At 61.3% G+C, this 57671-nt stretch carries 50 protein-coding genes and 1 tRNA gene (1 of these 51 running past the window's edge); 29 read left to right on the top strand and 22 right to left on the bottom strand.

Going from position 1 to position 57671, the window contains the following annotated elements; genetic code table 11:
• The 9 genes from bcsA to bcsQ all read left to right on the top strand — a co-directional run.
• A protein-coding gene (bcsA, locus tag HX786_RS12770; protein WP_102367911.1) for a UDP-forming cellulose synthase catalytic subunit crosses the window boundary here: on the top strand, positions 1–497 show its 3' end. Its footprint begins 1723 nt before the window's first position; only the last 497 of its 2220 coding nucleotides appear in the window; its start codon lies off the left edge, out of view; its stop codon occupies positions 495–497.
• A complete protein-coding gene (gene bcsB, locus HX786_RS12765; protein ID WP_008435714.1) occupies positions 494–2752 on the top strand; it encodes a cellulose biosynthesis cyclic di-GMP-binding regulatory protein BcsB in 2259 nt (752 codons plus the stop codon). Before bcsA ends, bcsB begins: the two co-directional genes overlap by 4 nt.
• Positions 2749–3945: a cellulose synthase complex periplasmic endoglucanase BcsZ gene (bcsZ, locus tag HX786_RS12760; RefSeq protein WP_178912168.1), complete on the top strand. Its 1197-nt coding sequence runs from the start codon at positions 2749–2751 to the stop codon at positions 3943–3945. Before bcsB ends, bcsZ begins: the two co-directional genes overlap by 4 nt.
• Entirely contained in the window at positions 3927–7763 is a 3837-nt protein-coding gene (locus tag HX786_RS12755; protein ID WP_178912167.1) for a cellulose biosynthesis protein BcsC, read from the top strand. The genes bcsZ and HX786_RS12755 overlap by 19 nt, the downstream gene beginning before the upstream one ends.
• A gap of 17 nt (positions 7764–7780) precedes the next feature.
• Positions 7781–8452, top strand: a complete 672-nt coding sequence (locus tag HX786_RS12750) for an SGNH/GDSL hydrolase family protein (protein ID WP_003218072.1) — start codon at positions 7781–7783, stop codon at positions 8450–8452.
• Positions 8452–9117, top strand: a complete 666-nt coding sequence (locus tag HX786_RS12745; protein WP_178912166.1) for an alginate O-acetyltransferase AlgF — start codon at positions 8452–8454, stop codon at positions 9115–9117. The genes HX786_RS12750 and HX786_RS12745 overlap by 1 nt, the downstream gene beginning before the upstream one ends.
• Positions 9118–9134: 17 nt before the next feature.
• Complete coding sequence (locus HX786_RS12740) at positions 9135–10550, top strand: MBOAT family protein (protein WP_003218070.1); 1416 nt, start codon at positions 9135–9137, stop codon at positions 10548–10550.
• 12 nt (positions 10551–10562) lie between these two features.
• Positions 10563–11690 (top strand): cell division protein FtsQ, encoded by a 1128-nt coding sequence (locus tag HX786_RS12735; RefSeq protein ID WP_178912165.1) that lies wholly within the window; start codon positions 10563–10565, stop codon positions 11688–11690.
• Between the two features lie 173 nt (positions 11691–11863).
• Entirely contained in the window at positions 11864–12805 is a 942-nt protein-coding gene (bcsQ, locus tag HX786_RS12730) for a cellulose biosynthesis protein BcsQ (RefSeq protein ID WP_008435707.1), read from the top strand.
• A 242-nt stretch (positions 12806–13047) separates the two neighbouring features.
• On the opposite strand, the gene HX786_RS12725 is transcribed toward bcsQ, so the two are convergent.
• The 5 genes from HX786_RS12725 to HX786_RS12705 form a co-directional block, all read right to left on the bottom strand.
• Entirely contained in the window at positions 13048–14262 is a 1215-nt protein-coding gene (locus HX786_RS12725) for a methyltransferase (protein WP_178912164.1), read from the bottom strand.
• Positions 14243–14932: an ABC transporter permease gene (locus HX786_RS12720; protein ID WP_032899447.1), complete on the bottom strand. Its 690-nt coding sequence runs from the start codon at positions 14930–14932 to the stop codon at positions 14243–14245. Before HX786_RS12720 ends, HX786_RS12725 begins: the two co-directional genes overlap by 20 nt.
• A gap of 38 nt (positions 14933–14970) precedes the next feature.
• Entirely contained in the window at positions 14971–15666 is a 696-nt protein-coding gene (locus HX786_RS12715; RefSeq protein ID WP_003218063.1) for an ABC transporter permease, read from the bottom strand.
• Positions 15667–15739: 73 nt separating this feature from the next.
• Entirely contained in the window at positions 15740–16492 is a 753-nt protein-coding gene (locus HX786_RS12710) for an ABC transporter substrate-binding protein (protein WP_003218061.1), read from the bottom strand.
• A gap of 13 nt (positions 16493–16505) precedes the next feature.
• Complete coding sequence (locus HX786_RS12705; RefSeq protein ID WP_003218059.1) at positions 16506–17279, bottom strand: ABC transporter ATP-binding protein; 774 nt, start codon at positions 17277–17279, stop codon at positions 16506–16508.
• Between the two features lie 554 nt (positions 17280–17833).
• On the opposite strand from HX786_RS12705, the gene gabP reads away from it, so the two are divergent.
• Entirely contained in the window at positions 17834–19225 is a 1392-nt protein-coding gene (gene gabP / locus HX786_RS12700) for a GABA permease (protein WP_003218057.1), read from the top strand.
• A 135-nt stretch (positions 19226–19360) separates the two neighbouring features.
• On the opposite strand, the gene HX786_RS12695 is transcribed toward gabP, so the two are convergent.
• Both HX786_RS12695 and HX786_RS12690 read right to left on the bottom strand, forming a co-directional pair.
• Positions 19361–19774, bottom strand: a complete 414-nt coding sequence (locus tag HX786_RS12695; protein WP_063033519.1) for a hypothetical protein — start codon at positions 19772–19774, stop codon at positions 19361–19363.
• A gap of 73 nt (positions 19775–19847) precedes the next feature.
• A complete protein-coding gene (locus HX786_RS12690) occupies positions 19848–20768 on the bottom strand; it encodes an alpha/beta fold hydrolase (protein ID WP_178912163.1) in 921 nt (306 codons plus the stop codon).
• Between the two features lie 172 nt (positions 20769–20940).
• Between HX786_RS12690 and HX786_RS12685 the strand changes: the two genes are divergently transcribed.
• From HX786_RS12685 to HX786_RS12675, 3 genes are all read left to right on the top strand, one after another.
• Complete coding sequence (locus HX786_RS12685) at positions 20941–21906, top strand: arsenic resistance protein (protein ID WP_177122636.1); 966 nt, start codon at positions 20941–20943, stop codon at positions 21904–21906.
• Between the two features lie 87 nt (positions 21907–21993).
• Entirely contained in the window at positions 21994–23634 is a 1641-nt protein-coding gene (locus tag HX786_RS12680) for a glycosyltransferase family 39 protein (RefSeq protein ID WP_178912162.1), read from the top strand.
• Between the two features lie 252 nt (positions 23635–23886).
• Positions 23887–24162, top strand: a complete 276-nt coding sequence (locus tag HX786_RS12675) for a hypothetical protein (protein WP_008435692.1) — start codon at positions 23887–23889, stop codon at positions 24160–24162.
• A 91-nt stretch (positions 24163–24253) separates the two neighbouring features.
• On the opposite strand, the gene HX786_RS12670 is transcribed toward HX786_RS12675, so the two are convergent.
• The 4 genes from HX786_RS12670 to HX786_RS12655 all read right to left on the bottom strand — a co-directional run bounded on the left by HX786_RS12670 (position 24254) and on the right by HX786_RS12655 (position 27982).
• Positions 24254–24329, bottom strand: a tRNA-Phe gene (locus HX786_RS12670).
• Between the two features lie 103 nt (positions 24330–24432).
• Positions 24433–24705, bottom strand: coding sequence for an oxidative damage protection protein (locus HX786_RS12665; protein WP_087693327.1), 273 nt, complete (start codon positions 24703–24705; stop codon positions 24433–24435).
• Positions 24702–25769, bottom strand: a complete 1068-nt coding sequence (mutY, locus tag HX786_RS12660; RefSeq protein ID WP_008435691.1) for an A/G-specific adenine glycosylase — start codon at positions 25767–25769, stop codon at positions 24702–24704. Before mutY ends, HX786_RS12665 begins: the two co-directional genes overlap by 4 nt.
• Positions 25766–27982 carry an AsmA family protein gene (locus HX786_RS12655; RefSeq protein WP_178912161.1) on the bottom strand — a complete coding sequence of 739 codons (2217 nt, stop codon included), beginning with the start codon at positions 27980–27982 and terminating at the stop codon, positions 25766–25768. The genes mutY and HX786_RS12655 overlap by 4 nt, the downstream gene beginning before the upstream one ends.
• Before the next feature lie 295 nt (positions 27983–28277).
• Here HX786_RS12655 and HX786_RS12650 point away from each other — a divergent pair, with 295 nt between their 5' ends.
• From HX786_RS12650 to HX786_RS12620, 7 genes are all read left to right on the top strand, one after another.
• A complete protein-coding gene (locus tag HX786_RS12650; protein ID WP_003218039.1) occupies positions 28278–29939 on the top strand; it encodes an OFA family MFS transporter in 1662 nt (553 codons plus the stop codon).
• A gap of 254 nt (positions 29940–30193) precedes the next feature.
• Entirely contained in the window at positions 30194–30787 is a 594-nt protein-coding gene (hisB, locus tag HX786_RS12645) for an imidazoleglycerol-phosphate dehydratase HisB (protein WP_003218037.1), read from the top strand.
• Positions 30787–31425: an imidazole glycerol phosphate synthase subunit HisH gene (hisH, locus tag HX786_RS12640; protein WP_003218034.1), complete on the top strand. Its 639-nt coding sequence runs from the start codon at positions 30787–30789 to the stop codon at positions 31423–31425. Before hisB ends, hisH begins: the two co-directional genes overlap by 1 nt.
• Positions 31425–31682, top strand: a complete 258-nt coding sequence (locus HX786_RS12635) for a DUF2164 domain-containing protein (RefSeq protein ID WP_003218033.1) — start codon at positions 31425–31427, stop codon at positions 31680–31682. The genes hisH and HX786_RS12635 overlap by 1 nt, the downstream gene beginning before the upstream one ends.
• A 39-nt stretch (positions 31683–31721) precedes the next feature.
• Complete coding sequence (gene hisA, locus HX786_RS12630; RefSeq protein ID WP_008435688.1) at positions 31722–32459, top strand: 1-(5-phosphoribosyl)-5-[(5-phosphoribosylamino)methylideneamino]imidazole-4-carboxamide isomerase; 738 nt, start codon at positions 31722–31724, stop codon at positions 32457–32459.
• A gap of 9 nt (positions 32460–32468) precedes the next feature.
• Positions 32469–33239: an imidazole glycerol phosphate synthase subunit HisF gene (gene hisF, locus HX786_RS12625; RefSeq protein WP_003218030.1), complete on the top strand. Its 771-nt coding sequence runs from the start codon at positions 32469–32471 to the stop codon at positions 33237–33239.
• A 66-nt stretch (positions 33240–33305) separates the two neighbouring features.
• Positions 33306–34064 (top strand): ABC transporter substrate-binding protein, encoded by a 759-nt coding sequence (locus tag HX786_RS12620; RefSeq protein ID WP_003218028.1) that lies wholly within the window; start codon positions 33306–33308, stop codon positions 34062–34064.
• Here HX786_RS12620 and HX786_RS12615 read toward each other — a convergent pair.
• The 4 genes from HX786_RS12615 to HX786_RS12600 form a co-directional block, all read right to left on the bottom strand.
• On the bottom strand, positions 34017–35321 hold the full coding sequence (locus HX786_RS12615) for a Vps62-related protein (RefSeq protein ID WP_178912160.1): 1305 nt from the start codon (positions 35319–35321) through the stop codon (positions 34017–34019). The genes HX786_RS12620 and HX786_RS12615 overlap by 48 nt on opposite strands.
• A gap of 74 nt (positions 35322–35395) precedes the next feature.
• A complete protein-coding gene (locus HX786_RS12610; protein ID WP_008435686.1) occupies positions 35396–36178 on the bottom strand; it encodes a divergent polysaccharide deacetylase family protein in 783 nt (260 codons plus the stop codon).
• Between the two features lies 1 nt (position 36179).
• Positions 36180–37487, bottom strand: coding sequence for a S41 family peptidase (locus tag HX786_RS12605; protein WP_003218023.1), 1308 nt, complete (start codon positions 37485–37487; stop codon positions 36180–36182).
• A gap of 31 nt (positions 37488–37518) precedes the next feature.
• Positions 37519–38823 carry a murein hydrolase activator EnvC gene (locus HX786_RS12600; RefSeq protein ID WP_087693335.1) on the bottom strand — a complete coding sequence of 435 codons (1305 nt, stop codon included), beginning with the start codon at positions 38821–38823 and terminating at the stop codon, positions 37519–37521.
• Between the two features lie 377 nt (positions 38824–39200).
• Here HX786_RS12600 and HX786_RS12595 point away from each other — a divergent pair, with 377 nt between their 5' ends.
• Entirely contained in the window at positions 39201–39632 is a 432-nt protein-coding gene (locus tag HX786_RS12595; RefSeq protein ID WP_256344182.1) for a PBECR2 nuclease fold domain-containing protein, read from the top strand.
• Positions 39633–39849: 217 nt separating this feature from the next.
• Here the strand turns inward: HX786_RS12595 and gpmI are convergent, their stop codons facing one another.
• A complete protein-coding gene (gpmI, locus tag HX786_RS12590) occupies positions 39850–41376 on the bottom strand; it encodes a 2,3-bisphosphoglycerate-independent phosphoglycerate mutase (protein WP_178912158.1) in 1527 nt (508 codons plus the stop codon).
• Between the two features lie 151 nt (positions 41377–41527).
• On the opposite strand from gpmI, the gene HX786_RS12585 reads away from it, so the two are divergent.
• From HX786_RS12585 to secB, 3 genes are read left to right on the top strand one after another with little or no spacing between them, the layout of a single operon-like run.
• On the top strand, positions 41528–41941 hold the full coding sequence (locus HX786_RS12585) for a rhodanese-like domain-containing protein (protein ID WP_003218014.1): 414 nt from the start codon (positions 41528–41530) through the stop codon (positions 41939–41941).
• Position 41942: 1 nt separating this feature from the next.
• On the top strand, positions 41943–42197 hold the full coding sequence (grxC, locus tag HX786_RS12580; protein ID WP_003218011.1) for a glutaredoxin 3: 255 nt from the start codon (positions 41943–41945) through the stop codon (positions 42195–42197).
• Positions 42198–42239: 42 nt separating this feature from the next.
• Entirely contained in the window at positions 42240–42725 is a 486-nt protein-coding gene (secB, locus tag HX786_RS12575; protein ID WP_003218009.1) for a protein-export chaperone SecB, read from the top strand.
• A 132-nt stretch (positions 42726–42857) separates the two neighbouring features.
• On the opposite strand, the gene HX786_RS12570 is transcribed toward secB, so the two are convergent.
• On the bottom strand, positions 42858–43313 hold the full coding sequence (locus tag HX786_RS12570) for a tRNA (cytidine(34)-2'-O)-methyltransferase (protein ID WP_003218007.1): 456 nt from the start codon (positions 43311–43313) through the stop codon (positions 42858–42860).
• Between HX786_RS12570 and HX786_RS12565 the strand changes: the two genes are divergently transcribed.
• Positions 43312–43752, top strand: coding sequence for a hypothetical protein (locus HX786_RS12565; protein ID WP_003218005.1), 441 nt, complete (start codon positions 43312–43314; stop codon positions 43750–43752). The two genes, HX786_RS12570 and HX786_RS12565, sit on opposite strands and share 2 nt — an antisense overlap.
• Before the next feature lie 624 nt (positions 43753–44376).
• Here the strand turns inward: HX786_RS12565 and ntrC are convergent.
• From ntrC to glnA, 4 genes are all read right to left on the bottom strand, one after another.
• Positions 44377–45813 (bottom strand): nitrogen regulation protein NR(I), encoded by a 1437-nt coding sequence (gene ntrC, locus HX786_RS12560; protein WP_003218003.1) that lies wholly within the window; start codon positions 45811–45813, stop codon positions 44377–44379.
• A complete protein-coding gene (gene glnL / locus HX786_RS12555; protein WP_003218001.1) occupies positions 45810–46895 on the bottom strand; it encodes a nitrogen regulation protein NR(II) in 1086 nt (361 codons plus the stop codon). The genes ntrC and glnL overlap by 4 nt, the downstream gene beginning before the upstream one ends.
• 392 nt (positions 46896–47287) lie before the next feature.
• Positions 47288–47824 (bottom strand): chorismate mutase, encoded by a 537-nt coding sequence (locus tag HX786_RS12550; protein ID WP_178912157.1) that lies wholly within the window; start codon positions 47822–47824, stop codon positions 47288–47290.
• A 135-nt stretch (positions 47825–47959) separates the two neighbouring features.
• Positions 47960–49366, bottom strand: a complete 1407-nt coding sequence (gene glnA / locus HX786_RS12545; protein WP_003217999.1) for a glutamate--ammonia ligase — start codon at positions 49364–49366, stop codon at positions 47960–47962.
• A gap of 333 nt (positions 49367–49699) precedes the next feature.
• Between glnA and thiI the strand changes: the two genes are divergently transcribed.
• Positions 49700–51154: a tRNA uracil 4-sulfurtransferase ThiI gene (gene thiI, locus HX786_RS12540; protein ID WP_023659343.1), complete on the top strand. Its 1455-nt coding sequence runs from the start codon at positions 49700–49702 to the stop codon at positions 51152–51154.
• 139 nt (positions 51155–51293) lie between these two features.
• The gene (typA, locus tag HX786_RS12535; RefSeq protein ID WP_003217997.1) at positions 51294–53114 is read left to right on the top strand and encodes a translational GTPase TypA; all 1821 of its coding nucleotides are present in this window, start codon (positions 51294–51296) and stop codon (positions 53112–53114) included.
• A 149-nt stretch (positions 53115–53263) separates the two neighbouring features.
• On the opposite strand, the gene HX786_RS12530 is transcribed toward typA, so the two are convergent.
• Entirely contained in the window at positions 53264–53698 is a 435-nt protein-coding gene (locus HX786_RS12530; protein ID WP_178912156.1) for a YkgJ family cysteine cluster protein, read from the bottom strand.
• A 235-nt stretch (positions 53699–53933) separates the two neighbouring features.
• Between HX786_RS12530 and HX786_RS12525 the strand changes: the two genes are divergently transcribed.
• Positions 53934–56375, top strand: coding sequence for a glycogen/starch/alpha-glucan phosphorylase (locus HX786_RS12525; RefSeq protein WP_178912155.1), 2442 nt, complete (start codon positions 53934–53936; stop codon positions 56373–56375).
• A gap of 106 nt (positions 56376–56481) precedes the next feature.
• Positions 56482–57671: DUF2339 domain-containing protein (locus tag HX786_RS12520; protein ID WP_178912154.1), on the top strand; the 1190-nt coding region annotated here is incomplete at its 3' end.

Raw genomic sequence — 57671 nt, 5'->3', positions numbered from 1 at the left:
CTTCCGAAGCGCGGCAAGTGCGCTCCGAGCCGCGGGTCAGCGCGAAATTGCCGGTCAGTGTGATCTGCGCCGACGGTCGTGTGCTCAAAGGCACGACCCAGGATTTCTCGCAGAACGGCTTCGGCCTGATCCTCGCCGACGGGCACCAGATTGCCCGGGGCGAACAGTTGCAGTTGGTGCTGTCGCGCAACGGACAAGACAGCCTGTTCCAGGCGCGGGTGGTGTTCAGCAAGGGCGCGCAGATTGGCGCGCAATTCGATGCACTGTCCCTGCGCCAACAAAGCGAACTGGTACGCCTGACGTTTTCCCGCGCCGACACCTGGGCCGCGAGTTGGGGCGCCGGCCAGCCCGATACACCGTTGTCAGCCCTGCGTGAAGTCGGTGCCATCGGCATCGGCGGCCTGTTTACCCTGGGTCGCGCCACGCTGCATGAATTGCGTCTGGCCCTGCGCCGCACTCCCTCACAACCGCTCGATACGCTGATGGACAAGCCATGACTTCCACACTATTTGCCCGCCCGCAGTCGCGCGGCGTGCTCGCGCTGATGATCGCTTCGCTGCTGGGCCTGGGCTCGCAGGCACAGGCCGCTGCACCCGCTGTTGCGGTGCAGAGCACTGACGACGGCTACAGCCTGACCCTCAAGCAACTGGGCCGTCGCGACACCATGAACCTGCAAGGCGTGGAAGCGTCCGACAGCGTCAACTTCGACATCCGTGCCGATGAAGTGGTGAAGGGCGCGCAACTGTTGCTCAAGTACAGCTACTCGCCGGCGCTGCTGGCGGACCTGTCGCAGATCAACGTGCTGGTCAACGACGAAGTCGCCGCCAGCCTGCCGCTGCCCAAAGAGGGCGCAGGTATCCAGCAGGAAAAACTGGTGCAGATTCCGGCGCACCTGATCACCGAATTCAACCGCTTGAGCCTGCAGTTCATCGGCCACTACACCATGTCCTGTGAAGACCCGCTGCACAGCAGTCTGTGGGCCAAGATCAGCAACAGCAGTGAGCTGAAAGTGCAGGTGCAGCCGATCGTCTTGAAAGACGACCTGTCGGTGTTGCCGCTGCCGTTCTTCGACAAGCGTGATGCGCGCCAGGTCAGCCTGCCGTTCGTGTTTGCCAGCGCGCCGGACAACGCCGCGCTGGAAGCTGCCGGTGCGCTGTCGTCGTGGGTAGGCGGCTTGGCCAGCTACCGGGGTGCGACGTTCCCGACCACCCTTGGCGAGATTCCGGCCAAGGGCAACGCCATCGTGCTGGTGCAAAGTACTCAGGCCGTGGACGTACACGGTGTGGCGGTCCCTGAGCCTAAAGGGCCGACCCTGACCCTGATCACCAACCCCAACGACCCGAATGGCAAGCTGCTGATCGTCTCCGGCCGTGATGGCGCCGAACTCAAGCGTGCCGCCACCGCCGTGGTGCTGGGCAACCCGGTGTTGACCGGCAACAGCGTGGTCATCACCAGGCTCGACACCCTGGCCCCGCGCAGCCCTTACGACGCGCCGAACTGGCTGCCCAGCAACCGTCCGGTACGCCTTGGCGAGCTGGTAGAACTGAAAAAGCTCAACGTCTCCGGCTACAACCCGGGCCCGATCAGCGTCGACCTGCGCCTGCCGCCCGACCTGTTCAACTGGCGTGAAGAGGGCGTGCCGCTCAACGTCAAATACCGCTACACGCCGCAGCAGGTGTCCACCAACTCCTCCTTGCTGATCGGCCTGAACGACCAGTTCATGAAGTCTGTTGCGTTGCCGTCGGTGAGCAACCTGGGCGGTGGGCAGAGCCTGCTGGACCAGCTGAAGAAAGACGAAACCCTGCCCCGTGAAGTGACGACCCTGTTGCCGATCAGCTCGGCCTCGCCCAAGTCCAAGCTGCAACTGCGCTTCATGTACGACTACATCAAGGAAGGCGAATGCCGGGACATCATCGTCGACAACATGCGCGGTGCGATTGACCCGGACTCGAGCCTGGACCTGAGCAGCTACCAGCACTTTATCGCCATGCCGAACCTGGGCGTGTTCAACGACTCCGGCTTCCCGTTCACCCGCCTGGCTGACCTTTCGGAGTCGGCGGTGGTGATGCCGGACAACGTCGGCACCGATGAATTGAGCGCCTACCTGACTGTGATGGGCCGCTTCGGCGAGTCCACCGGCTACCCGGCCACCGCCGTCAAAGTGGTGCAGGCCAAAGACGTGCAAAGCGTTGCCGACAAAGACCTTCTGGTGCTCGCCACCGGCGGCAACCAGCCGCTGCTGCAGCAATGGCAGCAATACCTGCCGGCCACCAGTGACGGCCTGCAGCACCACTTCCTGTTGTCTGACCTGCCACGTTATGTGCGCAGCTGGATCAGCCCGGACGCCGCGGCCAACCAGCATACGGCCAATGCCGGCATCACCTTCAGCGGCCTGAGCAACAGCACCTGGTTCGCCGGCTTCCAATCGCCGCTCAAGGCCGGGCGCAGTGTGGTGCTGATCGCCAGCAACCAGCCTCAGGGCCTGCTTGAAGCGACCTCGGCGCTGATTGGCGGTGACGACTACAAAGACTCGATCCAGGGCAGCCTGGCGGTGGTGCAGGGCACGCAGATCAGCTCGTTGGTCGCGGACCAGCAGTACTACGTCGGCGACCTGAACTACTTCAAATTCATGCAATGGCAGCTGTCCCAGAACCTGGGCTGGATGCTGGCGATTACCTTCCTGGGGCTGCTGGTGCTGACCTGCCTGATCTACCTGGCACTGCGTGCCCGTGCAAAACGGCGGTTGGCATGAGCCCTTTGCGTAGCGCGATCCTGGCGGTGATTGGCAGCACATTGCTTGCCGGTGCCGCCCAGGCACAGACCTGCGATTGGCCGCTGTGGCAGAACTATGCCAAGCGCTTTATCCAGGACGATGGCCGGGTGTTGAACTCGTCCATGAAGCCGACGGAAAGCAGCTCGGAAGGGCAGTCGTACGCGATGTTCTTTGCCCTGGTGGGCAACGACCGGGCGACCTTCGACAAGCTCTGGACCTGGACCAAGTCCAACATGGCGGGCGCCGACATCGGCCAGAACCTGCCGGCCTGGCTGTGGGGCAAGCGTGACGATGGCAAGTGGGGCGCGATCGACAGCAACTCCGCCAGCGACGCCGATTTGTGGATGGCCTATGCGTTGCTTGAAGCCGCGCGCGTGTGGAACGCACCGCAGTACCGCAGCGACGCGCAACTGGTGTTGGCCAACGTTGAACGCAACCTGATCGTGCGCGTACCGGGCCTGGGCAAGATGCTGTTGCCGGGGCCGGTGGGCTATGCACACGCGGGAGGCCTGTGGCGCTTCAACCCCAGCTATCAAGTACTGCCGCAACTGCGCCGCTTTGCAAAAGAGCGCCCGAACGCCGGCTGGAACGAAGTGGCCGAGAGCAACGCGAAGATGCTCGCCGACCTGCCGAGCAATCCCCATGGCCTGGCGGCCAACTGGGTCGGTTACCGCGCCACCAGCGCGAACACCGGGCTGTTTATCGTCGACCCGTTTTCCGATGACCTGGGCAGCTACGACGCGATCCGCACTTACCTCTGGGCCGGCATGACCGCCAAGAGCGACCCGCTGGCCGCGCCGATGCTCAAGGCCTTGGGCGGGATTTCCCGTGCCACTGCTGCGTCGGTCAGCGGTTTGCCGCCGGAGAAAGTCCACGTGCTGACCGGTGAAGTCGAGAAAAACAACGGCTACACGCCGACGGGTTTCTCGGCCTCCACCATGGCCTTCTTCCAGGCCCGGGGCGAAACCGCCCTGGCGCAATTGCAAAAGCAGAAAGTCGACGACGCCCTCGCCAAGGCGCTCGCGCCTTCGGCCCCGGACAGCGCCCAGCCGATTTACTACGACTACATGCTCAGCCTGTTCGGCCAGGGCTTCGCTGATCAAAAGTACCGTTTCGAACAAGACGGCACGGTGAAATTATTCTGGGAGTCTGCATGCGCCGTCACACGCTAGCCATTGCGATTCTGGCGGCCCTGGCTTCCAGCGCCAGCTTTGCCGAAACCACTGACCCGCAAAGCCTGCTGATCGAGCAGGGCTATTACTGGCAGTCGAAAAAGAACCCGGAACGCGCCCTCGAGACCTGGCAGAAACTGCTGCGCCTGAGCCCCGAACAGCCGGATGCGCTATACGGCATTGGCTTGATCCAGGTGCAACAACAGCGTCCGGCCGAAGCGCAAAAGTACCTGGCCCGCCTGCAGGCGCTGAGCCCGGTACCGCGCCAGGCCTTGCTGCTGGAGCAGGACATCACCGTCAACATCCCGGCCAACGCCAAGTTGCTGGAACAGGCCCGTGAACTCGGCGAGCCTGAAGAAGAGCGCGAACAAGCGGTGGCGCTGTATCGCCAGATCTTCCAGGGGCGCCAGCCCCAGGGCCTGCTTGCCCGCGAGTATTACAACACCCTGGGCTTCACGCCCAAGGGCACGAACGAGGCCATCGCCGGCTTGCAGCGTTTGTCTCGCGAGCGGCCGAACGACCCGATTGTGGCGCTGTTCCTGGCCAAGCATCTGGCGCGTAACCCGGCCACCCGCGCCGACGGCATCCGCGCCCTGGCCAAGCTGGCCCCGAACAACGACGTGGGCGGCAACGCCGATGAAACCTGGCGCTTTGCGCTGATCTGGCTCGGCCCGCCGAAGAGCGACCAGGTGCCGTTGTTCCAGCAGTTTCTGGCGGCGCATCCGGACGACAGCGAAATCCGTGCGCTGATGAACAAGGGCATTGCCCAAGGCAAGACCGGCGCCGGTTGGCAGCGTGATCCGCAGATGACCAAGGCGTTCAAGGCGCTGGATGACGGCGACCTGAAAACCGCCGAGCCGCTATTGGCGGCGCGCCTCAATGAAAAATCCAATGACGTCGATGCCCTCGGCGGCATGGGCGTGCTGCGTCAACAGCAGCAGCGCTTCAGCGAGGCTGAAAGCTACCTGGTTCAGGCCACCCGTTTGCCGGGTGGCGCGGCATGGCAGTCGGCGCTCAATGATGTGCGCTACTGGAACCTGCTCAACCAGGCCCGTGACGCCCAGCGTGGCGGGCGCGGCAGCCAGGCCCGCGACCTGGTGGCCCAGGCCGAACGCTTGAACCCTGGCCAGCCCGGCGCTGCCGTGGCACTGGCGGGTTTCCAGGCCCAGGACAATCAGTTCGACACCGCTGAAGCCGGCTACCGCAAAGTGCTCGCCCGTCATCCTGGCGACCCGGACGCGCTGAGCGGCTTGATCAACGTGCTGTCCCAATCCGGGCAGCCGGAAGAAGCCTTGAAGCTGATCGACTCGGTGTCGCCCGCCGAGCGCGCGAAGTTCGCGCCGAGTGTGAAAATCACCGCGTTGCGCGCTACCCAGGTCGGCAAGCTGGCCGAGCAGCGGGGCGATTTGAAAGCCGCGCAAGCCGCCTACAAACAAGCCCTTGATGCCGACCCGGAAAACCCGTGGACACGCTTCGCCCTGGCGCGCATTTACCTGCGCGACGGCCAGATTCGCAACGCCCGTGCCTTGATCGACGGCTTGCTGGCCAAGCAGCCGAACCAGCCGGACGCGCTGTACACCAGCACGCTGCTGTCGGCGGAGCTGGGTGAGTGGAAAAAGGCTGAAGAGACCCTGGCGCGTATCCCTGCGGGGCAACGTACCGCTGACATGAACGAGCTGGGTATCGATATCGCGCTGCACAAGCAGACCGACATCGCCATCGAGACCGCCCGCCGTGGCCAGCGCCCGGAAGCCCTCGCGCTGCTGGGCCGCAGTGAAGCCATGACCCGGCAGAAGCCTGAGCGCCTGGCAGTGCTGGCTGCCGCTTATGTGGAAGTCGGCGCGACGCAGCAGGGCCTGGATATCATGCAGAAGGTTCTGGATAACAATCCGAACCCGACCGTCGACCAGAAACTGCTGTACGCCAATGTGCTGCTCAAGGCCAACCACTACACCGAGGCGGGCGACATCCTGCGTGAAGTGCAGGGCAAGCCGCTGAGTGAAACCGGTCGCCAGCGTTACGACGATTTGATCTACCTGTACCGGGTCAAACAGGCTGATGCCCTGCGTGAGAAAAACGACCTGGTCGCGGCCTACGACATGCTGTCGCCGGCCCTTGCCCAGCGTCCCAACGACGCTATGGCGGTAGGTGCCCTGGCGCGGATGTACGCGGCCAGCGGCAATAGCAAAAAGGCCATGGAGCTTTATGCGCCGCTGATTCAGCAGAACCCGAACAACGCTCGCCTGCAACTGGGCCTGGCGGATATCGCGCTGCAAGGCCGTGATCGTGGCCTGGCGGAAAGCGCCAGTGAAAAGGCGCTGTCCCTGGAACCGGGCAACCCCGAGATCCTCACCTCGGCTGCGCGCATCTATCAGGGGCTGGGCAAAAACAACGAAGCCGCTGCGCTGCTGCGCAAGGCGTTGGCGATTGAGAACAGCCAGAAGAGCCAGACGCAATTGGCTCAGGCCGGCTCCCAGGGCGTGCCTTACAACCCCTTCGTCGGCTTGCCGGGCCAGCGTCGCCAGGTCACCGACCTGACCGTCGCCGGCGCCGTGCCGCCGCCGATTGATGCACCGACCAATGTCGTGCCGGACAATGCCCTGGCAGCCTCCGCGCGTCCGGCGTCGAACAACTGGAACGAGCCGTTCGAGCCACCGTCGAGCATTGCTGCACTCGACACCGCCAACCTCAGCCCGGCACGTCGTGCGCTGGATACGATCCTGCGGGATCGCACCGGTTACCTGGTGCAGGGCTTGAGCGTTCGCAGCAACAATGGCGAAAGCGGCTTGAGCAAAATCACTGACGTCGAGGCGCCATTCGAAGCGCGGATGCCGGTGGGGGATCTGAACGTTGCGCTGCGCGTGACGCCGGTGCACTTGAGCGCTGGTAGCGTAAGCGACGATGCCTTGTCACGTTTTGGCAAGGGCACCCCGAAACCGGCCGGCTCGCAGAGCGACACCGGTGTAGGTCTCGCTGTGGCGGTGGAAGATCCGGACAAGGGGCTCAAGGCTGACGTCGGCGTTAGTCCGCTGGGCTTTACTTACAGTACCGTGGTCGGTGGCGTCAGTGTGGCCCGACCGTTTGAAGCCAATTCGAACTTCCGTTATGGCGTCAACGTATCCCGGCGTCCGGTCACCGATAGCGTGACGTCCTTTGCGGGTTCTAAAGACGGCGATGGGAATAAGTGGGGCGGCGTCACCGCCAATGGTGGCCGTGGCGAGTTGAGCTATGACAACCAGAAACTTGGTGTGTACGGCTATGGTTCGTTGCACGAATTGCTGGGCAATCATGTCGATGACAACACCCGTCTGGAATTGGGGAGCGGCATCTACTGGTACCTGCGCAACAACCCGTCCGACACCCTGACGTTAGGTATCAGTGGCTCGGCTATGGGCTTCAGTGAGAACCAGGGTTTCTACACCTACCGCCAAGGCGGGTACTTCAGTCCGCAACGCTTCTTCTCTCTAGGTGTTCCGGTGCGTTGGGCCCAGAGTTTTGACCGTTTCAGCTACCAGCTAAAAAGCTCGGTGGGTGTGCAGCATATCGAGCAAGATGGCGTCGCTTATTTTCCAGGCCACAAAGAGCTGGGTAATCAAGCATACGACTCCAGCAGCAAGACCGGCATCGGCTACAGCTTCAACGCCGCCGCCGAATACCGCCTCAGCTCGCGCTTTTACCTGGGTGGCGAAGTCGGTCTCGACAACGCCCAGGACTATCGCCAGTACGTCGGTAACGCCTACCTGCGCTACTTGTTTGAAGACCTGAGCGGGCCTATGCCCTTGCCGGTCAGTCCGTACCGTTCCCCTTATTCGAATTGATTTGATAGGAGTCATCCATGCCTGTTTCCGCTTCTGCTATTGCCGGCCTGACCCTGCTGGTATTGGGCGAAAGTCACATGAGCTTTCCTGATTCACTGCTCAACCCGCTGCAGGACAACCTCACCGCCCAGGGCGCCAAGGTTCACTCCATCGGCGCGTGCGGCGCCGGTGCAGCCGACTGGATCGTGCCGAAGAAAGTCGAGTGCGGTGCCGAGCGCCTGCCGGTTGGCAAGGCCGAGATTTTCGGCAAGAACGCCATGAGCACCACCCCGATCAAAGACCTGATCGCCAAGGACAAGCCGGACCTGGTGGTGATCATCATCGCCGACACCATGGCCTCGTACCCGGAGCCGCAGTTCCCGAAAGTCTGGGCCTGGAAAAGCGTGACTTCCCTGACCAAGGCCATCACCGAAACCGGCACCAAGTGCGTGTGGGTCGGGCCGGCGTGGGGCAAGGTCGGTTCGCAGTACAAGAAGGATGATGCGCGCACCAAGGTGATGTCGCAGTTCCTCGCCACCAACGTGGCGCCGTGCACCTACGTTGACTCGCTGACCTTCTCCAAGCCGGGCCAGTGGATCACCACCGACGGCCAGCACTTCACCATCGACGGCTACCAGAAGTGGGCCAAGGCGATCGGCGACTCCCTGGCGAAGTTGCCACCGGCCGCCGTGGGCAAAGGAGCGCAATAATGAAACGGATTACCCTGGGCCTGGCGACCTTGCTCGCCAGCGTCAGCGCCTACAGCGCCGACATCCCGCTTTACCCCACCGGCCCGGAGAAGGATTCGGCCTTCCTGCGCCTGGCCAACGGCACCGACGGCGAGCTGAAATTGCTGCCCCAGGGTTCCAAGGCCAGCCTGGTGTTGGGTGGCGACAAACTGGTGTCTGACTACCTGCCGGTGTCGGGCGGCAAGACCCCGATCAAGGGTGTGTTGAGCCAGGGCGGCAAGGATTCCGAGCTGGCCGTGACCGTCGCGCCGGGCGAGTTCGCCACCGTAGTGGCCGTGCCGGACGCCAAGGGCGGCACGCGCCAGTTGGTGATCCACGAACAGCCGGATGACTTCAACGCACTGAAGGCCTCGCTGGCCTTTATCAACGCCGACGCCGCCTGCGCCGACGCGAGCCTGGAAGCCGTGGCGCAAAAAGCCGAGCTGTTCAAGAAGGTCGCCGAAGGCGCGATTTCGCGCCGCATGATCAACCCGGTAGAACTGTCGGTGCAGCTCAAATGCGCCAACGCGCCAATGGGCCAGCCGCTGACCTTCACCCTCAAGGCCGGCGAACGCTACAGCGTGCTCGCACTGCCATCGGCCGCCGGTTCGAGGTTGCTGTTTACCTCCGACACGCTCGCTAACTGATCGGGCCCGACACCACCATGGTCTTTGCCTCACTGGAATTCCTCACGCTGTTCCTGCCGGCCTTCCTGTTGATTTATGCGCTGGCCCGTCCGGGCTGGCGCAACGTCATCCTGTTGATCGGCAGCTGGCTGTTCTACGGCTGGTTGAGCCCGCTGTTCCTGTTCCTGCACATGGTGTTGACCGTGGTGGCGTGGGTCGGCGGTTTGCTGGTGGACCGTTCCCGTGAAGACGGCAAGGGCCGGGTGCGGTTGTTGATCGCGTTGATCGTGTTCAACACCGCGGTGCTGTGTTGGTACAAGTACGCCAACATCGTCGCGGGCACCGTGAGTGAGGTAATCACCTGGTACGGCGCGATGCCGCTGGATTGGCAGCGCGTGGCGTTGCCGGCCGGGTTGTCGTTCATCGTGCTGCAGGCGATTTCGTACCTGGTGGATGTGCACCGGCACACCGTGCCGGTGGAGCGCAGCTTCATCAATTACGCGACCTATATCTCGATGTTCGGCCACTCGATTGCGGGCCCGATCATTCGTTATGACTGGGTGCGGCGCGAGCTGAACCAGCGTTATTTCAACTGGCCGAATTTCAGCCTTGGCGCCCGGCGTTTCATGATCGGCATGGGCATGAAAGTACTGGTGGCCGACACCTTGTCGCCGTTGGTGGACATCGCCTTCCACCTGGAAAACCCGAGCCTGGTGGATGCCTGGATCGGCTGCCTGGCGTACTCGTTGCAACTGTTTTTCGACTTCGCCGGCTACAGTGCCATGGCCATCGGCCTGGGCTTGATGCTGGGCTTCCACTTCCCGGAAAACTTCAACCGGCCATACCTCGCCAGCAGCATCCAGGACTTCTGGCGGCGCTGGCATTTATCGCTGTCCAGCTGGCTGCGGGACTACCTGTACATCGCCCTCGGCGGTAACCGCGATGGCGTATGGCGCACCTACCGCAACCTGTTCCTGACCATGGCGATTGCCGGGTTGTGGCATGGCGGCGACAGTTGGAACTACCTGTTGTGGGGTTCGGCCCACGGTATCGCGTTGTGCATTGACCGGGCGTGGTCGCGCTCGAGCCTGCCGAGCATTCCGCCGGTGCTGTCGCACATCTTGACGCTGCTGTTTGTGTGCCTGGCCTGGACGCTGTTCCGCGCACCGGACTTCCATTCGGCACTGACCATGTACGCCGGCCAATTCGGCATGCATGGCATGGCCTTGGGTGATGCGTTGGCCGTGGCCATGCGCCCGGCCCATGGCATGGCCGCGTTGCTCGGTTTGGTGTGCATCATCGCGCCGATCTGGCAGACCCGCTGCGAGCAGCGTTTTGGTACGCAGCCCTGGTTTGTGGTGGCCGCATCCCTGTGGCCGGTGGCCGGGTTTGTGTTGTCGTTCGCGCTGATTGCCAGCCGCGATGCCGTGCCGTTTCTGTACTTTCAGTTCTAAGGAAGCCTGACGATGCCCGCCCCTACCGCGCCGACCCCACCGAGTGAACTGACCGTCCGCACCAGCCCCCTGGCGGGCTGGGTGTTGGTGCCTTTCCTGGCGGCGGGGCTGTTGTCTTGCGTCTGGCTGATGGTCAAGGGGCCGGTGAGTTTCCTGCCGCCCAAGGTCGACAGCGACATGCTGCTGCACGGTGAAGTGACCCATCGGTTTGCCAAGGAATTGTCCAAGGCACCGATGGCCATCGAAGCGGCAAACCTGGAGCGCGGCGCCAGTTGGCTGGCGTTCGGCGACACCGGGCCGCGGGTGCGCCAGGGCTGCCCGGGCTGGCTGTTTATCAGCGATGAGCTGAAGCTCAACCGCCACGCCGAAGACAATGCGCGCACCAAGGCCGACGCGGTGATCGACCTGAAAAAGCAGCTAGGCCAGCGCGGTATTGATCTGCAAGTGATGGTGGTGCCGGATAAAACCCGCATCGCCGCTGCCCAGCGTTGCGGCTTGTATCGTCCGGCCGTGCTGGATGGCCGGATTCAGCAATGGAGCACGCTGTTGCAAGCGGCGGGCGTTGAAGTGCTGGATTTGACCGACACCCTGAAACCCCTCGGCCCGGACGCCTACCTGCGTACCGACACGCACTGGAGCGAAATCGGCTCGAATGCCGGCGCCCGCGCCGTGGCCCTGCGCATCCAGCAGCGCGGTATCCAGGCCACGCCGGAGCAAGCCTTCGACATTACCCAGGCACCGCTCGCACCGCGACCGGGTGACCTGGTGCGCCTGGCCGGTCTCGATTGGTTGCCGCCGAAGTTACAGCCGGTGGGCGAGCAGGTTGCGGCCAGCACCGCGCATGAGAATGGCCCGGCGGCGTCGAGTAACCCTGACGATTTGTTTGGTGACGCCGGCCTGCCGAACGTGGCGCTGATCGGTACCTCGTTTTCGCGCAATTCGAATTTCGTGGGTTTCCTGCAAAAAGCCCTGAACGCTCCGGTGGGTAACTTCAGCAAGGACGGCGGCGAATTTTCAGGCGCCGCCAAGGCTTATTTCGACAGCCCGGCGTTCAAGCAGACGCCGCCCAAGCTGCTGATCTGGGAGATCCCGGAGCGGGATTTGCAAACACCTTACGACCCGATAAAGATTAGTCAGTAAATTGACCATTTACCGCTCGTCTTAAAGATTTCTTCAGAAACACCAAAATAATGACACTTTCATTCCTTTGTCACAGAATGCGTACACAAAGGCGCCCACAAAAAGACCTGCGGTAAGCATCAGTACAGCTGACCTTTCACGTCTTTAAGATGCGTCGTGAGGGAGTGTTGGCGATGAGCCGTACCGATGATCTTTTTTCGTTGTTCGATAAGACGACTGCCAGTGATGTTCAAGGGATGGATTCGATGCTGCAGTTCTTCGAAGACATGCCGGTCGACGACAGTGCCAGCCTCAATATGGGCAGTGGCGCGTCGTTCTCCCGACATTCCCCTTGTGCCAACGAGCAGTCCCGCGAAGCCGCGAACATCCGGGCGAAGGTGGTAGCGCTGGTTTCGGTCAATGGCGGCGTCGGCCGCAGCACCCTGGCCACCGCGCTGAGCAGCGGTTTGCAGCGCCTGGGGCAGCCAGTGGTGGCGCTGGACCTGGACCCGCAAAACGCGCTCTATCACCACTTCGGCCTGGGCCACACCTTGCCCGGCATCGGGCGCACCAGCCTGCACAACGAGCGCTGGAGCCAGATCCTTCATTCAGGCTTTGCCGGTTGCCAGGTGATCACGTTTGGCGAAACCGATATCCGTCAGCAGGAAGACCTCCAGCGCTGGCTGAAACAGGAGCCGCATTGGCTGGCGCAACATTTGTCGGCCCTGGGCTTGGGTGAGCAGGACACGGTGATCATCGACACCCCGGCGGGCAATAACGTCTACCTGCATCAGGCACTGAACGTGGCCGATGTGGTGCTGGTCATCGCCCAGGCGGATGCGGCTTCCCTTGGCACCCTGGAGCAGATGGAGCAGTTGCTGGCGCCACACCTTGATGATCGGCCGGCGCTGCGTTGCCATTTCGTGATCAACCAACTCGACGAGACCTCGGGCTTCAGCCTGGACATGGTCGAGGTGTTCAGGAAGCGCCTGGGTGACAGCCTGTTGGAGGTGGTGCATCGGGATCCGGCGATCAGCGAGGCCCTGGCTTTTGGCAGCGATCCGCTGGATAACCAAGCCGCAAGCATGGCCTGTGACGATATAAACGCGCTTTGCCGCCTGCTGGTTGCCCACTGAAAAGCCCGGGTTATGCCGCTAACCTCAGATGCTTATGCACAATCGGTTGGTTCGACCTGTCATCAAACCGCAATTTTGCGGAGCGGTTCTCATCACGCTGCAACTGCCTGTTTTGCGTGCGTTTTATTTTGTGAACAAAAAATGACCAGTCAGCATTTTGCGCCGCGAAGCTTGCCGGCAGGGCCTCTGCCAGAATTCCATCAACAGAGTTATCCACAGGGCACGCTGCGACAAAATGCCCTTTAATTGCGCTCGGCGAGCAGCATCAGGTTGCGCGGGGTGAGCGGTGTTTCGCAGAAGCTGCCGACTTGAACCCTGTAACCGTTTTCTTCGAGAAACAATGCCCGGTCCAGTACCAGCCACATTTCCAGCGGGCGCCGAAACAGACCACGCACTAATTCCAGGTTTCGCACCTGTGCCAAGCGCTGCCAGCCTTGGGCCTCCAGTGCCGACCAATCCTGTTCCCCTGTGGATAATCCCTTGAGGGCCGCCAGTTCGCGGCAGTAGTCGGCGAACGGCTTGGCCAGCCAACTCGCGGGCAGGGACGGAGTGGGCAGGTAAGCATCGCTCTTGCGCAGTTGCCGCTGCAGAACATCAAAGCCCAGGCGCCTGGCCATCGACGTATCGCGCTGCTGACGCACCCGCGCGCCTGCGGTAACGGTTTCGCTCAGCGGCAGGCCGAGGTCTTCCACCGATAAGTGCAGTGACGACGCCTGGGCGGCAATCGACAGCGGCGGGTACTGCTCGGCGCGGATGCGGTTGTAGCAGCAGGGCGCCACGGCCAACTGCTGGCAGCCGGCGGCGCTGGCCAGCCGGAGCAGGCGCACATGCAGGTCGCCGCAGGCGTGCAGTGCCACCGGGGTTTGGTCGCGGCTGATCTGTACGTCGGCCATCACGTCTTGCAGGCGGTGGGTGACGGGCAATTGATGGTGTTCGCTGAGGGCTTGCCCTGAGGCGATGAGGGCCGGGTCGTATTCCAGGCAGGTCAGTTGCTGCCCGGGTTGCAACAGGCGGCGGCCGAGGTGGCCCTTGCCGGCACACCAGTCGAGCCAGTGTTCGGGGGTTTGGCGAAATTGCAGCGCGGCGCCGAAGGCTTCGATCTGCTGCCATTTGCGGCCGGGTACATCGACGTTCAGGCGATGACGGGCGGCCGGTAGCGGGCGGGACGGTAAGTTATCCACAGCACTGAGATTCAGCGACTGCATGGCCAGCTCAGGGAAAGGCGCAGGCGCCGGCAGGTGGTGAGGCTGGTTATGGCTGGTTTCCGCTTCGGCCAGCGAGCGCTGGCGCAGCCAATGGGCCAGTTCGGGATGCTGGGTTTCCCACGGCAATTGCAGGTGAGTAAAGGGCCGTGGTCGCCACAGCCCTTGATGTTCGGTGAGGAACGCATCCAGCGCCTGGAAGCGGGCGAGCAGTTGCTCACCCGTCAACAAGGCGTCAGCGGCCCTGGCAGGCATCGACCCGCAACCAGCGCTCCAGCAGCTTGAAGAAGCGCACCAGGACGTAGGACATTAGCAGGTAGAACAAGCCGGCAGCGAAGAAGATCTCCACCGGCAGGTAGGTGCGGGCAATGATCGTGCGGGCCATGCCGGTCAGTTCCAGCAGGGTCACGGTACTGGCCAGGGCGCTGGCCTTGAGCATCAGGATCACTTCGTTGCTGTAGGCCGGCAGGCCGATGCGCGCGGCACGCGGCAGGATGATGTAGAACAGCGCCTTGGGCCTGGACATGCCCAGCGCCCGCGCGGCTTCGATTTCACCCGGCGGGATGGCCTGGATCGCGCCACGCAGGATCTCGGCGATATAGGCGGCGGTGTGCAGGGTCATGGTGGCGGTGGCGCACCAGAACGGGTCCCGCAGGTACGGCCACATGAAGCTTTCACGCACGGCGTCGAACTGTGCCAGGCCGTAGTACACCAGGAACAGCTGCACCAGCAGCGGCGTGCCGCGGAAGAAGAAAATGTAGCAGTAGGGCAGGGTGCGCACGTACCACAGGCGTGACGAGCGGGCGATGCCCAGCGGGATTGCCAGCAGCAGGCCGGCGATCACGGCGATGGCCACCAGCTCCAGGGTCAGGGTTGCGCCCTGGGCCAGTTTCGGCAGCCATTTGATGATCACGGCCCAGTTCAGGCCCAGGTCGAAATGCGACAGCCAGCTGTAGTCGCCACTCATTGCGTGCTCCTCGCAAAGCCGCGCGCGGCACGTTTTTCCAGGAAGTGCATGCCGGTCATCGCCAGGACAGTGAGGCCCAGGTACATGAAGGCCGCGACCATAAAGAAGGTGAAGGGCTGCTTGGTGACGGTCACGCCGATCTGCGCGTGGCGCATGATTTCTTCCAGGCCGATCACCGAGACCAGCGCGGTGTCCTTCATCAGAATCATGAACAGGTTGCCCAGGCCCGGCAGCGCGATGCGCCACATCTGCGGCATGATCAAGCGGGTGAAGATCCGGACCTTCGACAAGCCCAGTGCGACACCGGCTTCACGGTGGCCCTTGGGAATGGCCAGGATCGCGCCGCGGAAGACTTCCGTGGCGTAGGCGCCAAAGCACAGGCCCAGGGCGATCACCCCAGCGGCGAAAGCGCTGAGGGAAAGGTCGGGGTTGCCGAAAAACTCCCCGAGGGAGCGCATCAGGTTGACCGTGCCGAAGTAGATCAGCAGGACCCACAGCAGTTCCGGGATGCCGCGAACCAGGGTGGAGTAGCTGCCGCCAAGCCATTGCAGCGGCTTGTACGGGGAAGTCTTGGCCAGGGCGCCGGCCAGCCCGAGCACCAGCCCGAGGCACAGGGCGGTGAGCGCCAGCTTGACGGTCATCAGCGCGCCGGCGGCGAGCGCCGGGCCGAATCCGTAGAGGTCGAAATTCATGGTTTAGTCGTTTCGCAAGGCAAAGCTCAGGACCGGCGCACTCAAGCGAGCACGCCGGGCAGGCCATTCAGGATCACTCGATACTGAAAGGGAAGTACTTGTCGTTGATCTTCTTGTAGGTGCCGTCGGCCTTGATTTCAGCCAGGGCTTTGTTCAAGCGCTCGCGCAGCGGGTCGCCTTTGCGTACGGCGATACCGATCTTGTCGCTCTCGACCACCGGGTCGCCCTTGAATTCGTAGGCGGAGCCGTCTTTGCTTTTCAGCCACTCGTACTGCACGTACTTGTCGGCGAGCATCCCGTCCAGGCGGCCGGAAGTCAGGTCGAGGTAGGCGTTTTCCTGGGTGTCGTAGAGCTTGGCGGTGGTGTCCGGCAGCTTGTCTTCCAGGTAGGTACCGGCCAGCGTTGCGCGCTGTGCACCGATGATCTTGCCCTTCAGGTAGTCCGCGTCGGTCTTGAAGTCTTTGTTGGCTTTGGGCGCGATGAACTGCAGCTTGTTGGAGTAGTACGGGTCGGTGAAGTCGACGGCCTGCTTGCGTTCATCGGTGATGGACAGCGAGGAGACCAGGAAGTCGAACTTCTTGGCATTCAGGGCCGGGATGATGCCGTCCCAGTCGGAGACATACACTTCGCACTTCTCGACTTTCATCTTGGCGCACAGGGCGTCGCCGATGTCCTTGTCGAAGCCGACGACGTTGCCGCTGGCATCTTTATTGTTGAACGGCGGGTAGGCCGCTTCGATCCCCATTTTCAAGGTTTCAGCCATCGCCGTGGCGCTGAACGCCATCGAAACAGCGGCGGCCAAGAGGAATTTTTTATAGTTCTGCATGCATGTTGCTCCGTTAGCGGTTGCTGGACATGAATTGTTTGCAGCGCGCCGAAAGCGGGTTTTCAAATACCTGCTGTGGCGATCCTTGCTCTTCGACCAGGCCCTGGTGCAGGAACACCACTTCACTGGACACCTGGCGGGCAAAGCCCATTTCATGGGTGACCAGCAGCATGGTGCGGCCTTCTTCGGCCAGGGCGCGGATCACATTAAGTACTTCCTGAACCATTTCCGGGTCAAGGGCCGATGTGGGCTCGTCGAACAGGATGACTTTGGGCTGCATGGCCAGGGTGCGTGCGATCGCGGCGCGTTGTTGCTGGCCGCCGGACAGTTGCGCGGGGTAGGCATGACGCTTGTCACTGATGCCGACCTTGGCCAGCAAGGCTTCGGCGATTTCAGTGGCTTCGGCCTTGCTCTGGCCGAGCACGCGGCGCGGGGCCTCGATGATGTTGTCGAGGACGCTCATGTGCGGCCACAGGTTAAAGTTTTGAAACACAAAACCGATTTCGCTGCGCAGGCGGTTGATCTGTTTGCCGTCGGCGGCCACCAGTTCGCCGTTTTTCGCAGCCTTGAGCTTGAGCTCTTCACCAGCCACCAGGATTTGCCCCTGGTGCGGGTTTTCCAGCAGGTTGATGCAGCGCAGGAACGTGGACTTGCCGGAACCGGAGGAACCCAGGATCGAGATCACATCGCCGTCGCGGGCGGTCAGCGAGATACCTTTAAGCACCTCCAGCTCACCATAGCGTTTATGCAAGTTGCGGATTTCAAGCGCGGGCGTGGCCTCAGCCATGTGCGGTCCTCATTGTGTTCATTGCGCTCCTGCTGTTGGCCCGCCTTCCTGGCGAGGCGCCAAGCTAGCATAGCGTCCGGATGACAGCCAACAGCCCTGCAGGCGGTAAACAGACGGTCTGCGGCAGGGTGTCGCATCGGCACAGCAGTGTGTCGCGCCATCAACAACCGAACAGCCGTTTGAACCAGTATTCCTACAGGTTTCGCGTAAAAAAGGGCGCGATGGTGCCAGCTTTGGCCGGGTGTTGGAAGGGTTAAACCGGCGAACGGTCCTTATCAGCCCTTTTATGGGGCGTCACGCACAAATTGTGTGTGTTTTTGGTGCGCTGATTCGTCTTTCAAGTGAGTCGCACAGTAACGCTATAGCGGAATGCCATTAGTGTCAGTGACTTACGAGAGCTATTGAGTTTCCCTACAGCCCGCGTCAATCGTGGCTCTGTAACATTTTGGCGCAAATCTTGCGTAAAAAATAAAGAACGCCCCGTTGGTTTCTTTTCACGAGAAAGACGCCAGACCGGGTGGACCGTATTCGCAATTCCTCGCAAAGGTGTGTCAATGAGTAGTACGCAAAGCTCCAATGACCTCGAACAGGGGCTCAAACCGCGTCACGTCACCATGCTGTCGATTGCCGGCGTTATCGGTGCCGGGTTGTTTGTGGGCTCCGGCCACGCGATTGCTGCGGCGGGCCCGGCCGTGCTGCTGGCTTATGCCGCCGCCGGTACGCTGGTGGTGTTGGTGATGCGCATGCTGGCCGAGATGGCCGTGGCATCGCCGGACACGGGTTCGTTCTCTACTTATGCCGACCGTGCGATCGGGCACTGGGCCGGTTTCACCATCGGCTGGTTGTACTGGTGGTTCTGGGTGCTGGTGATTCCGCTGGAAGCCAACGCTGCCGCGACCATCCTGCACGCCTGGTTCCCCGGCGTGGCGATCTGGGCCTTCACCCTGATCATTACCTTGCTGCTGACCGCGACCAACCTGTTCAGTGTGAAGAACTACGGCGAGTTCGAGTTCTGGTTTGCGCTGATCAAAGTGGTGGCGATCATCGGGTTTGTGATCCTCGGCATCCTGGCGATCTTCGGCTTCCTGCCGGGCAGTCAGGTCAGCGGCGTTTCGCACCTGTTCGACACCCAGGGCTTCCTGCCCAACGGCATGGGCGCGGTATTGGCGGCGATCCTGACCACCATGTTCTCGTTCATGGGCACCGAGATCGTGACCATCGCGGCCGCTGAATCGAAGAACCCGGGCCAGCAGATTTCCAAGGCCACCAACTCGGTGATCTGGCGGATCGGCTTGTTCTACCTGGTGTCGATCTTCATCGTCGTGGCCCTGGTGCCGTGGAATGATCCTGCGCTGGCAGCGGTCGGTTCCTACCAGACCGTGCTGGAACGCATGGGCATCCCGAATGCCAAGCTGATCGTTGACCTGGTGGTGCTGGTGGCCGTGACCAGTTGCCTGAACTCGGCGCTGTACACCGCTTCGCGCATGATGTTCTCCCTGGGCCGTCGCGGTGATGCACCGGCGGTGTCCAAGATCACCAACAAGAGCGGCACGCCTTACTGGGCGGTGTTGCTGTCTACCGGCGCGGCGTTCCTGGCGGTATTCGCCAACTACGTGGCGCCGGCGGCGGTGTTTGAATTCCTGCTGGCCAGCTCCGGCGCCATCGCGCTGCTGGTGTACCTGGTGATCGCCGTGTCGCAACTGCGCATGCGCCAGAAACGCACGGAAGCGGGCGAGAAGATTGCCTTCAAGATGTGGCTGTTCCCGGGCCTGACGTATGCGGTGATCGTGTTCATCGTGGGCGTGCTGACGATCATGTTGTTCCAGGAAGCGCATCAGGTGGAGATCATTGCCACCGGGATCCTGAGCTTGCTGGTAGTTGCGGCGGGGCTGATGGTGTCGCGTCGGCGCAAGGGCCGGAAGGTTGGGGCTGCGGTGCTTAACTGACGGAGTGCTTTCGTCGCAATACCGTTGATCAAATGTGGGAGCGGGCTTGCTCGCGAATGCGGTGGATCAGTCGACATTTGAGCTGACTGACACACTGCCTTCGCGAGCAAGCCCGCTCCCACATTTCGTTTTGTATCAGTCTTCGGAGCTAACCAGCGCCTGTGACGCCGCGACGTAATCGGCCTGGAATTCCGGCGATTCAATCCACGCCAGCGCTGCCGCTTCATCCTCGGTATCCGTGGCCCACTGGCGATACTCGATCAGCGCCGCGAGGATAAAGTCCGTCGCTTCTTCTTCGCCTTCCTGCTCCAGTACCACTGCCAGCAGCGGGTGCGCCAGGAACACGGCACACAGCGCCTGCTGGCTGGTTTCGCCAGCGGTGCGCATCTCCAGGAACAGCTCGGTCAAATCCACCGATTCAAGATCAATGCGGCTGTCATCGCCGGCAAAGGCATCCGGCTTGGTGGCGACGGCGCGTTGGGTGCGATTCTGCTTGGCCTTGGCTTTTGCCCGGTGGGCGCGTTTTTGCTGCTTGTTCGGCGAAGCCATGGGCTCACGTCCTTGGTGTCAGGATCTGGGGGTGGGGTATTGAAGCGCAGGTCTGGAGAAATCCCAAGGCTTTCTAGGTGCGATCCGTCACTTGGCGCCCCGGCGTGCCGTTGGCCAACTCTCCCCGTTGCAGCCAAGCCAATGCAATCGGCCACAACCGATCTTGATACTGGCTGCGAAAGAATGCGAAGTGTCCGACCTCTTTTTCGCCGATATCTTCAGGCGCGATTCGCAGATGCGTGCGCTCGCTGCCGTCGAAGTAACCCAGCAGGCGCTCGATTGCCGCCACCGTGCCAAACGGGTCGTCGGTAATGCTGATGGCCAATATCTGTGCCTTCACCCGCGAAAACGGCAGCTCGGGCAAGGCTCGCCCGCTCGGACGTTTTTCATAACTCGGCGTCGGCGTACTCCAGTCGCGTACCACGCCCGCCGGGGTATCCTCCAGCCAGCCTATGCGCTTGCCCGGGAAGTAGCCAAAAACCGCTGTCACCAGCGGCATCACCACATGCCATTTGGCAAGCATCCGCCAGCGCCCGCTCGCCTCGTAGTCGCGCCAGTAGGCAAACTGCGCGCCTACCGTCACCAGGCGTCGAATCACCGCGCCGGAAGCCCCGAGTCCCGCCGCACATCCGCCAAAACTGTGCCCGACCACATCAATCGGCTGCCCGGCAAACTCCCGCTGGGCCCGCAGCAGGATCGCTTCGAAGTCCAGCACGCCCCAATCGGACCATGAGGCCTTGAACCCTTTCAGCGAGCCGCTGCGGGATTCGCCGATGCCGCGGTAGTCGTAGGTGATGACGTCGAAGCCATTGGCAAACAGGTAATCGGCAAACCGTGAGTAGTGACGGCAGCGTACGGAGGTGGCGGCGTTGATGATGACGACCGGGCGTTCAACGTCTGTGCGCGGATGGCGCCACGTGAAGCCGCCGATGGAATGCCCATCGGCTGTGGGCTCGCGGAATGCTTCGGCTTGAGGTCGGGCTGGCAGGTTCATGAACAGGCTCGATCATTGCGCTTTCGATGGGGTGTCAAAGGCCCGTGCGCAGTTTTATGAGAAGTCGAAACTAACAAATTTCTGCTACGAAGACCCCGGGGATTTTTCTGAGGCTCGACCTGAGCGGCACAGATGCCTAGGCTTAGACCCTTTCGCCCACCAGAGCCGGCCCATGACCCGCGACACCCTCGAACAAAACCAGATCCCGATCTACTTCGCCAGCGTGGTGCTGGCTGCCGTTGTCGGCCTGCTGGCGCCCTCCATGGTTCAAGGTGTGGCTGCCCTGGTTACGCCCGCCATCGCCGTGCTGATGTACGCGATGTTCCTGCAAATCCCGTTTCTGGACCTGCGCCAGGGGCTGGGCAACAAACACTTCATGGCCGCGTTGCTGCTGGCCAACTTCATCCTGATTCCGCTGCTGGTGTGGGCGCTGACTCGGGGCCTGGTGGAACACCCGGCGATCCTGGTGGGTGCGTTGCTGGTGCTGTTGACGCCGTGCATCGACTACGTGGTGGTGTTTACCCATATCGGCAAGGGTGACTCGCGGTTGATGCTGGCGGCGACCCCGATTCTGTTGTTGCTGCAACTGCTGCTGTTGCCGGTCTACCTGGGGTTGATGCTGGGGGCGCAGTCGCAGGTGGTGGTTGCAGTGGGGCCGTTTGTCGAGGCCTTCCTGCTGCTGATCGTTGCCCCCATGATTCTGGCGGTGCTGACCACTTCCCTGTCCCGGCGCTCACCGGTCGTCAGTGCCTGGAACGATGCCTGGGCCTGGCTGCCCGTGCCGGCCATGGCGCTGGTGCTGATGGTGGTGATCGGTTCGCAGATCACCGCCGTGGTTCGCGATATCGGCCTGCTGGCGCCGGTGATCCCGGTGTATATCGGCTTCCTGTTGCTGGCCCCGCTGATGGGGGCGCTGGCTTCGCGCCTGTTCAAGCTATCGGCGCCCACGGCGCGGGCGGTCACCTTCAGCGCCTCCACGCGTAATTCCCTGGTGGTGCTGCCGCTGGCGCTGGCGTTACCCGAAGAGATCCGTGGGCTCGCTGCTGCCGCAGTGATCACGCAAACCCTGGTGGAATTGGTAGGGGAGCTACTCTATATCCGGCTGCTGCCGCTGCTGATCTGGCCCGCTCGTCGTTAGGCGGATGAATGTTTGATTCCGTTCAGGGGTTATTCAGGGTGGCGTTCGGCAACATGAGCCGGTTTACCCCACCTGACAGGCTGAATAATGGATCAACACAATCGCTTTCGAATGGAATCGCTGGGTATTTTCCTTATCGCCTTGCTGCTGTTCACCCTGGGCATCTGGGACCAGCAGCCACAGGGCTTCGACGGTCGCTGGGCCGTGTTCATGCAAGAGATGTTTCGCCACGGTGCGAGCCTGTTTCCTACCACCTACGGTGAGCCTTACCCGGACTATCCGGGCACCGCGACCTACCTCAGCTACCTCTTTGCCCGTTTATTCGGCGCGCCCAACGACCTGGCTAACGTGATACCCACCGCCCTGGCGTCTGCCGGGGTCATGGCGCTGATCTATCGCTTGCTGGTGCCGTCCGGTCGGGCGTGGGCATTGCTGACGGTGCTGCTCACCGCATTGACTGCCCAGTTGCTGGAGAAGTCGCGCTCGGTGTGCCTGGACCAGATGATCTCGTTGTTGTGCCTGGGGTGTTTCTACCTGCTGCATACCGGTGAGCGCCTGGGCTCGCGGCTGCGCCAATATGCGATCTTTCCGTTGTTCGTGGTGGCGTTTGCCATTCGCGGGCCGCTGGGGTTGATCGAGGTGTGCGGGGTGGCCTGTGTCTACTGGGCGCTGGGCACCGCTCGTACGCGGCAAGAGCGGATTGCACTGCTGAAAAAGGTGATTGCCCACGGCGTGGTCGGTTTGATCCTGCTGGCCGGCTGTTGGTGGGCGCTGTTGAAACTGGCGCGGATCAGCGGTGGCGATGCTTTCGTCGATGATGTGCTGCGGATGCAATTCACCGGGCGCCTTGATGAAACCGGTGAGGCGTTCTACTTCTACTTCAAGCTGAGCCTGTACCGCTATTTCCCGGTGGTGCCGCTGGCCCTGGCGACGATGATTGCCCTGCGCCACAAATGGTCGGCCCGCCACGACGATGCCGATGTGCAGTTGATGCTGCGTTTGGCCGCCTGCGGCCTGATGATTTTGCTGGGCTTGTCGGTGCCGCACTTCAAGCGCGCCTACTACATCGTGCCCATGGTCCCGATGTTTGCCGCGGTGGCCGCCTATGGCTTGCTCCAGGCCCAGGGCTGGTTGCTCGGCGTGCGGCGTGGCTATGAGTGGCTGGTGGCGGTCCTGCCGGTGCTGGGTATTGCCGTGGTGTTTGTCTGTCGGCATCTGTGGCACAAGCACGGCTACTGGCCGGACGTTTCAGTGCCGGCGCTGGTGGGTGTGCTGATCGTGCTGCAACTCGCAGCCGTGGTTGCCTGGCGCCGTTTGCAGGGCAATCTCGGCCAGCGCCTGGTGGTGCTCAGCCTGATTGCGCTGGCCACCCAATGGCTGGTGCTGGTGAAGGTTGTGGAGCCGGCCAAGGATCTGCAATTCGACACGAGGAACTTCGTAAGCTCGGTGGAAAAGCTGCGTGCCGATAATCCCGGGACCCTGGTGTTCGTCGATCTGGCCAAGGACACCTGGGCGATTCGCTACATCATGAACCTGGATCACGACGAGCAGCCGCTGTTCATCGGGCGCAACCAACCCTTGCTGGTGGATACGCTGCCGCGCCCCGCCTGGGTGATTGTGGAGCGCAAGCAAACCGCATTGCTCAGCGGCACGCCGCTGGAACACATGGCGCCGGTGTTCAATGGGCGGTTGAATGACAACCCGCTGCTGGTGTTCCTGGTGAAGTGACTCAGTCGCCTTGACATCCTTGTCGGTGGTAACGCCGACAAGAGTGGCGATCACTGGGGAATTAAGGATGGAGCAATGGGGTCGGAATGAGGTGTTGATAACCGGCGCTTTGGATCGTCTTACTGTATGGTCGCCGCCTGGATGACCGGTTGGTCTGATTGGAGCGCTTTGCAGCCTGCCGCAAAACAGGCGCCTGCTAGGCTTGGGTACTTTCGTGGTGATGAGTTTGGGTGCGACATGGAAGCAGTAAAAATGGATTTTGAGTATGCCGGTGCCGAGAGCGTCGGTAGTGCCCACGTGATCGGCCGTTCCTGGCTTGGCGGCCTCAGCATCTGTTTTGACGGAGGCTGCAGCTACCCCTCGATGATCAGCGTGCTGGAGGCTGTGTTCAGGCGCTACGGACGCCTGGTGCGTTTTGGCGAGTCGCTCTCGGCGCAGGATTGGATTGCGCGCGTGGAGGAGAGTGGTTTTCACATCTCCGAGCAGGAGCGGGTTGCGGTGTTGACGTTGATGCGGGGCGGGGGCTGAAGGAGTCAAAAACGGCAGGCAACAAAAAACCCGCACCAGGCGGGTTTTTTGTGTGTTTCAGATGACATTTGCACCACCTGAAACTAATTAGTGGTGCCCAGAGACGGAATCGAACCGCCGACACGGGGATTTTCAATCCCCTGCTCTACCGACTGAGCTATCTGGGCAACGGGGCGCATTAAACGGGTTTTTCAGGGGGTCGTCAAGCAAGTTTTCAAAAAATATTTAATTATTACCGTCGCTTACGGGCCAACCCCCAAATTTGATCAATTATTCAGCAGGTGGCACGTAGCCGTCGGCCTTGGCGTAATCCTCGCCGGAAAAGTACTTGTCCATCTCGCCCTGCAGGTATTTGCGGTCTTCGGCGTTCATCATGTTCAGGCGCTTTTCGTTGATCAACAGGGTCTGGTGCTTTTGCCAGTCAGCCCAGGCCTTGGCGGAGACGTTGTCGAAAATGTCCTGGCCCTTGGCGCCAGGGAACGGGGCGCGCTCCAGGGCGGGCAGTTCTTCGTGGTACTTGCGGCAGATGATGGTGCGGGTCATGACGGAACTCCTGCGTTCAATACTTCAGCCGCGCGCTTCAGCAGTTTCTTGACCGGGGCGGCAAGGCCCAGGCGCGGCGGGGTGGCGAGGTTATACCAGAGCCAGTCAGCCTCGGCCACGTGATGGGCAGACTCCTGGACCTGGACCAGCCAGGGTTCGATAGCCAGTTGGAAGTGGCTGAAGGTGTGGATCAGGCTCGGCAGCTCCTGGTGTTTGCCCAGCGCCAGCGAGTGCTGGTTGGCCAGGTGTTCCAGGTCGGCCAGGTCATCCAGCTCCGGCAGGCTCCACAAACCGCCCCACAGGCCCGTGGAGGGGCGACGGTAAAGCAGGATCGCGCCCTCGCCATTGGCCAGCATCGGCATCAGCGTGCGCTTCTGGGGCACGGTCTTGCGTGGCTTGGGGATCGGGTAGCGGGTTTCCAGGCCGAGCAGGTGCGCTTCGCAGCCCTTTTCCAGCGGGCACAGCAGGCAGCTGGGCTTGCTGCGGGTGCAGAGGGTGGCGCCCATGTCCATCATGGCCTGGGTGTAGGCGTTGACGCGGTCATGGGGCGTAAAGCGCTCTGCGGTGGCCCACAGCTGTTTGGCGACCTTTGGCTCGCCAGGGTAGCCCTCTTGCGCGGTAAAGCGCGCCAGCACGCGCTTGACGTTGCCATCGAGGATCGGCGCTCGCAGGCCCATGCTCAGGCTGGCAATCGCACCCGCGGTGGACAGGCCAATGCCGGGCAGTTCGGTGAGTTTTTCGACGTCACGGGGAAACTCGCCGCCATATTCGGCAACGACGATCTTCGCGGTCTTTTGCAGGTTGCGCGCCCGGGTGTAGTAACCCAGCCCGGTCCACAGGTGCAGTACTTCGTCTTCCGGCGCGGCAGCCAGGGCTTCGACCGTTGGCAAGGACGCCATGAACCGGTCGAAGTAGTTCAGCACGGTGCTGACCTGGGTCTGCTGCAACATGATCTCCGAGACCCACACCCGGTAAGGCGTGATGCCCTGTTGCCAGGGCAGGTCATGGCGACCGTGGCGGTCGTACCAGTCGAGCACCGCCGTTGAAAACTGCTCGTTTCTCATCGTTTGAACAGGCCTTTAAGCGCGTCTTTCAGCTGTGGATTGACCTTGTCGAGCTTCTGTTCAAGCTTCTCGCCGAGCTTGTTGCCTGCCGCCTTGATGGCGACCTGGCTCAAGCCGTCCTTGTCCAGGCGGCAGGCCTTGGCGCCCAGTTCCAGCGGGCCACGGCAGCGCAGCGGGACTTCGATGTTCTGGAAGTTGGAGCCCACCTGGCAAGCCGGGTCCGGCACGTCGCGCTGGTCGCCTTCGACGATGATGCCGACGCGGTAGTCCATGCCCAGCACGCGCAGGTCGACGTCACCGTCGCCGTTGACGGTCAGGCCCGGGATGCGCACTTTCAGGTCGGGGTTGCTGGCCACGCCATTGTGGAAGGTCAGGTTGCCCTTGAGTTCCTGGAACGGGGTGTCCTTGCCGCGCTGGTCGCCGCTGAGGGTCTTGCGGTTGAGCAGGGCGATGCCGGTGCACAGCTGTTGCTCGATGTTGGCATTGAGCAGCACGCCGTTGTTGATCGCGAAGCTGGCGGTACCGTTGAGGCTGTCGATCAGGGCTTTCTGGCTATTGCCGCGGCCGTTGAGGTTGCTGTCGAGGGTGAGCTGGCCCTTCACCGGCGGGTTCTGCCCCTGGGCTTGCAGGATGCGTTCGACCGGTACCTGCTTGATGCGGGTTTGCAGCGCCAGCAGCGGGATGTCCTGGCGCACGTCAAGGTTGCCGTTGGCCTGGAAGGTGCCGTTGTAGAGGCCGCCGCTCAAGGTATCGAGCTTGAGCTGGCCATCGAGGCCGGAGGCTTTCAGGGCGGCATTCTGGATCGGCAGCTTGCTCAGGGTCAGTTGGCCAAAGGACAGGTCGGCGTTTACGTCCAGGGTGCGCAGGCGGGTCAGCGGCAGCAGCTTGTCGGTACTCCACGCGGCTTTGGTCGGGGCGTCCGGCAACGGTGTGGTGCCACCGGCCGCCATGGCGCCGGCTTCGCTGTTCTGCACTTCAGCCTGGCGTGCGGCCGCGGCGCCCTTGGCGGCTTCGGACTTGGCCGGCAGGTAGTTGTCGGCGTTGAACGTATCGGCCTTGAGCTGCACCCGCAGGGATTGCCTGGCGAAATCATCCACGGCCACGCGACCGGTGAAGGTGCTGTCGTCGAGTTTCAGGTTGAGGTCTTCAAGCGCCAGGCTGGTCGGCGTGCCCTTGAGGCGGCTGACCAGTTCGACCTTGCTCAGGCTGCCGGCGGCCATCGGTGGCAGCGGGTTGCCGACGCTGTCGAGGAACTTGGCCAGGTCAAACTGGGCAATCGACAGGGCGCCGCTGAGCTGTGGAGTCTTGTCCAGGTCGTTGACCTTCAACTCGCCCAGGGCGCGCAGTTGGTTCAGCGACAGCTTCATGCCGGTCCATTCGGCGATATTCGCAGACTGGTCCACCAGCAATTGGCCCTGGGTCGAAAAGGTCACGGTCTTGCCTTGCAGCGGCTCGCCGGTGGCTTCACCAGTGACCTTCATGTCTTCGATCTGGTAGCGCTTGAGGGCGCGCTGAATGCGCAGGTTGCCGTTGACCTCGGTCTTGACGCGCATCAGCGGCTGGTTGGTGCCGAAGAACGCGGTGAGTTTGACCGGGATGCTTGCACCTTCGTGCACGGCGCCGGCGCTCAGCTGGATGCTTTCGGCGCTGAACTGCTTGCCGGTCTGCTCGTCGTTGTATTCGACGCGGGCGTTGTTGATGGTCAGGCTGTCGATGTCCAGGCGGATCGGCTGCGGCGGCTTTTCAGGCTTGGGCGGTGTGGCCGCTTCAGCCACGGCAGGCGTGGTGGCGGCGGTAGCCGGGTCCGGCACATTCTTGCCGATGTCTTCCCAGTTGCCGTGGCCATGCACGTCTTTGTTCAGGCGCAGGTTCAGGCCTTCGACACGTACATCGCTCATCTGCACTTCACGGCGCAGCAGCGGCAGCACGCGCACCGACAGGCCGAGCATCTGCAGATCGGCAAACGGTTGGCTCGGATTGGTCAGGGTCGCAACGCTGGCCTCGTGCAATTCAAGACCGAGCCAGGGGAACAGGCTCCAGCCGATGTCGCCATTGAGCGTCAGCTCGATGTGGGCCTTGTCGCGGGCAATCTGGCGAATCTCGTCTTTGTAGTCGTTGGGATCGAAGAGATGGGTCAGGGCAAAGCCTAGAGCCACAATGATCAGCAACAGCCCGAGAAGTACCAGACCCAGGATTTTGCCGAACGCTTTCATGGGCGAGTCCTTGTATGTCGATTTTAAAATTTAGCCGAAGAGTATAACGCTCGTAGCCCTATGGCTGTTTAGGGATCGTTACATGGCGTCAAACAAATCAGATAACTCCAGAAAGGTGATATCAGTTTGGTTTTTCTGTCATCCACAGATGCTAATCTGCGCATGTTCGTCTGCCGTCTGCGACTAAACGTCGCGTTTAAAAGGAGCTTTACTCAACAAAACGGCCACGCCTTGCGTGTAAGGCCGAGGGAGAGAGCGCCCGACGGACACATACTAATAACTGGGGGAAACACCAATGAGCACTAGCACTGCGGCGGGTAATACTGCTGCACAGCCTGCGTTCCTGTCCAAGGAACGCATTATCGCCAAGCCCGGGTTCAACCGTTGGCTGGTACCACCGGCCGCCCTGGCGATCCACCTGTGTATCGGCATGGCCTACGGTTTTTCGGTGTTCTGGCTGCCGTTGTCCAAGGCGCTGGGGATCACCGCACCGGTCGCCTGCGCGCCGGACATGAGCTTCATCAGCCAGGTCTTCTCGTCGCAATGCGACTGGCCCATCTCCATGCTGGGCTGGATCTACACCCTGTTCTTCATCTTCCTCGGCTGCTCCGCAGCGATCTGGGGCGGCTGGCTGGAACACGCCGGGCCACGCAAGGCTGGTGTCGTTTCGGCCTTGTGCTGGTGTGGCGGCCTGCTGATCTCCGCGTTGGGGATCTATACCCACCAGATCTGGCTGATGTGGATCGGCTCCGGGGTCATTGGCGGTATCGGCCTGGGCCTGGGCTATATCTCGCCGGTCTCGACCCTGATCAAGTGGTTCCCGGACAAGCGCGGCATGGCCACCGGCATGGCGATCATGGGCTTCGGCGGCGGCGCGATGGTGGGTGCCCCGCTGGCAGCCGCCTTGATGGGCCACTTTGCCTCGCCAACCAGCGTTGGCGTGTGGCAGAGCTTCGTGGTCATGGCCGTGATCTACTTCGTGTTCATGATCGGCGGCGCCTTGTCCTACCGTGTTCCGCCTACCGGCTGGAAGCCTGAGGGCTGGACTGCCCCGGCGAAAAAAGCCAGCAACGCGATGATCACCCATCGTCACGTGCACGTGAACGTGGCCTGGAAAACCCCGCAATTCCGCCTGGTGTGGCTGGTGCTGTGCCTGAACGTGTCTGCCGGTATCGGCATCCTCGGCATGGCTTCGCCGCTGCTGCAGGAAGTGTTCGGCGGCAAGTTGCTGGGTAACGGCCTGGCATTTGGCCAACTGGATGCCGGCCAACTGGCTTCCATCGCGGCCATCGCAGCCGGCTTTACCGGTCTGTTGAGCCTGTTCAACATTGGTGGCCGGTTCTTCTGGGCATCGTTCTCCGACTACCTGGGCCGTAAAAATACCTACTTCGTGTTCTTCGCCCTGGGCTTTGCCCTGTACGCGCTGATCCCGAACCTGGGTCACCTGGGTAACGTCGCGCTGTTCGTGGCGGCGTTCTGCATCATCCTGTCGATGTACGGCGGTGGTTTTGCGACGGTGCCGGCTTACCTGGCGGACCTGTTCGGTACGCAAATGGTGGGTGCGATCCACGGTCGCCTGCTGACCGCTTGGGCAGCGGCGGGCGTACTGGGCCCGGTGCTGGTGAACTACCTGCGTGAGTATCAGTTGAGCATCGGCGTTGAACGCGCTGCCGCCTACGACATCACCTTGTACATCCTCGCCGGCCTGCTGGTGCTGGGCTTTATCTGCAACCTGCTGGTACGGCCGGTGGCAGACAAGTACTTCATGACCGACGCCGAACTGGCTGCCGAGCAGGCGCTGGGCCATGACAAGGGCGCCGATTCCAGCACCGTGCTGGAGTGGAAAGCCTCCTCCGGCAGCGTGCCATTGGCGGTGGCTGCCTGGCTGGCGGTGGGCATTCCGTTGGCGTGGGGCGTGTGGGTCACCCTGCAGAAAACTGCGGTACTGTTCCACTAACACCGCGTAACCCTTGTGGGAGCGGGCTTGTGTGGGAGCGGGCTTGCTCGAGAATGCGATGGATCAGTCAGCCCATGTTGGCTGACCCACCGCTTTCGCGAGCAAGCCCGCTCCCACGCAAAGCTGCTCCCACACTTGTACTGACATGTCTATCCCCGACACTCCATCAGTCTTATCCCCTCCGATGTTTCTGTTTAGCGCCCGCGCCCCTATAATGGCTGCCTTTTTCGCCCAATGATTTTGCGGAGCTGGTGATGGCCGAACGTAAGGCGTCCGTCGAGCGCGACACTCTGGAAACCCAGATCAAAGCCTCGATCAACCTGGATGGCACCGGAAAGGCCCGATTTGATATCGGTGTACCTTTTCTTGAGCACATGCTGGACCAGATCGCCCGTCACGGGCTGATCGACCTGGATATCGTCAGCAAGGGCGACCTGCATATCGACGACCACCACACGGTGGAAGACGTCGGTATCACGTTGGGCCAGGCATTTGCCAAAGCCATCGGCGACAAGAAAGGCATCCGTCGCTACGGCCACGCCTATGTCCCGCTGGATGAAGCGCTGTCGCGTGTGGTCATCGACTTCTCCGGCCGCCCGGGCCTGCAGATGCACGTGCCGTACACCCGCGCCACCGTGGGCGGCTTCGACGTCGACCTGTTCCAGGAATTCTTCCAGGGTTTCGTCAACCACGCCCTGGTCAGCCTGCACATCGACAACCTGCGTGGCACCAACACCCACCACCAGATCGAGACCGTGTTCAAGGCTTTCGGCCGTGCCCTGCGCATGGCCGTGGAGCTGGATGACCGCATGGCCGGGCAAATGCCGTCGACCAAGGGCGTCCTGTAATGCAGACGGTCGCGGTTATCGACTACGGCATGGGTAACCTGCACTCGGTGGCCAAGGCCCTCGAGCACGTAGGTGCCGGCAAGGTGCTGATCACCAGCGATGCCGACGTGATTCGCGAAGCCGACCGGGTAGTGTTCCCGGGGGTTGGCGCGATTCGCGACTGCATGGCCGAGATTCGCCGCCTGGGCTTCGACAGCCTGGTGCGTGAAGTCAGCCAGGACCGGCCGTTCCTCGGCATCTGCGTGGGCATGCAAGCCTTGCTCGACAGCAGTGAAGAGAACGACGGCGTCGACTGCATCGGTCTGTTTCCGGGCCAGGTGAAGTTTTTCGGCAAGGACCTGCACGAAGACGGCGAGCACCTGAAGGTGCCACACATGGGCTGGAACGAAGTGCGCCAGACCGTGGATCACCCGCTGTGGCACGAAGTACCGGACCTGGCGCGTTTCTATTTCGTACACAGCTATTACATCGCCGCCGGTAACCCGCGCCAGGTGGTGGGTGGCGGGCACTATGGCGTCGACTTCGCCGCGGCCCTGGCCGACGGTTCGCGCTTTGCCGTGCAGTTCCACCCGGAGAAGAGCCATACCCATGGCCTGCAATTGCTGCAGAACTTCGCCGCGTGGGACGGGCGCTGGTAATGGCCAAGAAGGTCAAGCCGCCGATCTTGAACCTCACTCCCCAGCAGGAGAGTGAGGCCACCGACAAGATCAAGCGTTTCATGGAAGACCGCTTCGAGCTCAAGCTCGGCTCGTTCGAGGTCGCAGAAATCCTCGAACTGTTCACCACTGAAATTGCTCCGCACTATTACAACAGGGCGATTTTCGATGTGCAGACGCACCTTAAAGAAAGGTTCGAAAGCATCGAAAGCGACTTGTGGGCGCTCGAGAAACCCTGATTTCCCGAGCAACGCTGAATATCGAATAAGGTTTGCCAGATGCTGATTATTCCCGCAATCGATCTCAAGGACGGCGCCTGCGTACGTCTGCGCCAGGGCCGCATGGAAGATTCCACGGTGTTCTCCGATGACCCGGTGAGCATGGCTGCCAAGTGGGTGGAAGGCGGTTGCCGTCGTCTGCATCTGGTGGACTTGAACGGTGCGTTCGAAGGCCAGCCGGTCAACGGCGAAGTGGTGACGGCGATCGCCAAGCGCTACCCGAACCTGCCGATCCAGATCGGCGGCGGTATCCGCTCCCTGGAAACCATCGAGCACTACGTGAAAGCGGGCGTGAGCTACGTGATCATCGGCACCAAGGCCGTGAAAGACCCGGCCTTCGTCGCCGAAGCCTGCCGTGCGTTCCCCGGCAAAGTGATCGTGGGCCTGGACGCCAAGGACGGTTTCGTCGCCACCGACGGCTGGGCCGAGATCAGTACCGTCCAGGTGATCGACCTCGCCAAGCAGTTTGAAGCCGACGGCGTCTCCGCCATCGTTTATACCGACATCGCCAAAGACGGCATGATGCAGGGCTGCAACGTACCGTTCACCGCTGCGCTGGCCGCCGCCACCAGGATCCCGGTGATCGCTTCCGGCGGTATCCACAACCTCGGCGACATCAAGTCGCTGCTGGACGCGAAGGCGCCGGGGATCATCGGCGCCATCACCGGCCGGGCGATCTATGAAGGCACCCTGGACGTCGCTGAAGCCCAGGCTTACTGCGACGCCTACAACGGCTGAGGACTGACCATGGCGCTGGCCAAACGCATCATCCCTTGCCTGGACGTCGACAACGGTCGCGTGGTCAAGGGCGTCAAGTTCGAGAACATCCGTGACGCCGGCGACCCGGTGGAGATCGCCCGTCGCTACGACGAACAGGGCGCCGACGAGATTACCTTTCTCGACATCACCGCCAGCGTCGATGGTCGCGACACCACGCTGCATACCGTGGAGCGCATGGCCAGCCAGGTGTTTATCCCGCTGACCGTGGGCGGTGGCGTGCGTACCGTGCAGGACATTCGCAACCTGCTGAATGCCGGCGCGGACAAGGTTTCGATCAACACTGCGGCGGTGTTCAACCCGGAATTTGTCGGCGAAGCCGCACAGCACTTCGGTTCGCAATGCATCGTGGTTGCCATCGACGCCAAGAAAGTCTCCGGCCCGGGCGAAACTCCGCGCTGGGAGATCTTCACCCACGGCGGGCGCAAGCCGACCGGGCTGGATGCCGTGCAGTGGGCGATGAAGATGGAAGCCCTGGGTGCCGGTGAAATCCTGCTGACCAGCATGGACCAGGACGGCATGAAAAACGGCTTCGACCTGGGCGTGACCCGCGCCATCAGCGACGCGCTGGGCATCCCGGTGATTGCTTCCGGCGGCGTCGGCAACCTGCAGCACCTGGCCGACGGCGTGATCGAAGGCCACGCCAGCGCAGTGCTGGCGGCGAGTATTTTCCACTTTGGCGAATACACCGTGCCTGAGGCCAAGGCCTACATGGCGGCGCGCGGTATCGTCGTACGCTAAACGTCACTGGACACCATGGCAGGCTCGCGGCACTCTCTGGGCTTGCCATGGATTCCGGTAACTTTCATGTTCAAAGACCTGCTGCTCGCCCTCGCCAGTACCACCGTTCTGCTGACGGGTTCGGCTTACGCTGATGAACCGTCCGACGGCGCTTCCCTGGTGTTGCTGACGGAAAACTTCCCGCCGTACAACATGGCGAAAAACGGCAAGAACTTCGCCAAGGAAGAGAACATCGAAGGCATTGCCGTGGACATCGTCCGCGAGACGTTCCAGCGTGCCGGTATTTCCTACAACCTGACCCTGCGGTTCCCTTGGGACCGGATCTACAAACTCGCCCTGGAAAAACCCGGTTACGGCGTGTTCGTGATGGCGCGCTTGCCGGACCGTGAGGCGCTGTTCAAATGGGTCGGCCCCATCGGCCCGGACGATTGGGTGCTGCTGGCCAAGGCTGACAGCAAGATCCAGTTGAGCGACCTTGAGCAGGCGCGGCGCTACAAGATCGGCGCCTACAAGGGCGACGCCATCGCCGAGAGCCTGGAGAAGCAGGGGCTCAAGCCGGTAATCGTGTTGCGGGATCAGGACAACGCGAAAAAGCTGGTGGATGGTCAGATCGACCTGTGGGCCACCGGGGACCCGGCGGGCCGTTATCTGGCACGCCAGGTCGGGGTGACCGGGCTCAAGACTGTGTTGCGTTTCAACAGCGCGGAGCTGTACCTGGCGCTGAACAAAAACGTGCCGGATGACGTAGTGGCGAAACTCCAGGCGGCCCTCGATCAGTTACGGCAGGAGGGTGTCGTCGATGAAATCATGGGGCGTTATCTCTAGGTCGTTTTCTGTGGGCTCGGGCACCGCTGCTGGTACTTCCTCTGGCTCCTCAACAGCAGTAACCGCCGCTTCAGGTTGCAGCAGCTCGCTGAAGTAGACGTTATCTCCGCTGGCATAGGTCAGGGTTGGCCCGAGCTGGCTGCCGTCAGCCCGCAATAGCTCGTATCGGCTTTTGACCAGGTAGGCAGCGATGGATTTATTCGCCGGGATGTAAGCCATCACATCCGCCACGCCCTCCCGTTCCCAGCCTTGTGCGGTCAAGCCCGTATGCGTGAAGTCGCGATTGAGGTTGGCACTGATACTCAACGGATGCCGGGGTGCCCAGGCAGCCTTTATATCGACGCCGGTCAAGGAGCGCAGGCCCAAGGAGAAATCACTGATCTCTCCTTTTGCGAATACCCAACTGAAGGTTTGGCTTGCTGGCGTGGTGTTTTGACCGCTGGCTACCAAGCTGTACTGGTCGATTCTTTTCAACCGATATACCGGGCACGTTTGCAGTTTTTCCAGGGGCGTCAGGGTCGGGTCGTTCACGGTAAACCAGGGCAGTTCGCACACATGAATGCCCTCTGTTACCTGCTCCGGCATCGTGCGTCCTGGTGCCATTTCGGGTGAAAGTGGCGGCAAATCTTCGGAATGAAGCGCAAGGTCCAGCCGCAGGGCGTGCACCGGGCGTTGCCTGGTTGGCTTGGCATAGCCCTCGGCGCCGGTAAAGGTGCCCGGTGCCAGGTAGGCTTGGCCAGGAGCTGCTTGCGACGGGGAGACACCCCAGGCGCTGAAGTCCCGGTGGGCGCCGCTGCCTTGGTCGCTCCAGATCAACTGGTCGACATAGGCCTGAGTCACCAGGTCTTCTCTGACACAGCGGATGGTATTGCGTGGTGGTTTGTCGTTACCGAGGCCACAGACCAGCCCCATCGCCACATAACCTTCTGGAGCGGTGGGCCGCCAGATTGAGAAATTGGCGCGTGCCCTTGGTCCCGAGTGTTCCCAGACTCTCTCGAAGTCGACGGGGGGCCGCAAGGCGGTGCCATTCTCCCGGTCAACTTCGCTGACAACAGCGACGATGTTCAGTTGATTGATGTTGTGGTAACCCGCCACGGCCACATCACCCAGCGGGACGAAGTTGCCCAGCGCGTCGGAGGATGTGCTCGGGCGCCAGAAGGTCACGGGTTTCTCGGCGCGAGTGCCTTTGTCGTTCCATACAGGAACGAACTCGGTGGTGAAGTTGATCAGCAGGTCTTTGTATTGCAGTGAGTTCATCTACAGACTCTCCAGTGGATACGAAGATCCACTATCGAAGAGTCCGCTCGGTCAGGCGCGGTAGCTATATAGCACTAGCGGTAAGTGCCGTTTTTTCCGTGCCCGGCCATGGCCTGGTTGCTGCGCAGGCTGATCATCAACTTGATGTCGATCCACTCGACGCCCTGGGCCTTGAGCTTGGGCAGCTCACGTTCGAGTACCGCCAGGGTCTGTGGATAAGGGTGGCCGATCATCACCGCCGACCCCTGTTTGTGGGCCAGCTTGATCGCGGTCTGCAGCTGGGTGGTGATGGCCGCTTCGGTGCGTTCGTCGTCGAGGAACACATCCCGCGAGACGCTGGCCAGGCCAATCTTTTGCGCCTCGGCGGCGGCGACGGTTTTAGCGCTGGTGCGGCTGTCGACGAAGAACTTGTGGCGTCGTTGCAGCTCACCCATCAACCAGGCCATGGCCTCCGGCTGGGCGGTCATGCGGCTGCCCATGTGGTTGTTGATGCCGGCGGTGTAGGGCACGGCCTTGAAGGCCGCGTCCAGGCGTTTGCCCAGCTCTTCGATGGGCAGGTCGGGGTGCCAGGCGAACGGGCCGGTGGCCGGGTCCATGGGCATGTGCAGGATGACGATCTTGCCGGCCTTGTGGGCTTCGCGGGCGAATTCGGCGGCGTGGGGTGTGTCGGGCATGATCGCCGTGGTCACCGGGCCGGGCAGGGCGAGCACACGACGATCCCGGGGCAGGTTTTGCCCGAGGTCGTCGATGATCAGGGTCAGGTAGGCTTTGTGTTCAGCGGGGGCTGCACTGGCGGGGTTGCCTTGGGCGACACCCGCCAGACAGCACAGCAACGCGATGATCAGTCCACGGCGCATATCAACGGCTGCGCGTAATGCTCAGGCCCTTGAGCAGGCTCAGCGCCTGGGCCAACTGATAATCGTCGTCCTGCGGCATCGGCTTGGCTTTCGAGCCGCTGCCGGTCGGCTGGTCGGCGCCGCCGTTGCCATTGCCCAAGTGGCCTTGCAGGTCCGCTTCCTTGTAGAACTCGCTGTCGGCTTCGTTGGTGATCTTGGCCTTGCGCACTTCGATGTCCGGCACGATGCCCTGGGCCTGGATCGAGCGACCGTTCGGCGTGTAGTACAGCGCCGTGGTGATCTTCAAGGCACGCTCGTTGTTCAGCGGCAGCACGGTTTGCACCGAGCCTTTGCCGAAGCTGGTGGTGCCCATCAGCACGCCGCGTTTCTGGTCTTGCAGGGCGCCGGCGACGATTTCCGAAGCCGAGGCGCTGCCGCCGTTGATCAGCACAACCATCGGCACGCCTTCGCTGAGGTCGTTGCCGGTGGCCGAGAAGCGCAGCTCGGAGTTGGCGATACGGCCCTTGGTGTAGACGATCAGGCCCTTGGTGATGAAGTGGTCGACCACCTCCACCGCTGCCTGCAACACGCCGCCCGGGTTGTTGCGCAGGTCGAGCACGATGCCGCTGAGTTTCTTGCCGTTGTCTTTGCGCAGCTTGGCGAGGGCCTTGGCCACTTCGTCGCCGGTCTTGACCTGGAACTGGGTGATACGGATGTAGCCGTAGCCCGACTCCAGCAGCTGGCTCTTCACGCTTTTGACCGTGATGGTGGCGCGGGTCAGGGTCACGTCGAACGGCGTGCCGCCGTCGCGCACCAGGGTCAGGGTGATTTTCTGGCCGATCTTGCCGCGCATCTTGTCGACGGCTTCGGTCATGGTCTGGCCGCGGGTCGGCTGGCCGTTGATCTTGACGATAAAGTCACCGGCCTGGATGCCGGCCTTGGACGCAGGGGTGTCATCGATCGGCGAAACGACCTTGATGTTGCCGTCGTCGGCGCCGACTTCAATGCCCAGGCCACCGAATTCACCGCTGGTGCTCTCCTGCAGCTCGGCGAAATCTTCCGGGCCCAGGTAGGCGGAGTGCGGGTCAAGGTTGCTGAGCATGCCCTTGATGGCATTTTCCAGCAGGGTCTTGTCGTCCACAGGTTCGACATAAGCGGCCTTGATCCGGTCCATGACCTCGGCAAAGGTGCGCAACTCGTCCAGCGGCAGCGGGGCCTTGGTGGTCGCGGCCGTGGCCGACTGGGCGGTCTGGTCGGCGAATGCCAAAGGCGCGCCGATCACCAGAGCGATCGTCAGGGCCAGCGATGTGAGGCGGGACAAATGCAGCATGTCGAACGAACTCCTAATGTAGATGCGACCCTTATCCTTGGGTACGGCACCATTGTGCCGGGTCGCTCGGGCGGCCCTGCTGACGAATAGCGAAGTACAGCGCCGGGGTGTCCTGGCCACCACTGTTACCGACAGTGGAGATGGATTCACCGGCTTTTACAACATCACCTGCCGCTTTAAGCAAAGTTTGATTGTGGCCGTAAAGGCTCAAATAGCCATTACCGTGGTCAAGAATCACCAACAAACCTGCGCCACGCAGCCAATCGGCGAATACCACACGGCCGCCGTGGATAGCGTGGACCTGGGTGCCGGCACCGGCACTGATCATCACACCGTCCCACTTGGCGCGGGTGTCATCGCCACGGGTTTCACCAAAGCGTGCCAGTAATCGACCATCAACTGGCCATGGAAGTTTGCCCCGAGCTGAAGCAAAAGGTCCGCCGAAGGATTCGCCGGCGCTGGAAACCAGCGGGCCAGGCGCTGCACGCGCCGGTTTACGCGGGGCCGGGGCGTCGGTAGTGGCGCTGGCGACTGCCTCGGCGGCTTCACGCTCGCGCTTTTTTTCGGCTTCCTGCTGGGCAATCAGCGCTTTTTGCCGCGCCTGCTCTGCCTCACGGGCCTGGCGCGCCAGGGTTTCCTCGATGGTTTTCAGGACTTTGCCCAGGTCGGCCTGGTCTTGCTCGCGGGCCTGGAGCTTGGCGTCACGGGCCTTCACGTCGTCATTCAGCTTGGCCAGCGCCTGCTGGCGCTCCTTGCGGACCTTGTCCAGCTCGTCGCGCTGGCTGTCGAGGGCGGTTTTCTGGTCGAGCAGCTGCGACTGCTGGTTGGCGATTTCCTGCTCGACGTTGGCCAACTGGCGCAGGGTCTCGTTGAAGCTTTTCAGTTGCTCCAGGCGGGCCTTGCTCAGGTAGTCGTAATAGGTAAGGGTGCGGGCGAACTTTTCCGGGTTCTGCTGGTTGAGCAGCAGCTTGAGGTATTCCTGGCGGCCGTTCTGGTAAGCGGCGCGGGCCTGGATCGCGATCAGGCGTTGCTGTTCAACGCGGGCGCTCTGGAGTTTTTTTTTCTCAGCGTCGAGTCGCTCCAGTTCCGACTCGCTCTTCTTTAGTTCTTTTTGCAGCTCCTGGACCTGCTTCTCCAGCTTGCCCATCTCGGTTTCCGTGCCGCGCAGGTCTTTCTGCACGCCGGACTTCTCTTCCTGGAGCTTGCCGAGCAGCTTCTTCAGCTCGGTAATGTCCTGACGCGTAGCGTCCAACTGTTGTTGGGTTTGTGCGCGCTCATCGGCAAACGCCGGTTGGAGCAGGCAGACAAGAGCAAGGGTAATCAAGGCGCGAAGCATAGAGGCGGGCGACACCAGGGAAAGGGACGGCCTAGTATGCCCGCCAAGCGCTGCAAAAAAAACGCCCAATTCGGCTTGGCAGGCAAGTTAGGTGCCCAGTGGCCGCATTCTGCAAGCAATTGTGGGCAAGTCCCATAGCCCTTTGAAGGCGACGAGCGGTTGAGAGCGTCGTGTCGTGCTTCTGCAGTTGTTTTGTGTGCTTCGCGAAATGCCTTGAAATGCTCCACCCTGACGGTGCATTTGCGCTCGGAATAGACTCTTCGGCCCTGTTAATCCGACGGTCGGCATAGTCAGTAATGCCTTGTATTCACGAGTCAAAAGGCCAGCAAACGTGGCTTGATTCTGGGCTTCCCGATCTTCGTAGTCTGGATCGGGCCTTGCGAGCGCGTCCACTTGAGGAAGTGGCCGCCGGCAATGACGTCGAAGCGGCCATCGATATAGTCGCAATGCATTTTGGCATTGCCCATTCGAGCTGTTCGGAAGTGGAAGTTGCCTCGCCTTTGGGGCAAATAGCGATCAGGCGTAGCTGTCTGCAGCACATTGTTGAAAAGCGGCAGGACGCCAGAGAGCGTTATGTCAGGTTCGCCTTGGACACATTGACGGGGCCTCTGGAAATATGGCGTGTTGCTTATAGCGATTGCTCCGCCCGTTTAGCATTCATTGGGGCTTATGAATCCAGGAGGCAGATGCTGGTGGTGGTCAATATTCAGGCTGGCAATGTGCTGTGGAACTTCATGCAGACAGACGCCAAGGCCTTGAACAAGCATCGTCATGGTGAGTTGCTCTACAAGCGTTACGAGCTTTTGTGACGCCCAAAGAAAAGGGCAGCTCTTTCGAACTGCCCTAAGTAGTGCTTGCTTGATATTCATATACACACCCTCAAGCAGGGGTGTGGAGGTCTCACCCTACGCGGATATCCAGCCATCTGCGGGGTTCCTACGCCAGTTATCGCCGCTGGAGGCAACTGGTTTCGCGCTCAAGTCCATTATTGACGGGCTGCCTGTTTTGAGCAACCCCTGAACTGTGTCAGACCAGAATCGAAGTGCCAGTCATCTCTTTCGGCTTCTCCAGCCCCATCAGCATCAACATGGTCGGTGCCACGTCGGCCAGCACGCCGCCATCACGTACTTTAAAGTCACGTTTGCCTACGTAGATGAATGGCACCGGCTCGGTGGTGTGGGCGGTGTGGGCCTGGCCGGTGGATTCGTCGGACATTTGCTCGCAGTTGCCGTGGTCGGCGGTGATCAGCGCTTCGCCGCCCACCTTGTCCAGCGCGTCGACGATGCGGCCGACGCACAGGTCCAGGCATTCCACGGCTTTTACCGCCGCTTCCAGGTTGCCGCTGTGGCCCACCATGTCACCGTTGGCGTAGTTGACCACGATCACGTCATAGCGCTGGTGTTCGATAGCGTCGACGATCTTGTCCGTGACTTCCGGGGCACTCATCTCCGGCTGCAGGTCGTAGGTGGCGACTTTCGGCGACGGAATCAGGATGCGTTCTTCACCCGGGAACGGTTCTTCACGACCGCCGGAGAAGAAGAAGGTCACGTGGGCGTATTTCTCGGTTTCGGCAATGCGCAGTTGGGTCTTGCCGTTTTTCGCCAGGTAATCCCCCAGCACGTTTTCCAGGCTGCCCGGGGCGAATGCCGACGGGGCCGGGATGTTGGCGGCGTATTGGGTCAGCATCACGAATTCGACTTTCGGCTGGCGGGCGCGCTCGAAGTCCTTGAAGCCGGCATCGACGAATACGTGGCTCAGCTCGCGGGCACGGTCGGCGCGGAAGTTCATGAACACCACGGCGTCGCCATCTTCGACCTTGACCGGTTCGCCGATGGTGGTGGCCTTGACGAACTCGTCACTCTCGCCACGGGCGTAGGCGGCCTCCAGGCCTTCCTGGGCGGTGGCGGCGTTGAATTCGGCCTGGCCGTCGACGATCAGGTTGTAGGCCTGTGCCACGCGGTCCCAGCGGTTGTCGCGGTCCATGGCGAAGTAGCGGCCAACCAGACTGGCGATGCGGCCTTTGCCGAGGGTCTTGAAGGTTTCATCCAGCAGTTCGATGGAGGACTGGGCACTTTTCGGCGGGGTGTCGCGGCCGTCGAGGAACGCGTGCAGGTAGATCTTCTCGGCGCCGCGCTTGAAGGCCAGTTCGGCCATGGCGATCAGGTGGTCCTGGTGGCTGTGGACGCCGCCGTCCGACAGCAGGCCCATGAAGTGCACGGCCTTGCCGGCCTTGACCGCTTTATCCACTGCCGCGCAGATGTTTGGGTTCTCGAAAAACTCACCGTCGCGGATCGCTTTGGTCACGCGGGTGAAGTCTTGATAGACCACTCGTCCGGCACCGAGATTCATATGGCCGACTTCCGAGTTGCCCATTTGGCCGTCCGGCAGGCCAACATCCATGCCCGAGCCCGAGATCAGGCCGTTCGGAACGGTAGCGCTCAGACGGTCCAGTACTGGCTTCCTGGCCGAGTACACGGCGTTGTCGTGGTGGCTTTCACTGTGTCCGAAGCCATCGAGAATTATCAGGACCAAAGGTTTAGGCGTAGTAGTCATAGATCCTCTCGCGGCGGTAATGAATGAAGGGAATAGAAAAGGGAGTGGCAGTTTAAAGCGAAGTTCCGACCACGTCACCGCTTTACGGGGGTTGGCCGACCATGACGGCTGTGTATACTTACCGCCATTTTAACGCCCTGGAACCTCCTTGATGGTTGATCACCTGATTGCATTTGCCACTACCCACTATTTGCTCGCTGGTGCGTTCGTCGTACTGCTGGCGCTGCTGATCGCTCACGAATTGAGCCGCGGTGGCCGCAGCCTCAGCACGTCCGAGCTGACCGCCCTGGTCAACAAGGATGAGGCCGTAGTGGTGGACATTCGTCCCGCCAAGGATTTCGCCGCCGGTCACATTGTCGGCGCGCTGAACATTCCCCAGGACAAACTGATTTCGCGCCTGGCCGAGCTGGAAAAGCACAAGGCCAAGACGATTATCCTGGTCGACGCCCAGGGCCAGCACTCCGGCACCCACGCCCGCGAGATGCTGAAAACCGGCTTCAACGCCGCCAAACTGTCGGGTGGTATTTCCAGCTGGCGTGGCGATAACCTGCCGCTGGTGAAGTGATATGAGCCAGGTTGTCGTTTATTCCAGCGATTATTGCCCTTATTGCATGCGGGCCAAGGCCCTGCTTGTGAAAAAGGGCGTTGTCTTCGAAGAGATCAAGGTTGATGGCAAGCCCCAGGTGCGCGCCGAGATGACCAAGAAAGCGGGACGCACGTCCGTGCCGCAGATCTGGATCGGTGACAAGCATGTCGGTGGTTGCGATGACCTGTTCGCACTCGAGCGCGCCGGTAAACTGGATGCGCTGCTTCACGTCTGACTCCTAACCCCTAAAAGACCCCAAGATCACGAAGGATCTGCGATGACTGACCAACAGAACACCGAAGCGGCAGCAGAAGAAGCTCAAGGCCCACAATTTTCCCTGCAGCGTATTTACGTGCGTGACTTGTCGTTCGAAGCGCCGAAAAGCCCGGCCATCTTCCGTCAGGAATGGACCCCGAGCGTTGCGCTGGACCTGAACACTCGTCAGAAGGCACTGGAAGGTGACTTCCACGAGGTCGTGCTGACCCTGTCGGTCACCGTCAAGAACGGCGAAGAAGTGGCCTTCATTGCTGAAGTGCAACAGGCCGGTATCTTCCTGATCCAGGGCCTGGACGAAGCGTCCATGAGCCACACCCTGGGCGCGTTCTGCCCGAACATCCTGTTCCCGTATGCCCGTGAGACCCTGGACAGCCTGGTCACCCGTGGCTCGTTCCCGGCGCTGATGCTGGCTCCGGTGAACTTCGATGCCCTGTATGCGCAAGAGCTGCAGCGCATGCAACAGGAAGGCTCGCCAACGGTTCAGTAAGCTGTTCTGAGCAACGACGCCGATCCAATGTGGGAGCGGGCTTGCTCGCGAATGCGGTACTTCAGTCGATATCTTCGTTGACTGGCACTCCGCTTTCGCGAGCAAGCCCGCTCCCACATTCGTTATGCAGTGTTACTTGAACCCCAGTTGCCGCCAACCTTCGTAAACCGCGACGGCCACGGTGTTGGACAGGTTCAGGCTGCGGCAGCCTTCGCGCATCGGCAACCGCAGGCGGTGGCCGTCTGGCAGGGCGTCCAGCACGTCTGCCGGCAGGCCGCGGCTTTCCGGGCCGAACAGAAAGGCGTCGCCTTCGGCAAAGCTGGCATCATGGAACGGCCGCGAACCCTTGGTGGTAAACGCGAACAACCGTGGGTGGTTCAGGCTTTCCAGGCAGCTGGCAAGGTCGGCGTGGCGTTGCAGGGTGGCGTACTCGTGGTAGTCCAGCCCGGCGCGGCGCAGGCGCTTGTCGTCCATGTCGAAACCCAAGGGCTCGATCAAATGCAGGTGGCAGCCACTGTTGGCGCACAGCCTGATAACGTTGCCGGTATTCGGCGGAATTTCTGGTTGAAAAAGGATGACGTGAAACATGCACGGCTCCGAAGGCAAAGATGCGCTGCATTCTACCCCTGAAGAAGACCCCAGGCCGAAGCTATTGCCACGGGTTTTAGGCTCGTTGGCGATTGTCGGCTTGATGGTAGGCCTGATGATCGGCCGGCTGACCACGCCAGACCCGGTTGAGCTGCAGCAGGTAGAGCCCGCCGCCGATGGCCTGGTGGTGTGGTTCAACAGCGAACCCAAGCTGCACGGCGAGCATATCGACGGCACCGTGGCGCTGCTGTTCGATGCGCTTGGCAAGGCCCAGGGCGGCCAATTGAAGGTCAATGACAAGGATGTGAACTGGCGCGTACGCAAGACCGATGGCGGCTTGCTGCTGAACCTGGTGGCGGCTCGGCCGTTGCGCGGGGAGTGGTCGGGAGAGAAGGCCGATGGACGCTGGCGGGTGGAGATCCATCTCCAGGAGCAATAAAAGAGGGAATCCCCGGCCTGCCTGTACCAAGGTTCCCAAAACGGGCTGGGGCTATGGGCGCGTTGCCTCATAAGCCCCGGGTGTAAAGAAGGGAGTTCCCGGCCTGCCTGTACCAGGGCTCCCAAAACGGGGTGAAGCCAAAGGCTTCGGTGTTAAAGAGGGAATCCCCGGCCTGCCTGTACCGAGGTTCCCGAAACGGGTGTGGGGCGCGACGCAATCCGCATCAAGCACCCCGGGTGTTAAAGAGGGGATTCTCGGCCTGCCTGTACCAAGGTCCCCGAAACTGGGTAGTGACAGGGTTATTGCAGGGCGCGTGCCAGAATTGCGAAGTGGCGCCAAAAAATTTCTTCAGAAAGCGCAAAGCCCCGGAATACGGGGCTTTGGCTTTTTTGGGTTTTAATATTTTCTTAACAAGGCATGGGTTTCAGGCGTTGGATAAGTGCGCGATGCCGGTTCGTGGTGCATTGAAGCGGTGCACAGTGCTGAAACCTTGTGGAGATCCAAATGTGGGAGCGGGCTTGCTCGCGAAGGCGGCGCGTCAGTCGATACGTATGTTGACTGAACCATCGCCTTCGCGAGCGAGCCCGCTCCCACACTGGATCTTCGGTGTACTTGAGGGATCAATCAGCCTTCATCGCCCTCATCATCATCCCCACCGTCAACCTTCATCCCCAGCTCCTTGATCTTGCGTGTCAGCGTATTGCGGCCCCAGCCCAGCAGCACGGCGGCGTCGCGACGACGTCCAGCGGTATGCTTGAGGGCGGTTTCGATCATGATCCGCTCGAAAGCCGGCACAGCGCTGTCCAGCAGGTTCGACTGGCCACGTGCCAGGGCCTGGTCGGCCCATTGGCGCAGCGCCTGCTCCCAGTTGGTCACCGGTGCCGAATCCTGCGGCAGGCTCAGCAGCTCAGGCGGCAGGTCGCTGATATGCACTTCGCGCCCCGAAGCCATCACCGTGATCCAGCGGCAGGTGTTCTCCAGCTGACGCACGTTGCCCGGCCATGGCAGGTTCTTCAGGTATTCCTCGGTCTCGCTTTTCAGCAGCTTCGGCTCGACGGCCAGCTCCTGGGCGGCGCGGCTGAGGAAGTGACGGGCCAGGGTCGGGATGTCCTCGCGACGGTCCGACATCCGTGGGATGTGGATGCGGATCACGTTCAGGCGGTGGAACAAGTCTTCACGGAATTTCCCGGCGTGCACCAGGGTTTCCAGGTTCTGGTGCGTCGCCGCGATGATACGTACGTCGACCTTGACCGGCGTGTGCCCGCCTACCCGATAAAACTCGCCGTCGGCCAGGACCCGCAGCAAGCGCGTCTGGGTGTCGGCCGGCATGTCGCCGATTTCATCGAGGAACAGCGTGCCGCCGTCGGCCTGTTCAAAACGGCCACGGCGCAGGTTGGCCGCACCGGTGAACGCGCCTTTTTCATGGCCGAACAGTTCCGATTCCATCAAGTCCTTCGGAATCGCCGCCATGTTCAGCGCAATGAACGGCGACGCCGCCCGTGGGCTGTGACGGTGCAGGGCGTGGGCCACCAGCTCTTTACCGGTACCCGACTCGCCATTGATCAGCACGGTGATGTTGGAGTGGCTCAAGCGCCCGATGGCGCGAAACACTTCCTGCATCGCCGGCGCTTCGCCGATGATTTCCGGGGTACGGGTCAGGGCCGGCGGGGCTTCCTGGTTCTGCTGTTCCTGGGCGTGCTGGTTGGCGCGTTTTACCAGCGCCACCGCTTCGTCCACGTCGAACGGTTTTGGCAGGTATTCAAAGGCGCCGCCCTGATAGGACGCGACAGCGCTGTCCAGGTCCGAGTGCGCGGTCATGATGATCACCGGCAGGCGCGGGTGCTGCTCGCGAATCCGCGCCAGCAAGTCCAGGCCGCTGGCGCCGGGCATGCGGATGTCGGAGATGATCACATCGGGCTGCTGGCGAGCCAGGCGGCTCATCACCCCGTCGGCGCTGTCGAAGCTCTGGGTGGTCATGCCTTCCTGTTGCAAGGCTTTCTCCAGGACCCAGCGGATAGAACGGTCGTCATCGACGATCCAGACAGTTTCACTACGGCTCATGTCGATGGGGCTCCTTGTTCCAGTGGCAGAAAGATCGAGAAGGTGGTGTGACCGGGATGGCTCTCACATTCGATCAAACCCTGGTGCTGGCTGATGATGTTCTGGGTAATGGCCAGGCCGAGCCCGGTACCGTCCGGGCGGCCGCTGACCATTGGGAAAAAGATGGTTTCCTGCAGTTCTGCAGGGATGCCGGGGCCGTTGTCGATGATCTCGACCTTGGTTACCAGGCGATGGCGCACGTGGCCAATGGTGAACTGGCGCAGGGCACGGGTGCGCAGGCTGATGCGGCCCAGGCGCAGCTCGTTCTGGCTGCTGATGGCCTGCATGGCGTTACGCACGATATTGAGCACCGCCTGGATCATCTGCTCGCGGTCGATCAATACGTCGGGAATGCTCGGGTCGTAGTCGCGCACCAAGGTGATGCAGCCCTGGCTTTCGGCCTCCACCAACTGGCAAACCCGCTCCAGCACTTCGTGCACGTTGGTCATTGCCAGCGACGGCAGCTTGTTGGAGCCGAGCATGCGGTCTACCAGGTTACGCAGGCGGTCGGCTTCCTCGATGATGACGTTGGTGTAGTCCTTGAGGTTTTCGTCCGGCAGCTCGCGGGCCAGCAGCTGTGCGGCACCGCGAATCCCGCCCAGGGGGTTCTTGATCTCATGGGCCAGGCCGCGCACCAGCATCTTGCTGGTTTCCTGCTTGGACAGCTGCGCCTCTTCCTTGGTGATGCGCAGCAGGCGATCGCGGGGATGCACCTCCAGCAGCAACAAGGTGGCGCCGTGGCTGAGGATCGGTGTTACCGCGTAGTCGACGGTGAGGGTCTGGCCGGTGAGGGCGGTGAGCATCGCTTCGCGCTTGGTGAACGGGTGCGCCTGCTCCACGGCCTGGCGCAACGAGCTCAAGGCCTCGGCCGACTCAGTGAACAGCTCACTGATGAATTGCCCATGGCTGCGCTGCCCGCTGATGGCCAGCAGCATCTCCGCCGCCGGGTTCATGTACTCAAGGCGCAGTTCGTCATTGAGCAGAATGGTCGCGGTGGTCAGGTTGTCGAGTAACAGGCGGTGCAGTGCGTCGCTGATGGTCATTAGGACCTCTTTTGGAGCAAGGCGCGGGCTTGAGGCACACGCTGATACAAGGAAAATGCAAAAACCAAACCAAAGCTCCGAAAAGAAGCGTTAAAGCCCTGAAATGGGGGATTAAGGCGCGAAACTGTGGCGTTCTGCCAGCTTGGACGGGAAGTTTCGAACCAAAATGGGTTGCGTAAGTGGGAAGGGTGCAGCGTATCGCACCAATATAGTGCGGTTTTGAAAAGTCTGTTCAGGAAGCTGGTGGCAGCGACTGATTGGCTGAATGGGTCGGATCTAAATTGTGGGAGCGGGCTTGCTCGCGAAGGCGGCGTGTCAGTCATGCATATATCAACTGACACACCGCCTTCGCGAGCAAGCCCGCTCCCACATTTTTGATGGGGTTCGCAATTTTAGATTTTATAGAGGCACAGCTCGGCGGTGGCGCGGATCATTGCCAGCTGGTGCAGCGAGTCTTTGGCAGGTGCGTGATTGGCCTGGGCCAGCCATTGCGGGCATTGCGGGTTGGTGCGCTCCGGGGTGAAGTCCGCCAGCTGTTGCAGCAGGCGTTTTTGCAGCAGGTCCAGTTTAGGGCGGATCTGGCCGACCAGATCCGGGCGTGGGTCATTCGGCGCCTTGCCTTGCAGCTGCCAGTCGGAAAGGTGGGCGTACTGCACCAGTTTGTTCGCCTCGATCTGGGCCGAGAAAAACTGCTCGGCCTGTGCCGGTGCCAGTTTGTAGCTCGGCGCCTGGGCGACGACGCTGGCGATCACGTCCTGCTCCCGTGGGCGGTCTTCGACGGGCTTGTGGCTGTCCCATTTGCTCAGGGCCACCTGGTCGGCAATCGCCAGGCGTTCGGCAATGCTGTCGAGCAGCGGGGCGAGGGTGGGTGGTGCTGCGAATACATTGGCGCTGATGGCCAGCAAGATGAACCCAATTTTGAGTTTCAAGGCAGATCCCTCTTCTGTAGGGGCGAGCTTGCTCGCGAAGGNNGGCAAGCCGGCTGCCACAGGGTTTTGCGGGCAAAAAAAAGACCTCCCGAAGGAGGCCTTTTTCATCACGCCGCGTTACGCAGCGCTACCGGATCAGCAGCTGTAGTACAGCTCGTATTCCAGTGGGTGTACGAAGGTGCGGACCTTGATTTCTTCTTCGCTTTTCAGGGCGATGTAGGCATCGATAAAGTCGTCGCTGAACACGCCGCCTTTGGTCAGGAACGCACGGCCCTTGTCCAGCTCTTCCAGGGCTTCTTTCAGGCTGCCGCATACTTGTGGGATCTCTTTGGCCTCTTCAGGCGGCAGGTCGTACAAGTTTTTGTCGGCGGCGTCGCCAGGGTGGATCTTGTTCTGGATACCGTCCAGGCCGGCCATGACCAGAGCAGCGAAGGCCAGGTACGGGTTGGCTGCCGGATCCGGGAAACGGGCTTCGATACGGCGAGCGCGAGGGCTGGACACGTAAGGAATACGGATCGAAGCGGAACGGTTGCGAGCCGAGTAGGCGAGCATTACCGGAGCTTCGAAACCTGGGACCAGACGCTTGTAGGAGTTGGTCGATGGGTTGGTGAAGCCGTTCAGGGCCTTACCGTGCTTGATGATACCGCCGATGAAGTACAGGGCAGTGTCGGACAGGCCGGCATAACCTTCGCCAGCGAAGGTGTTCTTGCCTTCTTTGGCGATGGACAGGTGAACGTGCATACCCGAACCGTTATCGCCGTACAGAGGCTTAGGCATGAAGGTAGCGGTACGGCCGTAGGCATCAGCCACGTTGTGTACGCAGTACTTCAGGGTCTGAACTTCGTCAGCCTTGGCAACCAGGGTGTTGAACTTCACGCCGATTTCGTTCTGGCCGGCAGTCGCCACTTCGTGGTGGTGAACTTCGATGACCAGGCCCATCTCTTCCATGGCGTTGCACATGGAGGTACGGATTTCGTGGTCGTGGTCGAACGGAGGAACCGGGAAGTAGCCGCCTTTGATACCTGGACGGTGGCCTTTGTTGCCGCCTTCCACGTCCTGGTCGGACATCCACGAACCTTGTTCGGAGAAGATCTTGAACATGGAGCCAGAGATGTCGGACTTGAACTTGACCGAATCAAAGATGAAGAATTCTGGTTCTGGACCCACAAATACGGTGTCGCCGATACCGGTCGACTTCAGGTATTCCTCGGCACGCTTGGCGATCGCACGTGGGTCACGGTCGTAGCCCTGCATGGTCGAAGGCTCGATCACGTCGCAGACGATGATCAGCGTTGGGTCTTCGGTGAACGGGTCGAGTACGGCAGTGCTGTCGTCCGGCATCAGGATCATGTCGGACGCTTCGATGCCTTTCCAGCCGGCAATGGAGGAACCGTCGAACATTTTGCCTTCTTCGAAGAAGGCGTCATCCAGCGCGTCGCGAGCCGGCATGGTCACGTGGTGCTGAGTGCCTTTGGTGTCCGTGAAGCGCAGATCAATCCATTTGACGTCATGATCTTTGATGAGTTGAACCGACTTCGACATAGTGTCCTCCGGGTGGCTTCGGGCTGGGGTAGTGGAGTAGCCCTTAGAATGTGGGTGATGCCGGCGCGAATACTCGACCAAGGCAACCTGCCTCACAAGAGAGCAAATTGCATGCCAGTGCCCCGACATGGGTTTTTTGCCACAAAAACGCCCCTATAAAGGTGCAATCCGCTGAAACGGAAGAAATTGCGCACCGCAATGTAGCGCTTATTTTGGTTTGTGACCCGTTTTGGTGCGCGAAAGGTCAGTTGCATATTAACTGGTTAAACCTTGAGCGATTTCCGCTATAATCCGCGCCCCCCTTTTTCGGCTGGGCCTGCGCGCGCTGTTTTCATGAAATTAATCGTTAAAGTCTTCCCCGAGATCACCATCAAGAGCCGACCGGTACGGATGCGTTTCATCCGTCAATTGGCCAAGAACATCCGTGCCGTGCTCCGCGATCTGGACCCGGCTGTGGTGGTGAATGGTGTGTGGGACAATCTCGAGCTGGAAACCCGCCTCACAGACCCCAAGGCCCTGAAGGACATGACCGAGCGCCTGAGCTGCGTGCCGGGCATCGCGCATTTCCTGCAGGTCGACGAGTACCCGCTGGGCGACTTCGACGACATCACCGAAAAGTGCAAGCAGCACTACGGCGATGTGCTGGCAGGCAAGGTGTTTTCAGTGCGTTGCAAACGCGCCGGCAAGCACCCGTTCAGCTCCATGGATGTCGAGAAATATGTGGGCAGCAAGCTGCGTCGCGAGTGCGGCGCTGCCGGAATTTCCCTGAAAGAGCCGCAAATTGAAGTGCGGATGGAAATTCGCGACCAACGGTTGTTTGTGATCCACAGCCAGCACGACAGCATCGGCGGCTACCCGCTGGGTGCCCTGGAACAGACCCTGGTATTGATGTCCGGCGGTTTCGATTCCACTGTCGCGGCCTACCAGATCATGCGCCGCGGGCTGATGAGCCACTTCTGCTTCTTCAACCTGGGCGGGCGTGCACACGAATTGGGCGTGATGGAAGTCGCGCATTACATCTGGAAGAAGTACGGCAGCTCGCAACGGGTGCTGTTTGTCAGCGTACCGTTCGAGGAAGTCCTGGGAGAAATTCTCGGGAAAGTCGATAACAGTCATATGGGCGTAGTATTGAAGCGTATGATGTTACGCGCTGCGTCCCGAATCGCGGATCGGCTGGAAATCGACGCACTGGTCACCGGTGAAGCGATTTCCCAGGTGTCCAGCCAGACCCTGCCGAACCTGTCGTTGATCGACTCTGTGACCGAGAAGCTGGTACTGCGCCCGCTGATCGCCAGTCACAAGCAAGACATCATCGACCTGGCGACCCAGATCGGCACGGCGGATTTCGCCAAGCACATGCCGGAATATTGCGGGGTCATCTCGGTGAACCCCAAGACCCACGCCAAGCGCAACCGCGTGGAGTACGAAGAACAACAGTTCGATATGGCGGTGCTCGAGCGTGCGCTTGAGAACGCCAAGCTGGTGCCGATCGATCGGGTTATCGACGAATTGGGCCAGGATTTGCAGATCGAAGAAGTCAGCGAGGCTCTGGCCGGTCAGATCATCATCGACATCCGTCACCCGGATGCCGCTGAAGACGAGCCGCTGGAAATTGCTGGCATCGACGTACAAACGCTGCCGTTCTATGCATTGAATGCGCGTTTCAAGGAACTGGATGACAGCCGTCAGTACCTGTTGTATTGCGACAAAGGCGTGATGAGTCGCCTGCATGCCCACCATTTGCTCAGTGAGGGGCATGCCAATGTGCGCGTTTATCGACCGAGCTAAGAGCCCGGGGCTGTTTGCCTGTGGCCTGCGTCACCGGCCCCCCGACTCTGCCGTCAAGCTGTAACGGCAAGGCCTGACTCTACTGTTAATCGCTGCCACGACCTGTCAGCACACCGAATCCTCTGATCGAGATACACAAGTGATCGAAAATCTACGCAACATCGCCATCATTGCTCACGTTGACCATGGTAAGACCACCCTGGTAGACAAACTCTTGCGTCAATCCGGCACCCTGGAGCGCAACGAGCTCAACGACGAGCGCGTGATGGACTCCAACGACCAGGAGAAAGAGCGCGGTATTACCATTCTGGCGAAAAACACCGCCATCAACTGGAACGGCTACCACATCAACATCGTGGATACCCCGGGCCACGCCGACTTCGGCGGCGAAGTTGAACGCGTAATGTCGATGGTTGACTCCGTTCTGCTGCTGGTTGACGCTCAAGACGGCCCTATGCCGCAAACCCGTTTCGTGACCAAGAAGGCTTTCGAAGCCGGCCTGCGTCCGATCGTGTGCATCAACAAGGTTGACCGTCCAGGCGCGCGTCCGGACTGGGTTCTGGACCAGATCTTCGACCTGTTCGACAACCTGGGTGCCACCGAAGAACAGCTGGACTTCAAAGTCGTCTACGCCTCGGCCCTGAACGGCATTGCCGGTCTGGAACACACCGACATGGCTGAAGACATGACCCCGCTGTACCAGTCGATCGTCGACAACGTACCGGCTCCGAAAGTTGACCGTGAAGGCCCGTTCCAGATGCAAATCTCGGCACTGGACTACAACAGCTTCCTGGGTGTTATCGGTGTTGGCCGTATCGCTCGTGGTAGCGTCAAGCCGAACACTCCGGTGGTCGCCATCGGCGCCGACGGCAAGAAGCGCAACGGTCGTATCCTGAAGCTGATGGGTCACCACGGCCTGCACCGCATCGACGTTGAAGAAGCGTTTGCCGGTGACATCGTGTGTGTGAGCGGTATGGACTCGCTGTTCATCTCCGACACCCTGTGCCAGCCGGACAACGTCGAGGCGATGAAGCCTCTGACCGTTGACGAGCCAACCGTTTCCATGACCTTCCAGGTAAACGACTCGCCTTTCTGCGGTAAAGAAGGCAAGTTCGTGACTTCCCGTAACATCAAGGAACGTCTGGACAAAGAGCTGCTGTACAACGTTGCTCTGCGCGTTGAAGAAGGCGACTCGGCTGACAAGTTCAAGGTTTCCGGCCGTGGTGAGCTGCACCTCTCGGTACTGATCGAAACCATGCGTCGCGAAGGCTTCGAAATGGGCGTTGGTCGTCCTGAAGTGATCATCCGTCAGGTTGACGGCGTGAAGCAGGAACCGTTTGAAAACGTCACCATCGACACCCCTGAAGAATCCCAGGGCAAGGTCATGGAAGAGATGGGCCTGCGTAAGGGCGACCTGACCAACATGGTGCCGGATGGCAAAGGCCGTGTGCGTCTGGAATACAACATCCCTGCTCGTGGTCTGATCGGTTTCCGTAACCAGTTCCTGACCCTGACCAACGGTGCTGGCATCCTGACCTCGATCTTCGATCGCTATGACACCATGAAGTCCGGCGACATGTCCGGCCGTCAGAACGGTGTTCTGGTATCGGTAGAAACCGGCAAGGCGCTGACCTACTCCCTGGAAACCCTCCAGGCGCGTGGCAAGCTGTTCGTTGAACACGGTCAAGAGATCTACAACGGTCAAATCGTTGGCCTGAACAGCCGTGACAACGACATGGGCGTCAACCCAACCAAAGGCAAGAAGCTCGACAACATGCGTGCTTCGGGTAAAGACGAAACCATCGCTCTGGTTCCACCTGTTCGCTTCACCCTGGAACAGGCTCTGGAATTCATCCAGGACGACGAGCTGTGCGAAGTTACGCCTAAGTCGATCCGCCTGCGTAAGAAGATCCTGGACGAAGGCGAGCGTACCCGCGCTGCCAAGAAAGCCAAGAACTGAGTTAACTCAGGCTGAATGAAAAACGCCCCCGGTCGAAAGGCCGGGGGCGTTTTTTTATGCCTGCAATATCTGTAGTGACTGTGCGGGCCCCTTCGCGAGCAAGNNGGCTTGCCCGCGAAAGCGGTAGTTCAAGCAATAAAAAATCTGGATCAGAACTTGTCGAGGGTCTTGAACCTGGTCTCGCGCACCACTTCCTTCGGCTTGTACGCGCAATACCCCGGGCGCGGCCCGATTTTCGGGTGATTGCGGCAAGTATCCGGGCGCTTGTCATAAATAGTGCAGAAGCGGCTCTTACGATCCAGGTACAGGCAATCGTTGTTGCTCATGCGCTGCAGGGTGAAGATCTCGGATTTGGCGTTGAAGCGCTCGACGATGCCTTCCTTCTGCAAGCGCTTGGCGATGTTCTTCGGCGGGTCGCCACGCTCGAACTCATCGACGATGCCGATGCGGATCAGGTCCTTGATCTTCACCTCAACCGGCAGGGTGCAGCAGCTCGACACACAGCCGCCACACATATGGCTTGAGTATTTCTGCCAGGTCTCGAGACGGTCGAGTTCCGCGGCGGCGATCAGTAGAGGCTTCATCAGGTTTCCAAGAGGGGTGTTATCCGGCGCGGGATCATACCGGAACTGGTGGTTTTTTGAACAATATCTTCCAGCTTTCAGCTCGAAGGCTGTGCCGGGCCACAAACGGGCACGGCCCCTGCATCAAATTCCCGCAAAGGTGAATGAGTTAAAAAACTGCCGAACCAGAGCGTCTACCGTCTGTCAGACCGTCTAGGCTCTAGCAACTCCTTCTATCTCGCCCGAGGTCGCATTGATGTCTCAGGAACCGCTTGTACGAGAAGCAGAGGTAGCCGCATTTCGCGATGCCGTCTTGACCAAACTTACCTATGCGGTGGGCAAGGACCCCGATCACGCCTTCGACCACGATTGGTTTGAAGCCATCGCACTGGCCGCCCGCGACCATATGGTCGACCACTGGATGGACCACACGCGGCACATCTACCGCAAGGGACAGAAGCGGGTCTATTACCTCTCGCTGGAATTCCTGATCGGCCGTCTGCTCTACGACAGCCTGAGCAACCTTGGCTTGCTGGACGTGGCCCGTGAGGCCATGAGCGAGTTGGGTGTGGACATGGAGCGCATTCGCCTGCTGGAGCCCGACGCGGCCCTGGGCAACGGTGGCCTTGGCCGCCTGGCGGCCTGCTTCATGGAAAGCATGTCGACCCTGGGTATCGCCGGCCATGGCTATGGCATTCGGTATGAGCACGGCCTGTTTCGCCAGGCGATTGTCGATGGCTGGCAGCAGGAGCAAACCGAACGCTGGCTGGATTTCGGCAACCCCTGGGAGTTCGAGCGCGCCGAAGTGATCTACCCGATCGGCTTTGGCGGTGGTGTGGAAACCGTGCTGGACGCGTCCGGCAAGTCGATCCAGGTCTGGTCGCCGAATGAAACCGTACGTGCGGTGGCGTATGACACCCCGGTCGTCGGCTGGCGCGGCGCCAGCGTCAACACATTGCGCCTGTGGCGTGCCCGTGCGGTGGAAGACCTGCACCTGGAACGTTTCAACGCCGGTGACCACTTGGGCGCCGTCGCCGAGGTGGCCCGCGCCGAAAGCATCTCCCGAGTGCTTTACCCGGCCGACAGCACCGAAGCAGGGCAGGAGCTGCGCCTGCGCCAGGAGTACTTCTTCGTCTCCGCCTCGTTGCAGGATCTGCTGCGTCGCCACAAGAACATGCACGGCTCGGTATTGAGCCTGGGCGAGCACGCGGCCATCCAGCTCAACGACACTCACCCCTCGATCGCGGTGGCCGAGTTGATGCGTCAGTTGGTGGACCTGCACGACATCCCGTGGGATGCCGCCTGGGACGTCACCGTCGAAACGCTGTCGTACACCAACCACACCTTGCTCCCCGAGGCGTTGGAAACCTGGCCGGTCGGCCTGATGGAGCGCATGCTGCCGCGGCACATGCAGATCATCTACCTGATCAACGCCCAGCATATCGACTCGCTGCGGGCCAAGGGCATCCATGACTTCGACGTGCTGCGTGCCGTCTCGCTGATCGAAGAAGACAACGGTCGCCGCGTACGCATGGGCAACCTGGCGTTCCTCGGCTCCCACAGTGTCAACGGCGTATCCGGCCTGCACACGCAACTGATGCGCAGCACGGTGTTCTCCGAACTGCACAAGCTCTACCCGGACCGCATCAACAACAAAACCAACGGCATTACCTTCCGCCGCTGGCTGTACCAGGCCAACCCCAAGCTCACGGCGATGCTGGTGGAAGCACTGGGCCCGGACGTGCTGGATAACCCCGAACAGCGCCTGGCAGACCTGGAACCGTTTGCCGAGAAGCAAGCCTTTCGCAAGGCCTTCGCCGAACAGCGCCTGCACAGTAAGCGGGCACTGGCCGACATCATTCACGAGCGCCTGGGGATTTCGGTCAACCCGGCGGCGATGTTCGATGTGCAGGTCAAGCGGATCCACGAGTACAAGCGCCAGCTGCTGAACCTGATGCACACCGTCGCGCTGTACCAGGCGATCCGGGCCGAGCCGGGCACCGACTGGGTGCCGCGGGTGAAGATCTTCGCCGGCAAGGCCGCGGCCAGCTATCACCAGGCCAAGCTGATCATCAAGCTGACCAACGACATCGCCCGTACCGTCAACAACGACCCTACCGTGCGCGGGTTGCTCAAGGTGGTATTCCTGCCCAACTACAACGTCAGCCTGGCGGAAAGCATCATTCCGGCGGCCGACTTGTCGGAGCAGATTTCCACCGCTGGCTTTGAAGCCTCGGGCACCAGCAACATGAAATTCGGCCTCAACGGCGCGCTGACCATCGGCACCATGGACGGCGCCAACGTCGAGATGCACGAGCGCGTGGGTGCCGACCACATGTTCATCTTCGGCCTCAGCGCCCAGCAGGTGGAAGCGCGCAAACACGCGGGCGAGTTCAACGCCGGGCCAGAGATTGCCGCGTCCCATCGCTTGAATGATGTGCTGCAAGCGATTCGTGGCGGGGTGTTCTCACCGGATGATCCGGGCCGTTATGCCGGGTTGGTGGATTCGCTGATCGACTACGACCGCTTCCTGGTCTGTGCCGACTTNNGGGATGCCCAGGCGCGGGTCGAGGCCCATTGGCACGACTCCAAGGAATGGTGGCGTTCGGCGGTGCTCAATACCGCGCGCATGGGCTGGTTCTCGTCGGACCGGACCATCCGCGAATACGCGACGGAAATCTGGAAAGCGTTGGATTAGACACTGCAATAAAAAATGTGGGAGCGGGNNCCGCTCCCACATGGGGTCCGTGTCGATATACTGAGCATCGCCTTTGCCCGCTTCGGGCTGCTTAGGGATATCGACCATGCAATGGATTTTCATGCTGATTGGCCTGGTGCTCGGCTGGACACTCGACGAGTCGTTCAGTGATGCGGGCATTGGAGCGCTGCTCGGTTTGGGCATTGGCCAGGCGATTCGCCTGTCGATGCTCGCCTCGCGTACGGAGGAACAAGGCCGTCAGCTGGAGTCTGCCCGCAACGCCCTGAAAGTGGTCGAGCAACGCCTGGCCTTGCTGGAAAGGCCTGCCGCCGTTGAAACCGCCGGAGCTGTGTTTGTCGAAGAGCCGCTGCCGGTAGCGGCGCCGCCTGAACTCGTCTGGGAATTACCCGCCGAACTGGAACCTGCCTACTCAAGTGTGGTGGCCGAACCCAGCCAGCCATTGCCGGCTGATGTGTGGCGGGCCGAACCGAGCGCGAAAATCCCTGAACAGCCTGCCGCGCCTGCGGTGCCTCGCGGCCCCAACTTTATCGAGCGCGCAATCAGCGGTGCCCGCAACTGGCTGTTCGGTGGCAACACCGTGCTGCGGGTCGGCGTGGTGTTGTTGTTCCTCGGCCTGGCCTTCCTGCTGCGCTATGCCACTGAAGGCATGGTGGTGCCAATCGAGTTGCGTTACGCAGGTGTCGCCGGTTGCGCATTGGCACTGCTGGGCCTGGGTTGGTGGCTGCGGCTGCGCAACAGTAATTACGGGTTGATGCTGCAGGGCACCGGCATTGCGGTGTTGTACCTCACGGTGTTCGCCGCGATGCGCCTGCACCCGCTGCTCGACCCCGGCGCGGCACTCGGCTTGCTGGTGGCGGTCACCGTTTTCTCGGCGATCCTGGCGATTACCCAGGACGCCCTCGGCCTGGCCTGCGCCGCTGCACTCGGCGGTTTTGCGGCACCGATCCTCACGTCCACCGGCGCCGGCAACCATGTGGCGCTGTTCAGCTATTTCGCCCTGCTCAACGCAGGCATTCTCGCCATCGCCTGGTTCAAGGCCTGGCGCCTGCTCAATTTGATCGGTTTTGTCGGCACCTTCGGCATCGGCTTCGCCTGGGGCATGCGCTCCTATACACCGGAGCTGCTGTGGAGCACCGAGCCGTTCCTGATTCTATTTTTCCTGATGTACCTGGGCATCGGCCTGTTGTTCGCCCGGCGCAAGTTGCTGGAGATGCGCGACGCGCCGGACGATGACAGCCGTGGCGCGTTGCTGCGCTGGTCGGCGGCCAAGGGCGA

Source organism: Pseudomonas sp. 21615526 (assembly GCF_013386245.1).
Classification (GTDB): Bacteria; Pseudomonadota; Gammaproteobacteria; order Pseudomonadales; family Pseudomonadaceae; genus Aquipseudomonas.
Note: the sequence above shows the minus strand (reverse complement) of the source record. Positions and strands in the feature narration are given on the sequence as shown.

Coding starts and splice junctions, on each gene's coding strand:
- bcsB (WP_008435714.1), top strand. CDS start 494: ATGACTTCCACACTATTTGCCCGCCCGCAGTCGCGCGGCGTGCTCGCG.
- bcsZ (WP_178912168.1), top strand. CDS start 2,749: ATGAGCCCTTTGCGTAGCGCGATCCTGGCGGTGATTGGCAGCACATTG.
- HX786_RS12755 (WP_178912167.1), top strand. CDS start 3,927: ATGCGCCGTCACACGCTAGCCATTGCGATTCTGGCGGCCCTGGCTTCC.
- HX786_RS12750 (WP_003218072.1), top strand. CDS start 7,781: ATGCCTGTTTCCGCTTCTGCTATTGCCGGCCTGACCCTGCTGGTATTG.
- HX786_RS12745 (WP_178912166.1), top strand. CDS start 8,452: ATGAAACGGATTACCCTGGGCCTGGCGACCTTGCTCGCCAGCGTCAGC.
- HX786_RS12740 (WP_003218070.1), top strand. CDS start 9,135: ATGGTCTTTGCCTCACTGGAATTCCTCACGCTGTTCCTGCCGGCCTTC.
- HX786_RS12735 (WP_178912165.1), top strand. CDS start 10,563: ATGCCCGCCCCTACCGCGCCGACCCCACCGAGTGAACTGACCGTCCGC.
- bcsQ (WP_008435707.1), top strand. CDS start 11,864: ATGAGCCGTACCGATGATCTTTTTTCGTTGTTCGATAAGACGACTGCC.
- HX786_RS12725 (WP_178912164.1), bottom strand. CDS start 14,262: ATGCCTGCCAGGGCCGCTGACGCCTTGTTGACGGGTGAGCAACTGCTC.
- HX786_RS12715 (WP_003218063.1), bottom strand. CDS start 15,666: ATGAATTTCGACCTCTACGGATTCGGCCCGGCGCTCGCCGCCGGCGCG.
- HX786_RS12710 (WP_003218061.1), bottom strand. CDS start 16,492: ATGCAGAACTATAAAAAATTCCTCTTGGCCGCCGCTGTTTCGATGGCG.
- HX786_RS12705 (WP_003218059.1), bottom strand. CDS start 17,279: ATGGCTGAGGCCACGCCCGCGCTTGAAATCCGCAACTTGCATAAACGC.
- gabP (WP_003218057.1), top strand. CDS start 17,834: ATGAGTAGTACGCAAAGCTCCAATGACCTCGAACAGGGGCTCAAACCG.
- HX786_RS12695 (WP_063033519.1), bottom strand. CDS start 19,774: ATGGCTTCGCCGAACAAGCAGCAAAAACGCGCCCACCGGGCAAAAGCC.
- HX786_RS12690 (WP_178912163.1), bottom strand. CDS start 20,768: ATGAACCTGCCAGCCCGACCTCAAGCCGAAGCATTCCGCGAGCCCACA.
- HX786_RS12685 (WP_177122636.1), top strand. CDS start 20,941: ATGACCCGCGACACCCTCGAACAAAACCAGATCCCGATCTACTTCGCC.
- HX786_RS12680 (WP_178912162.1), top strand. CDS start 21,994: ATGGATCAACACAATCGCTTTCGAATGGAATCGCTGGGTATTTTCCTT.
- HX786_RS12675 (WP_008435692.1), top strand. CDS start 23,887: ATGGATTTTGAGTATGCCGGTGCCGAGAGCGTCGGTAGTGCCCACGTG.
- HX786_RS12665 (WP_087693327.1), bottom strand. CDS start 24,705: ATGACCCGCACCATCATCTGCCGCAAGTACCACGAAGAACTGCCCGCC.
- mutY (WP_008435691.1), bottom strand. CDS start 25,769: ATGAGAAACGAGCAGTTTTCAACGGCGGTGCTCGACTGGTACGACCGC.
- HX786_RS12655 (WP_178912161.1), bottom strand. CDS start 27,982: ATGAAAGCGTTCGGCAAAATCCTGGGTCTGGTACTTCTCGGGCTGTTG.
- HX786_RS12650 (WP_003218039.1), top strand. CDS start 28,278: ATGAGCACTAGCACTGCGGCGGGTAATACTGCTGCACAGCCTGCGTTC.
- hisB (WP_003218037.1), top strand. CDS start 30,194: ATGGCCGAACGTAAGGCGTCCGTCGAGCGCGACACTCTGGAAACCCAG.
- hisH (WP_003218034.1), top strand. CDS start 30,787: ATGCAGACGGTCGCGGTTATCGACTACGGCATGGGTAACCTGCACTCG.
- HX786_RS12635 (WP_003218033.1), top strand. CDS start 31,425: ATGGCCAAGAAGGTCAAGCCGCCGATCTTGAACCTCACTCCCCAGCAG.
- hisA (WP_008435688.1), top strand. CDS start 31,722: ATGCTGATTATTCCCGCAATCGATCTCAAGGACGGCGCCTGCGTACGT.
- hisF (WP_003218030.1), top strand. CDS start 32,469: ATGGCGCTGGCCAAACGCATCATCCCTTGCCTGGACGTCGACAACGGT.
- HX786_RS12620 (WP_003218028.1), top strand. CDS start 33,306: ATGTTCAAAGACCTGCTGCTCGCCCTCGCCAGTACCACCGTTCTGCTG.
- HX786_RS12615 (WP_178912160.1), bottom strand. CDS start 35,321: ATGAACTCACTGCAATACAAAGACCTGCTGATCAACTTCACCACCGAG.
- HX786_RS12610 (WP_008435686.1), bottom strand. CDS start 36,178: ATGCGCCGTGGACTGATCATCGCGTTGCTGTGCTGTCTGGCGGGTGTC.
- HX786_RS12605 (WP_003218023.1), bottom strand. CDS start 37,487: ATGCTGCATTTGTCCCGCCTCACATCGCTGGCCCTGACGATCGCTCTG.
- HX786_RS12600 (WP_087693335.1), bottom strand. CDS start 38,823: ATGCTTCGCGCCTTGATTACCCTTGCTCTTGTCTGCCTGCTCCAACCG.
- gpmI (WP_178912158.1), bottom strand. CDS start 41,376: ATGACTACTACGCCTAAACCTTTGGTCCTGATAATTCTCGATGGCTTC.
- HX786_RS12585 (WP_003218014.1), top strand. CDS start 41,528: ATGGTTGATCACCTGATTGCATTTGCCACTACCCACTATTTGCTCGCT.
- grxC (WP_003218011.1), top strand. CDS start 41,943: ATGAGCCAGGTTGTCGTTTATTCCAGCGATTATTGCCCTTATTGCATG.
- secB (WP_003218009.1), top strand. CDS start 42,240: ATGACTGACCAACAGAACACCGAAGCGGCAGCAGAAGAAGCTCAAGGC.
- HX786_RS12565 (WP_003218005.1), top strand. CDS start 43,312: ATGCACGGCTCCGAAGGCAAAGATGCGCTGCATTCTACCCCTGAAGAA.
- HX786_RS12570 (WP_003218007.1), bottom strand. CDS start 43,313: ATGTTTCACGTCATCCTTTTTCAACCAGAAATTCCGCCGAATACCGGC.
- ntrC (WP_003218003.1), bottom strand. CDS start 45,813: ATGAGCCGTAGTGAAACTGTCTGGATCGTCGATGACGACCGTTCTATC.
- glnL (WP_003218001.1), bottom strand. CDS start 46,895: ATGACCATCAGCGACGCACTGCACCGCCTGTTACTCGACAACCTGACC.
- glnA (WP_003217999.1), bottom strand. CDS start 49,366: ATGTCGAAGTCGGTTCAACTCATCAAAGATCATGACGTCAAATGGATT.
- thiI (WP_023659343.1), top strand. CDS start 49,700: ATGAAATTAATCGTTAAAGTCTTCCCCGAGATCACCATCAAGAGCCGA.
- HX786_RS12530 (WP_178912156.1), bottom strand. CDS start 53,698: ATGAAGCCTCTACTGATCGCCGCCGCGGAACTCGACCGTCTCGAGACC.